The organism is Streptomyces sp. NPDC005962 (genome assembly GCF_040629205.1).
In the GTDB taxonomy this organism is placed as follows: domain Bacteria; phylum Actinomycetota; class Actinomycetes; order Streptomycetales; family Streptomycetaceae; genus Streptomyces.
Map to the genome: position 1 here is coordinate 114,950 of NZ_JBEXVE010000021.1, position 49,251 is coordinate 164,200.

38 protein-coding genes and 2 pseudogenes (1 of these 40 running past the window's edge) are annotated in these 49,251 nt (G+C 73.2%); 20 read left to right on the top strand and 20 right to left on the bottom strand.

The window, feature by feature from the left end:
• Positions 1 to 167 carry the 5' end (the start) of a DUF2637 domain-containing protein gene (locus tag ABZ370_RS29600; RefSeq protein WP_358626625.1) on the bottom strand. The gene continues 1,045 nt to the left of window position 1, outside the view, so the window shows 167 of its 1,212 coding nt (coding positions 1-167); it begins with the start codon at positions 165 to 167; its stop codon lies off the left edge, out of view.
• A 480-nt stretch (positions 168 to 647) separates the two neighbouring features.
• Here ABZ370_RS29600 and ABZ370_RS29605 point away from each other — a divergent pair, with 480 nt between their 5' ends.
• A complete protein-coding gene (locus ABZ370_RS29605; RefSeq protein ID WP_358626627.1) occupies positions 648 to 1,337 on the top strand; it encodes a GntR family transcriptional regulator in 690 nt (229 codons plus the stop codon).
• A gap of 491 nt (positions 1,338 to 1,828) precedes the next feature.
• Here the strand turns inward: ABZ370_RS29605 and ABZ370_RS29610 are convergent, their stop codons facing one another.
• On the bottom strand, positions 1,829 to 2,608 hold the full coding sequence (locus ABZ370_RS29610; RefSeq protein ID WP_358626708.1) for a hypothetical protein: 780 nt from the start codon (positions 2,606 to 2,608) through the stop codon (positions 1,829 to 1,831).
• 150 nt (positions 2,609 to 2,758) lie between these two features.
• A complete protein-coding gene (locus tag ABZ370_RS29615; protein WP_358626629.1) occupies positions 2,759 to 4,498 on the bottom strand; it encodes a PucR family transcriptional regulator ligand-binding domain-containing protein in 1,740 nt (579 codons plus the stop codon).
• A gap of 245 nt (positions 4,499 to 4,743) precedes the next feature.
• On the opposite strand from ABZ370_RS29615, the gene ABZ370_RS29620 reads away from it, so the two are divergent.
• The 4 genes from ABZ370_RS29620 (at position 4,744) to ABZ370_RS29635 (ending at position 10,326) form a co-directional block, all read left to right on the top strand.
• Positions 4,744 to 5,634, top strand: a complete 891-nt coding sequence (locus ABZ370_RS29620) for an FAD binding domain-containing protein (RefSeq protein ID WP_358626631.1) — start codon at positions 4,744 to 4,746, stop codon at positions 5,632 to 5,634.
• On the top strand, positions 5,625 to 6,155 hold the full coding sequence (locus ABZ370_RS29625; RefSeq protein WP_358626633.1) for a (2Fe-2S)-binding protein: 531 nt from the start codon (positions 5,625 to 5,627) through the stop codon (positions 6,153 to 6,155). The genes ABZ370_RS29620 and ABZ370_RS29625 overlap by 10 nt, the downstream gene beginning before the upstream one ends.
• A 2-nt stretch (positions 6,156 to 6,157) precedes the next feature.
• Positions 6,158 to 8,545 carry a xanthine dehydrogenase subunit D gene (gene pucD / locus ABZ370_RS29630; RefSeq protein WP_358626635.1) on the top strand — a complete coding sequence of 796 codons (2,388 nt, stop codon included), beginning with the start codon at positions 6,158 to 6,160 and terminating at the stop codon, positions 8,543 to 8,545.
• Between the two features lie 158 nt (positions 8,546 to 8,703).
• Positions 8,704 to 10,326, top strand: coding sequence for a glycoside hydrolase family 6 protein (locus tag ABZ370_RS29635; protein ID WP_358626637.1), 1,623 nt, complete (start codon positions 8,704 to 8,706; stop codon positions 10,324 to 10,326).
• A 56-nt stretch (positions 10,327 to 10,382) separates the two neighbouring features.
• On the opposite strand, the gene ABZ370_RS29640 is transcribed toward ABZ370_RS29635, so the two are convergent.
• Positions 10,383 to 11,267, bottom strand: coding sequence for a phosphatidylinositol-specific phospholipase C (locus ABZ370_RS29640; protein ID WP_358626639.1), 885 nt, complete (start codon positions 11,265 to 11,267; stop codon positions 10,383 to 10,385).
• A gap of 207 nt (positions 11,268 to 11,474) precedes the next feature.
• On the opposite strand from ABZ370_RS29640, the gene ABZ370_RS29645 reads away from it, so the two are divergent.
• Positions 11,475 to 13,238, top strand: a complete 1,764-nt coding sequence (locus tag ABZ370_RS29645; protein ID WP_358626710.1) for a hypothetical protein — start codon at positions 11,475 to 11,477, stop codon at positions 13,236 to 13,238.
• A 93-nt stretch (positions 13,239 to 13,331) separates the two neighbouring features.
• Here the strand turns inward: ABZ370_RS29645 and ABZ370_RS29650 are convergent, their stop codons facing one another.
• The 8 genes and pseudogenes from ABZ370_RS29650 to ABZ370_RS29685 all read right to left on the bottom strand — a co-directional run bounded on the left by ABZ370_RS29650 (position 13,332) and on the right by ABZ370_RS29685 (position 26,767).
• A complete protein-coding gene (locus ABZ370_RS29650) occupies positions 13,332 to 13,997 on the bottom strand; it encodes a cutinase family protein (protein ID WP_358626641.1) in 666 nt (221 codons plus the stop codon).
• Positions 13,998 to 14,078: 81 nt separating this feature from the next.
• Positions 14,079 to 14,600, bottom strand: a pseudogene (locus ABZ370_RS29655) (helix-turn-helix domain-containing protein); the annotation flags it as partial.
• Positions 14,601 to 15,398: 798 nt separating this feature from the next.
• Positions 15,399 to 16,166: pseudogene (locus tag ABZ370_RS29660) on the bottom strand (PucR family transcriptional regulator); the annotation flags it as partial.
• 122 nt (positions 16,167 to 16,288) lie between these two features.
• On the bottom strand, positions 16,289 to 17,263 hold the full coding sequence (locus ABZ370_RS29665) for an alpha/beta hydrolase family protein (protein ID WP_358626643.1): 975 nt from the start codon (positions 17,261 to 17,263) through the stop codon (positions 16,289 to 16,291).
• A 60-nt stretch (positions 17,264 to 17,323) separates the two neighbouring features.
• Entirely contained in the window at positions 17,324 to 21,970 is a 4,647-nt protein-coding gene (locus ABZ370_RS29670) for an acyltransferase domain-containing protein (protein WP_358626645.1), read from the bottom strand.
• The gene (locus ABZ370_RS29675) at positions 21,967 to 23,739 is read right to left on the bottom strand and encodes a fatty acyl-AMP ligase (RefSeq protein ID WP_358626648.1); all 1,773 of its coding nucleotides are present in this window, start codon (positions 23,737 to 23,739) and stop codon (positions 21,967 to 21,969) included. The genes ABZ370_RS29670 and ABZ370_RS29675 overlap by 4 nt, the downstream gene beginning before the upstream one ends.
• A gap of 55 nt (positions 23,740 to 23,794) precedes the next feature.
• Positions 23,795 to 25,315, bottom strand: coding sequence for an acyl-CoA carboxylase subunit beta (locus ABZ370_RS29680; protein ID WP_358626712.1), 1,521 nt, complete (start codon positions 25,313 to 25,315; stop codon positions 23,795 to 23,797).
• Between the two features lie 243 nt (positions 25,316 to 25,558).
• On the bottom strand, positions 25,559 to 26,767 hold the full coding sequence (locus ABZ370_RS29685) for a magnesium and cobalt transport protein CorA (protein ID WP_358626650.1): 1,209 nt from the start codon (positions 26,765 to 26,767) through the stop codon (positions 25,559 to 25,561).
• A 394-nt stretch (positions 26,768 to 27,161) separates the two neighbouring features.
• Between ABZ370_RS29685 and ABZ370_RS29690 the strand changes: the two genes are divergently transcribed.
• A complete protein-coding gene (locus tag ABZ370_RS29690) occupies positions 27,162 to 27,842 on the top strand; it encodes a TetR family transcriptional regulator (RefSeq protein ID WP_358626652.1) in 681 nt (226 codons plus the stop codon).
• A gap of 227 nt (positions 27,843 to 28,069) precedes the next feature.
• Here the strand turns inward: ABZ370_RS29690 and ABZ370_RS29695 are convergent, their stop codons facing one another.
• Positions 28,070 to 28,930, bottom strand: a complete 861-nt coding sequence (locus ABZ370_RS29695; RefSeq protein WP_358626654.1) for a helix-turn-helix transcriptional regulator — start codon at positions 28,928 to 28,930, stop codon at positions 28,070 to 28,072.
• Between the two features lie 101 nt (positions 28,931 to 29,031).
• Between ABZ370_RS29695 and ABZ370_RS29700 the strand changes: the two genes are divergently transcribed.
• Together ABZ370_RS29700 and ABZ370_RS29705 are read left to right on the top strand one after the other, a co-directional pair.
• Positions 29,032 to 30,762 carry an AMP-binding protein gene (locus ABZ370_RS29700; RefSeq protein ID WP_358626656.1) on the top strand — a complete coding sequence of 577 codons (1,731 nt, stop codon included), beginning with the start codon at positions 29,032 to 29,034 and terminating at the stop codon, positions 30,760 to 30,762.
• A 101-nt stretch (positions 30,763 to 30,863) separates the two neighbouring features.
• Positions 30,864 to 32,573: an AMP-binding protein gene (locus ABZ370_RS29705; protein ID WP_358626658.1), complete on the top strand. Its 1,710-nt coding sequence runs from the start codon at positions 30,864 to 30,866 to the stop codon at positions 32,571 to 32,573.
• Positions 32,574 to 32,583: 10 nt separating this feature from the next.
• On the opposite strand, the gene ABZ370_RS29710 is transcribed toward ABZ370_RS29705, so the two are convergent.
• From ABZ370_RS29710 to ABZ370_RS29720, 3 genes are all read right to left on the bottom strand, one after another.
• The gene (locus ABZ370_RS29710; RefSeq protein WP_358626660.1) at positions 32,584 to 33,309 is read right to left on the bottom strand and encodes a neutral zinc metallopeptidase; all 726 of its coding nucleotides are present in this window, start codon (positions 33,307 to 33,309) and stop codon (positions 32,584 to 32,586) included.
• 64 nt (positions 33,310 to 33,373) lie between these two features.
• Complete coding sequence (locus tag ABZ370_RS29715) at positions 33,374 to 34,300, bottom strand: alpha/beta hydrolase (protein ID WP_358626662.1); 927 nt, start codon at positions 34,298 to 34,300, stop codon at positions 33,374 to 33,376.
• A 164-nt stretch (positions 34,301 to 34,464) separates the two neighbouring features.
• Entirely contained in the window at positions 34,465 to 35,169 is a 705-nt protein-coding gene (locus ABZ370_RS29720; protein WP_358626664.1) for a hypothetical protein, read from the bottom strand.
• A 217-nt stretch (positions 35,170 to 35,386) separates the two neighbouring features.
• On the opposite strand from ABZ370_RS29720, the gene ABZ370_RS29725 reads away from it, so the two are divergent.
• From ABZ370_RS29725 to ABZ370_RS29735, 3 genes are all read left to right on the top strand, one after another.
• A complete protein-coding gene (locus tag ABZ370_RS29725) occupies positions 35,387 to 35,638 on the top strand; it encodes a hypothetical protein (RefSeq protein WP_358626666.1) in 252 nt (83 codons plus the stop codon).
• On the top strand, positions 35,635 to 36,015 hold the full coding sequence (locus tag ABZ370_RS29730) for a helix-turn-helix domain-containing protein (protein WP_358626668.1): 381 nt from the start codon (positions 35,635 to 35,637) through the stop codon (positions 36,013 to 36,015). The genes ABZ370_RS29725 and ABZ370_RS29730 overlap by 4 nt, the downstream gene beginning before the upstream one ends.
• Positions 36,016 to 36,240: 225 nt before the next feature.
• The gene (locus ABZ370_RS29735; RefSeq protein WP_358626670.1) at positions 36,241 to 36,831 is read left to right on the top strand and encodes an RDD family protein; all 591 of its coding nucleotides are present in this window, start codon (positions 36,241 to 36,243) and stop codon (positions 36,829 to 36,831) included.
• 51 nt (positions 36,832 to 36,882) lie between these two features.
• Here ABZ370_RS29735 and ABZ370_RS29740 read toward each other — a convergent pair whose 3' ends face one another.
• Positions 36,883 to 37,320, bottom strand: coding sequence for a hydrolase (locus tag ABZ370_RS29740; RefSeq protein WP_358626672.1), 438 nt, complete (start codon positions 37,318 to 37,320; stop codon positions 36,883 to 36,885).
• 103 nt (positions 37,321 to 37,423) lie between these two features.
• Between ABZ370_RS29740 and uraD the strand changes: the two genes are divergently transcribed.
• The 5 genes from uraD to ABZ370_RS29765 all read left to right on the top strand — a co-directional run bounded on the left by uraD (position 37,424) and on the right by ABZ370_RS29765 (position 42,641).
• Positions 37,424 to 37,966: a 2-oxo-4-hydroxy-4-carboxy-5-ureidoimidazoline decarboxylase gene (gene uraD, locus ABZ370_RS29745; protein ID WP_358626674.1), complete on the top strand. Its 543-nt coding sequence runs from the start codon at positions 37,424 to 37,426 to the stop codon at positions 37,964 to 37,966.
• A complete protein-coding gene (gene uraH, locus ABZ370_RS29750) occupies positions 37,966 to 38,295 on the top strand; it encodes a hydroxyisourate hydrolase (RefSeq protein ID WP_358626676.1) in 330 nt (109 codons plus the stop codon). The genes uraD and uraH overlap by 1 nt, the downstream gene beginning before the upstream one ends.
• Before the next feature lie 5 nt (positions 38,296 to 38,300).
• Complete coding sequence (gene pucL, locus ABZ370_RS29755) at positions 38,301 to 39,182, top strand: factor-independent urate hydroxylase (protein WP_358626678.1); 882 nt, start codon at positions 38,301 to 38,303, stop codon at positions 39,180 to 39,182.
• Between the two features lie 19 nt (positions 39,183 to 39,201).
• Positions 39,202 to 40,608 carry an 8-oxoguanine deaminase gene (locus ABZ370_RS29760; RefSeq protein WP_358626680.1) on the top strand — a complete coding sequence of 469 codons (1,407 nt, stop codon included), beginning with the start codon at positions 39,202 to 39,204 and terminating at the stop codon, positions 40,606 to 40,608.
• Positions 40,609 to 40,775: 167 nt separating this feature from the next.
• Positions 40,776 to 42,641 carry an alpha-L-fucosidase gene (locus ABZ370_RS29765; protein WP_358626682.1) on the top strand — a complete coding sequence of 622 codons (1,866 nt, stop codon included), beginning with the start codon at positions 40,776 to 40,778 and terminating at the stop codon, positions 42,639 to 42,641.
• 64 nt (positions 42,642 to 42,705) lie between these two features.
• Here the strand turns inward: ABZ370_RS29765 and aceB are convergent, their stop codons facing one another.
• Together aceB and ABZ370_RS29775 are read right to left on the bottom strand one after the other, a co-directional pair.
• On the bottom strand, positions 42,706 to 44,325 hold the full coding sequence (gene aceB, locus ABZ370_RS29770; RefSeq protein WP_358626684.1) for a malate synthase A: 1,620 nt from the start codon (positions 44,323 to 44,325) through the stop codon (positions 42,706 to 42,708).
• Between the two features lie 114 nt (positions 44,326 to 44,439).
• On the bottom strand, positions 44,440 to 45,060 hold the full coding sequence (locus tag ABZ370_RS29775; RefSeq protein WP_358626686.1) for a nucleotidyltransferase family protein: 621 nt from the start codon (positions 45,058 to 45,060) through the stop codon (positions 44,440 to 44,442).
• 194 nt (positions 45,061 to 45,254) lie between these two features.
• On the opposite strand from ABZ370_RS29775, the gene ABZ370_RS29780 reads away from it, so the two are divergent.
• Positions 45,255 to 45,566 (top strand): DUF5955 family protein, encoded by a 312-nt coding sequence (locus ABZ370_RS29780; RefSeq protein ID WP_358626688.1) that lies wholly within the window; start codon positions 45,255 to 45,257, stop codon positions 45,564 to 45,566.
• A gap of 27 nt (positions 45,567 to 45,593) precedes the next feature.
• Here ABZ370_RS29780 and ABZ370_RS29785 read toward each other — a convergent pair whose 3' ends face one another.
• A complete protein-coding gene (locus ABZ370_RS29785; RefSeq protein ID WP_358626690.1) occupies positions 45,594 to 46,379 on the bottom strand; it encodes an IclR family transcriptional regulator in 786 nt (261 codons plus the stop codon).
• Positions 46,380 to 46,652: 273 nt separating this feature from the next.
• On the opposite strand from ABZ370_RS29785, the gene allB reads away from it, so the two are divergent.
• Together allB and alc are read left to right on the top strand one after the other, a co-directional pair.
• On the top strand, positions 46,653 to 48,038 hold the full coding sequence (gene allB / locus ABZ370_RS29790) for an allantoinase AllB (protein WP_358626714.1): 1,386 nt from the start codon (positions 46,653 to 46,655) through the stop codon (positions 48,036 to 48,038).
• Positions 48,035 to 49,162: an allantoicase gene (gene alc, locus ABZ370_RS29795; protein ID WP_358626692.1), complete on the top strand. Its 1,128-nt coding sequence runs from the start codon at positions 48,035 to 48,037 to the stop codon at positions 49,160 to 49,162. The genes allB and alc overlap by 4 nt, the downstream gene beginning before the upstream one ends.
• Positions 49,163 to 49,251: the final 89 nt, after the last annotated feature.

Genomic DNA, 49,251 nt, shown 5'->3' on the forward strand with positions numbered 1-49,251 from the left:
TCCTTGCGCCGGCGGCGCTCCTCACTGCGCTCCCAGGAGTCGGCGAGCCCGCTCTCCTCCTGCTTCCCGTTACGGCCGCGCGCGAGGACAACTCCCGCCCCCACGACTCCGACGAGCGCTATGACGACTGGCACGGCCCAGCCCAGCGATATGTCCGTCAGTCTCATCCGGTGCCCCTTGCCTCGCTTCCGTGAAGTTCTGGCCGCAGTGCGGCCCTACTCGCGCGACATCCTGGCGGAATCCTGCCGGGCCTCAAGCGGTTTCCGGACAAGTGGCCGCCAAGTGGGCGGGGGGACACGCGGATAGGTGCGATACGGTTCGAACGCTCGCTCGTTGCAAGCGGCTTGATTCTATTCACGTAACCCGATCGCGGGTAAATCGGATCGGTCGGCTTGCCGTCGGACGTCCAAACCTCTTGGTGATCTTTACCCCGCTCCTGTCCGGTAGTGGGCGCTTCGGGAACGCCGCATCCGTGGCCGAAACGCATCGCTCACCGGGTTCGGCGGGGCCGGAACCCGACGGGGTGCGGGCCGCGGGCGGGCAGCGGAATGTGGTCAGGGTCATGCCGGGCTTCCTGTCCCTGTGTGTGGGCTTTGTCCTCGGGCGGCATCCGCATATCGTTTCGATGGGATGTCAGGAGGACCCGAGTGGAGCAGGCCAAAGCCGAGGCGGCTACGGAGTCGCGGGGCCCCTCCGGCGTGCCCGTGGCGCGCAGGTCCCCGCGCCGCCACTCCGTGCGCGGACAGATCCTGGACGCCCTGCGGGACGCGCTGGTCGGCGGTGACCTGACCCCGGGCGAGGTGTACTCCGCCCCGGCCCTCGCCGACCGCTTCGGCGTCTCGCCCACCCCCGTACGCGAGGCCATGCAGCAGCTCGCGGGCGAGGGCGCCGTCGAGGTCGTGCCGAACCGCGGCTTCCGGGTGGCCCGGCGCAGTGCGCGCGAGCTGGCCGAGCTGGCCGAGGTCCGGGCCCTGCTGGAGGTTCCGGTGATGCTCAGCCTGGCCCGGGCGATCGCGCCCGAGCGCTGGGCGCGGCTGCGGCCGTTCGCGGAGGCGACGGCGGTGGCGGCCGCGAAGGGGGACCGCGCCGCCTACCTGGAGTCGGACCGTACGTTCCACCAGTCGGTGCTGAGCCTGGCGGGGAACCAGCAGCTGGTCGTCGTCGCCGATGAGCTCCACCGGCGTGCGCAGTGGCCGCTGGCCTGTGGGCGGGCCGTGCGTACCGCCGATCTGGTCGCCGATGCGGCCGAGCATATGGCGCTGCTCGATGCGCTTGCCGTGCGTGACCTGGGCGTGGTGGAGTCCCTGGTCCGCGAACACTTCACGTCCGGCGCCTGACGCGCCGCCCAGCCGCCGGCCTTTCCCCTACCCGCCCCTCCCCGACCCCGGGTCGCCGCCCCGGACCCCGCCCGGCTGCGGCCCCGCCCGGGCCGTCGCCCCGCCGCGGGGGCTCCGCCCCCTGCACCCCCGCTCCTCAAACGCCGGAGGGGCTGGATGGTGCCCTCAACCGTTGTGGGCAATCGTTCCGCAACCGTTGTGGGCAACTGTTCCGCAGGGCGGAACGGGTGGGCACAACCCGGCCACCGGCCTGCACTAGGCAGCGATACCGCAGGTGGCACAACCCGCCCACCGGCACGCGCCCGGCGGTGAAGCCTGAGGTGGCACGACGCGCCACCGGCCCGCGCCCGGCGGCGATGCCTCAGGTGGCACAACGCGGCCACCCGCGCCCGGCGACGATGCCCCAGGGGGGGGCACGCCCGGCCACCGGCCCGCGCCCGGCGGTGAAGCCTGAGGGGCGCGGCCCCTCAAGCCTGAGGGGGCGCGGCCCCTCATACCGCTAACTGCTCGGCCAGCCACACCGGCACACCACCCAGCAGCCGCACCAGCCGCCCCGCCTCGGCGCGTAGCCGTTGCGCCTCCGGTTCCTCCTCTACGTCCGCCAGGGAGGCCAGCGCGGGGGCGATGCCGACCAGGTAGCCCAGCTCCTCGCGGATGCGCAGCGATTCGGCGAAGCCTTGGCGGGCCTCGGCGAGGTTGCCCTCTTCCTCGGCCATCCCGGCCAGATGCCGCCAGGTGAAGGAGCGCAGCAGCGTGTCGCCGTGGGTGGCGGCGCCCGCGTGGGCGCGCTGGAAGGCGGCCTGGGCGCCGGTGGGGTTGTGGGCGAGGTGCTGGGAGATCAGCCCGCGGCGGAAGTCCAGCAGCGGGCGGGTGCGCGAGCCGGGCCCGAGCAGCGCGGCGGCCCGGCCGAGGGCGGTACGCGCCTCGTCGGCGCGGTCCCGGTTCCCGAGCAGGGTGGAGGCGTACGCGAGATAGCCGCGCTCGCAGGCGATGGCGCCCCGCTCGTCGTCGGTGAGCGCCAGGGCCTCGGCCGCCCGCAGCGCGTCCGCGGCCGCGTCCCAGCCCTGGGAGGTGTACATGCACCGCTCGATCAGGATGGCGCTGCGCTGGAGGGCCGCGGCCGCGTCGTCCGTGGCGTGCGGGGCGAGCAGTTCGGCGGCGTCCTTCCAGCACGCCCGTGAGCGCAGCCGCCACACCGCCGTGTCGAGCGGGTCGTCCGCCCGCCCGGCCCGTAGGCCGGAGTCGGAGTCCGACGATCCAGGTGGTGACATGGCGGTGTCCGCCACATTGCCCTCCCCAAGCGCGTCATCGAGCCGGAAGCCGTTGCCGAATCTCAACACGGAAGCGCGCGCCCGGCCAAGAGGTTGGTGTGAATGAATTCACAAACCACCGTCCCGAGTGGTGGCGCGGCCGTCCGTGCGTCAGCTCATCCGCAGGGCGAGAAAGAAGTCCAGCTTGTCCTCCAGCCGGGCCAGATCGCGCCCGGTCAGCTGTTCGATCCGGCCCACCCGGTAGCGCAGCGTGTTGACGTGCAGATGCAGCCGCGCCGCGCACCGCGTCCAGGAACCGTCGCACTCCAGGAACGCTTCCAGGGTCGGGATCAGCTCGGCCCGGTGGCGGCGGTCGTACGCGCGCAGCGGGTCCAGCAGCCGGGCGGTGAAGGCGCGGCGTACGTCGTCCGGGACGAAGGGGAGCAGCAGTACGTGCGAGGCCAGCTCCTGGTGCCCGGCCGCGCTGACCCGGCCCGGCCGAGCGGCGGCCACCCGGCGGGCGTGCCGGGCCTCCTCCAGCGCGCCGCGCAGCGCCTCGGCGGAGTGCACGGGGGCGCTGACGCCCAGCGTCAGCCGGGCGTCGTCGCCCAGCCCGCGGGCGAGCGGTTCGCCGACGGCGGCGAGCAGGGCGTCCGCGTGCAGCCCCGGCTCATGGCCCTCCGTCTCCCCTTCAGCTTCAGCGGACGCGGCGTCGGCGGGCAGCGGGAGGAGGGCTACCGCCTCGTCGCCGGTGTGCGCCACGGCGATCCGGTCCGAGGGCCCGGCACCGGCCGACCGCGGGTCCACCAGGATCTCTTCCAGCAGCGCCTGCGCGACCGGGCCGCCGCCCCCGTCCTCCTCGCCGGGCGTCGCCTCCAGCCGCGCCACCACGACCTGCCAGTGCGGCGCCGCGCCGCTGTCGAGCCCCGGCAGCAGCACCGGCGCGGCCACCCGCAGCCGGGCCGTGATCTCGGCGGACGGCGCGCCCGTCTGGAGCAGCTCCAGCACCTCCTGGGCGAGCTGCCGCCGCACCGCACCGGCCGCGTCCCGCCGGTCGCGCTCGACCGCGATCAGCTGGGTGACCCCGTGCAGCAGGTCCAGCCGCTCGTCCGGCCACTCCCCGGCGTCCGCGGCGACCGCCAGCAGCCAGTCGGCGAGCCGGGTCGCGTGCGGATCGCCCGTGCCGCCACCGCCCGTACCGCCACTACCCGCACCGCCACTACCCGTGCCGCCGCCGCGGATGGGAAAGAGGGAGTACGTCACGCCGTTCGCGGCGGTCAGCCGGTGCGGACCGTGGCGTCCGGCGCGCCGGGCGGCCAACTGCTCACCGGCCAGCTGGGCGCGGACCGGCCGCGGCAGCTCCGCGGCCGCGGGGGCGGTCGGCCCCGCGATCTGGCGGCCGGTGGGCGAGAGCACCCAGGCGGGCAGATCGAGGTCCGAGCCGAGCAGATCGAGCACCACCTCGGGGCCGCCACCCGTGGCCCCCGGGGTCATCAGCCGCCGGTGCCGCTCCACCACGGCGGCCAGATCCCCGGCCCGCTCGCCGGAGACCTGGCGGACGACATGCTCGGTGATCGACGCGAACGCCACGTCCTCGACGACGGAGAACAGCGGCAGCCGGTGCCGCGCGCAGGCCCGCACCAGGTCCTCGGGGACGGAGCCCAGCTCCGCCTCGCCCGCCGCGAGCCCGGCCACCCCGGCGGCCACCAGGATCGTGACGAACCGCTCGGAGTCGTCCGGCTCCCGCCGCCACGCCAGCCCCGTCAGCACCAGCTCGCCGCCCGACAGATAGCGGCTCGGATCGCGCAGGTCGGTGGTCATCACGCCGCGTACGGTGCGGTTCAGCTCGTCCTCGCCGCCGAGCAGGCGCAGGCCCAGGGCGTCGGTCTCCAGCAGTGCGCGCAGCCGCATGATGGTGCCAGCCGATCTTGTTTTTGTTGCTCGTTTTTGTCGCTCGTGTTGTGTCACCGGCGAGGTCACCGGTCGGATACCGCGAGGTTTCCGTTCGCTGTTGTTCGTTCGAATCTACAAGACCAGCGCGCTGGCCAGCCAATTGCTTCATGCCTTCGGTGACTGCCCCCGGGGCCCGCGGCCGGGTCTACTGGACTGGGAGCCGCGTGCACGAGTTCCTTCAGGACTGGTGAGAAGAGAGGCCCATGGACTTCCTGCGCCCCGCCGACTGGCCGGAGGCGCTCGCCGTGAAGGCCGAGCACCCCGACGCCGTACCGATCGCGGGTGGCACCGATGTGATGGTCGAGATCAACTTTGATCACCGGCGGCCCGAACGGCTGCTGGATCTGACCCGTATCGGCGAATTGGGGGAGTGGGAGACCGGTGAGCGGACGGTCCGGCTGGGCGCCGGGGTTCCGTACGCCCGGATCATCGAGCGGCTGCGTCCCGAGCTGCCCGCCCTCGCGCTCGCCTCGCACACCGTGGGCTCGCCGCAGATCCGCAACCGGGGCACCGTGGGCGGCAACCTCGGCGCCGCCTCGCCCGCCGGGGACGCCCATCCGGCGCTGCTGGCGGCCGGGGCCGAAGTCGAGGTGGCCTCGGTGCGCGGCACCCGGATGATCCCGGTCGAGGAGTTCTACACCGGGGTCAAGCGCAACGCGCTGGCGCCCGACGAGCTGATCAGGGCCGTCCACATCGAGAAGGCCGACGGGCCGCAGCAGTTCTCCAAGGTCGGCACCCGCAACGCCATGGTCATCGCGGTGTGCGCCTTCGCCCTCGCCCTGCATCCGCGCACCCGCACGGTGCGGACCGGCATCGGCTCCGCCGCGCCCACGCCGGTCCGGGCCCGGGCGGCGGAGGACTTCCTGAACGCGGCGCTGGCGGAGGGCGCCTTCTGGGACCGTGGCGAAACGATTCCACCCGCGGTCGCCCGGGAATTCGCGCAGCTGTGCGCGGGCGCGTGCGACCCCATCGACGACGTACGCGGCAGCGCCGCCTACCGCCGCCACGCGGTGACGGTCATGGCGCGCCGCACGCTCGGCTGGACCTGGCAGGCGTACCGCGAGGGCGAAGGGAGGGCCGCCGCATGCGCGTGAACATGACCGTCAACGGCCGGCCGCAGCAGACCGACGACGTCTGGGAGGGCGAGTCCCTGCTGTACGTGCTGCGCGAACGGCTCGGTCTGCCGGGCTCGAAGAACGCCTGTGAGCAGGGCGAATGCGGATCGTGCACGGTCCGGCTCGACGGCATGCCGGTGTGCGCGTGCCTGGTGGCCGCCGGGCAGGCCGAGGGGCGCGAGGTGGTGACCGTCGAGGGGCTTCCGGAGTACGCGGAGCGCCGTACCGCCCACGAGGCGGGTACGGCCGGTGCCGGGGGCAGCGCGCTGGCCCCCGTACAGCAGGCGTTCATCGACGCGGGCGCCGTCCAGTGCGGCTTCTGCACCCCCGGCTTGCTGGTCGCCGCCGATGAGCTGCTGGAACGGCGGCCCGACCCCTCCGACGCCGACATCCGCGAGGCGCTCTCCGGCAACCTCTGCCGCTGCACCGGCTACGAGAAGATCCTCGACGCGGTACGCCTCGCCGCCGCCCGCACGTCGACGGCCGGGGAGGCGAGCTGACCATGCGACCCGACCGCGCCCCCACCAAGATCACCCAGGCCCATCTGACCGGCAGCCGGGGCAAGGGCCACATCGGCGAGTCCACCCTGCGCCCCGACGGCACGCTCAAGGTGACCGGCGAGTTCGCGTACTCCTCCGACCTGTGGCACGAGGACATGCTGTGGGGCTTCACCCTGCGCAGCCCCCACGCCCACGCCGAGATCCGGTCCATCGACATCAGCGCGGCGCTGGCCCTGCCCGGCGTCCACGCCGTCATGACGCACGACGACCTCCCGGCCGCCACCCACTACGGGCTGGAGATCCACGATCAGCCCGTCCTCGCCAAGGACCGGGTCCGCTACCACGGCGAGGCCGTCGCGATCGTCGCCGCCGACCACCCCGAGACCGCCCGCCGCGCCGCCGCCCGCATCGAGGTCGACTACGCCGAGCTGCCGCTCGTGGTCGACGAGGCCACCGCCACCGCGCCCGGCGCGCCGCTGCTCCACCCCGGCCGCGCCGACCACCACGCCGCCCACGCCCCGCACCCCAACGTCGTCCACCGCCAGCCCGTGCGGCGCGGCGACGTCGCCGCCGCGAAGGCCCGCGCCGATGTCGTCGTACGCCGGGACTACGAGGTCGGCATGCAGGACCAGGCGTTCCTGGGGCCCGAGTCCGGGCTCGCGGTGCCCGCCGAGGACGGCGGCATCGACCTCTACATCGCCACCCAGTGGCTGCACGTGGACCGCGACCAGCTCGCCCCGGTGCTGGGCCTGCCCGCCGACAAGGTGCGGCTGACGCTCTCGGGTGTGGGCGGGGCGTTCGGGGCGCGCGAGGACCTGTCCATGCAGGCGCACGCCAGTCTGCTGGCGCTCCGTACCGGCAAACCCGTGAAGATCGTTTACAACCGCTACGAGTCGTTTTTCGGCCATGTCCACCGGCACCCCGCCAAGCTCACCTACGAGCACGGCGCCACCCGCGACGGTCGGCTGCTCTACGTCCAGTGCCGCATCGTGCTGGACGGCGGAGCGTACGCTTCCTCCTCCCCGGCGGTCGTCGGCAACGCCGCCTCCCTGGCGATCGGCCCCTACGTCGTCGAGCATGTGGACGTCGAGGCGCTCGCCCTCTACTCCAACAATCCGCCCTGCGGCGCGATGCGCGGCTTCGGCGCGGTGCAGGCCTGCTTCGCGTACGAGGCGCAGATGGACGCCGTGGCCCATGAACTCGGCCTGCACCCCGTCGAGTTCCGGCAGCGCAACGCCATGGCGCAGGGCGCCGTCATGCCCACCGGCCAGCTCGTCGACTCCCCGGCCCCGGTCGCCGAGATCCTGCGCCGGGTCCGGGACCTCCCCCTCCCGCCGGAGCGCTCCTGGCAGACGTCGGACGGGGATGTCGACATCCGCGCCCTGCCCGGCGGTCTGTCCAACACCACCCACGGCGAGAGCGTGGTGCGGGGCGTCGGCTACGCGGTCGGCATCAAGAACGTCGGCTTCTCCGAGGGCTTCGACGACTACTCCACGGCCCGGGTGCGTCTGGAGGTCATCGGCGGCGAACCCGTCGCCCTGGTCCACACCGCAATGGCCGAGGTCGGGCAGGGCGGCGTCACCGTCCACGCCCAGATCGCCCGTACCGAACTCGGCGTCAGCCAGGTCACCATCCACCCCGCCGACACCCGGGTCGGCTCCGCCGGGTCCACGTCCGCCTCCCGCCAGACGTATATGACCGGCGGCGCCATCAAGCACACCTGCGAGGCGGTGCGGGACGAGGTCTTCCGCCGCTGCGGCCTGCCGAGCGGTGCGGGTGCCGGTTCCGGCGCTCCCGGGCTGCTGCTGCGCGACGGCAAGGTGGTCACCGACACCGGCGAGGTCGTCGCCGATCTGACCGACCTTCTCGGCGACGACGCGATCGACATCGAGAAGGAGTTCCGGCACCGCCCCACCGAGCCGTTCGACCTCACGACCGGTCAGGGCTTCGGCCACGTCCAGTACTCCTTCTGCGCCCATCGCGCCGTCGTCGAGGTCGACACCGAGCTGGGCCTGGTCAAGGTCATCGAACTGGCGGCCGCCCAGGACGTCGGCAAGGCGCTCAACCCGCTCTCCGTCGTCGGCCAGATCCAGGGCGGCTCCACGCAGGGCCTCGGACTCGCCGTGATGGAGGAGATCCTCGTCTCGGACGGCGCCCGCGTCCGCAACCCGTCCTTCACCGACTATCTGATCCCCACCATCCTCGACACCCCGACCATGCCGGTCGACATCCTCGAGCTGGCGGACCATCACGCCCCCTACGGACTCCGGGGCGTCGGCGAGGCGCCGACCCTCTCCTCCACCCCGGCGGTCGTCGCGGCCATCCGCGCCGCGACCGGCCTGCGGCTGGGGCGGGTGCCGGTGCGCCCGGAGCATCTGACGGGCACCTGAGCCGTCCCCCGGGATCGACCGGGTGGATTACCTGACGGGCCGCCACCCCTGGGCGGGAATCGCGTTCGGCCACTCGGCGGACGCTCGCGTTGCCGGGTCCCGGTTTCTGAGTGAGCCTCAGAAACCGACCCATGCGCCCCGCCCCTTGGAGTACGCCCGTGCGAACGAGACGGAAAACCCTCGCCGTGTCGATGGCCGTTCTGGCCGCAACTTCCCTTCCCCTGCTGAGCGGTTCCACCGTTCAGGCCGCCGTACAGGAGCGCGCCGCCGCGCCCTCGCGCGGCATGCCCCTCTACGTTCCCCCGGCCGACCGGGCCTCATACCGTCAGGTGACCCGGCTCGCCTGGCGGGGCGACTACCGCACGGCCGCCGGGCTCCTCGCCATGGTGCGCACCCCGCAGGCGGTCTGGTACGGGGACGAGTCCCCGGCCCGGGTCGCCCGCCTGGTCCGGAGGACCACGAGCGACGCCGCGGGGCGCGGCAGGCTGCCGGTGCTCGCCCTCTACAACGTCCCGGGCCGTGACTGCGGCAGCTACTCCGCCGGGGGAGCGCGGACCACCGACGAGTACAAGGCGTGGATCGACGCCGTGGCCCAGGGGATCGGCGACCGCGAGGTGATGATCGTCCTCGAACCCGACTCGCTGGCGCTGCTGCCGTCCGACTGCGGTGCGCAGACGAGCGAGGACACCCCGGCCGAGGACACGACCCCGACTACGACGGAGACGGCCCCGACGACGGGTGTGGAGACGACCCCGGCCATGGGTACGGACGTAGCCACGGGCGCGACGGGTACGGACACGGCCACGGGCACGGACGCGGTTGCCGGGGCGGCCACGGGTACGGGCACGGACGCGCTCACCGAGCCCACCACCGCCCCCACCCCGAATCCGCAACCCGGCGCCATCGCCACCCCCGGCGCCCAGCCCGGCGCGGCCGCCGCCGCCGAGACCCCGGCCCAGGAGCCGTTCCTCCCCGCCGACCCCGCCGACCTCGACAAGGACCCCGGGGCCGCCGGTCAGTCCGTCACCGAGCCCGTCACCGAGCCCGTCACCGAGCCGAATACGGCAGCGGAGCAGGGGACGGCCACCGAGCCGGAGCCGGAGTCCCGCGAGGACAGGCTGACCGCCGCCCGCTTCACCGAGATCAAGTACGCCGTCGACACCCTCATGGCGCTCACCAACGCCAAGGTCTACCTCGACGCGGGCCACGCTGACTGGCATGCCGTCAGCAGCATCGTCCCGCGTCTCATCGCGGCCGGTATCGACGAGGCGACCGGCTTCGCCCTCAACGTCTCGCACTACCAGACGGACCAGGCCAGCGCCCTCTACGGACGGCTTGTCTCCGCGTGCCTGGCCTACGTCGCCGACGGCGGCGACCCGGACGCCTGCCCCGACCGGACCCGGTCGCGGCGGCACATCCGGACCTGGCTGCGCCTCCACGAGCCGGACGACCCGTCGGCGATGAAGCACTTCGTCACCGACACCAGCCGCAACGGCCGCGGCCCCTGGACACCGCGGTACGGCCACCGGGCGGACCCCCAGTCCTGGTGCAACCCGCCCCGCCGCGGCCTCGGCGCCCGCCCCACCACCGCCACGGGCGACCCGCTGCAGGACGCCGCCCTCTGGGTGAAGACGCCCGGCCAGTCCGACGGCCGCTGCCTGCGCGGCACCTCCGGCCCCTCGGACCCGGTACGCGGCACGGTGAACCCCGACGCGGGCCAGTGGTTCCCCGACCAGGCCCTGGAACTCGTCCGCTTCGCCCGCCCCTCGGTCACTCCCTGACGCATACGCCGGTATGGCGGCGGCTCATCGGCCATGAGCCGCCGCCACCGGGTGTGTCAGCCCGCCGGGTTGTGCCGCACCAGGGTGTCGACCAGGCCCGAGGTGGTGTTCGGGAAGTCCAGCGGGACGATGCCGAGGCCCGTCCAGCTCTGGTTGCCCGCGTTCTCCAGCAGGGACTTGACCTGCGGGTTGAGGCGGTCCGCGTTGGAGCGGGGCGGGAGGAGCGCGGCGGTGCTGACGTAGTTCATGTACAGCTTGCCGGGCTGGGCCACCGCCTTCCGGAACTGTGCCTCGACCTTGGGGTACTTGCCGAACGGCTCCGCCATGTAGTCGTCCTGGATGTCGAACAGCTGCGGATCGGCGTACCGGACGCCCGGCATGTTGTCGGAGTCGGCGAGCAGTACGACCCGGCCACGGGCCTGGCCCAGGGTCGGGAGGGTGGCGTCGAGGCGGAAGAGGGAGCGCCAGCCCTTGCCGTCGAGATAGGTGTCGAAGATCCGGCGGAACTCGGCGGCGCTCTCCTCCGAGTACTCCTGCTTGACGCGCATCAGCACGGTCTCGGACGGATGCGCGGAGAGGAAGGCGCGGCACGCGCCGAGCACATCGTCGAAGTTGAGGTTCTGGTAGAAGGAGCCGTGGTGGATCGGGAAGGCGTTCTCGAACGCGCGGCAGCGGATGTCCAGGAAGCGGATGCCACTGCCCAGCTGGTCGGCGATGGTGGTGTTCTGGCACTCGGTCCACGGCCCGCCGTAACGGGCACCGGAGTCGTGTGTTCCGGGGAGGGTCAGCCGCTGCACGGGCGTGGCGTCGGCGATGCCGGAGAGCCAGTCCTGCGCGGCCAGCGGCCGGGCCGGTGCGGCGGTCGCGACACCGCCTAATGCGGTGACCACCCCCGCGGTGGACAGTGCGGCCGCGCCCTTGAGGAACCCTCGCCGGTCCATACGCAAACTCCCGTCGTTCACCCGTTCGTACCGTGCGCTCGGCATCGAAGCACAAAAGGTGGCCGGGGGAAACGGTAAGCCGCTGAATGCTTACGTGGTCGGTGAGTTGGGTCCTGGTGACAAAGGTGTGCGCGGGTGCTGCGTTCTTGTGAGCATGGGCGGGGCGGGTCGTGCGCGCGGTTCTACGGTCCCAGCATGGACACGAGCATGGACACGACACGTAGCAGAGGGAGAACCTCGAAATCCCCGCGCGGCGCCGCGATGGCGGTGCTGCTGGCGGTGGGGATGCTGGTCACGGGGGTGCCGGACGCGCGGGGCGAGAGCGTGCGGGGCGAGAGCGTGCGGGAGGAGGGGGCGGCGCGGAGCGAGGCGCCGGTGGTGTCGGCGGGTGCGGCCGGGGGCGTGACCGAGACCGTGGTGCGGGTGAAGGCGCCGCTGCCCGCGTCGTTCGGGGCGCGGCCCGCGGCGTGTGACTGGCTGTCGTATCTGCGCTACCGCGCCGCCGACGGGCCGCAGTCCTCGGCCGACGCCGACCGTATCCTCGTCGCGCAGCCGGGGATTCTGGAGGGGGCCGGGGCGTTCGACAGCGTCGCCCGCAACACCGTGGCGCGCGCCGCGGAGCGGGGGCAGCACGTGGAGTTCTGGGCGCTGGACCGGCGGTCCAACTGTCTGGAGGACCGCACCGGTATCGCCTCCGGCGACCAGCACGCGGCCGTCGACTACTACTACCGGGGCAAGGCGGTGGACGGCCGTACCTTCGACGGGTACGTCGGCAACGGCCGGATGGGGTGGATGGCGAAGCTCGGCATCGAGCAGACCGTACGGGACGAATACGACCTGCTGGCCGCCGAGTTGCCCGACCAGCGGGTGCGCAAGCAGAAGGTGCTGTGCGGCGGGCACTCCCTCGGTGGCGTGATCACCGGCTATCTGGCGGCCGCCGACTTCGACGGCAACCCCGCCACCACCGCCGACGCCGGATACAACCAGTGCGCCGGTTACTTCGCCCTCGACACCACCGTCTCCACCTCGCTCGGCGACCTCAGCGGCAGCATCCCGGACGACACCAACCTGCCCGACGTGGGCCTCGGCTACGGCGTGGTGCAGGCCGGACTCGACAGCGGGGTGCTGCCGCGTTCGCTGTCCGCGCCGGTGCTGCTGAACCCCGAGACCATGACCCTGCTGGCCATCGCCGGTCTGGGCGCCGTAGGGGACCCGGGTGGCGAGGCCGACCTGCCCAGTTATCTGCCCGCGAACGTCAACATCGAGGCGACGAACCGCTTCCTGTTCTCCAAGGACACCGCCACCTTCCTCAGCGGCAAACCCGCGGTGAAGGACTTCCGGCTCACCAACGAGGCGGTGCTCGGCGCGCTGATGGACGACCACTCCGTACCGCTGGCGTTCCTGCAGAGCAGCGTGGGCTTCTTCGACGGCGGGCCGGTCGTCGACAAGAACTTCCCCGTCGCCAACGGCGGCGACACGCGGCCGGGGCTGTTCGGCGGTGAGTACAAGGCCATCCCGGACCAGCCCGGCGGGCCGCTCTACACATGGCGGAATTACGACCGGGTGGGCGACCCCGACGACCCCGGGTACCGGTCGGCCGACGGGACGCCGTTCACCGGCGCGGGCAAGGAGGTCACCGACGTCCAGGAACTGGCCCGCAGCCTGGCCCGGCAGCCGCTGGACTTCACCGAGCAGTACTTCCCGACCAAGCTGGTCACCGACCTTGAGCTGACCACCTCGCCGCAGGTGAAACGGCTCGTCGTGCATCCGAACGGGCTCACCGCCAACCCGACGCTGACCGTGCTCGCGGGCGACGGACTGCTGGCGGGCCGTATCCCGGCCGACCTCCACCCCGTGGTGGCCGACGGCTATCAGCACCTCGACGTGCTGACCGCCGCGGCCGTGCAGAACAACGGCCGTCCCGAGCCCGTCTCCACCAACCTCGCGGAGTTCGCCCGGGCGCCGCGGTAGCCCGTCCCGTCATGGGGGAAGGGCCCGGGAATTCGCCGATTCCCGGGCCCTTCTCATGTGCGTGTGTGTCTGTGTCTGTGTCTGTGTGCGGGATCAGACCTTGCCCGCGGCGAAGGTGGCCGCCGCGTCGGCGTTCGCGGTGTAGCCGAGGTGCGCTCCCACGTCGGTCCCGCCGTTCTGGCAGATGGGGTCGCCGTTGGCGCAGAAGTCGATGGTGCGGCTCTGGTACGTACCGGTGACGCTCTTGCCGATGGCCCGGATCGGGTTGCCGAACAGCAGCACGGCGGCGACCTTGGGTTCGAGTGCGGCGGGAATGGTGGCCACGATCGGGCTGCCGACCACCGCGCCCGCGCTGCTGATGCCGATCGAGTTGTCGACGACGTTGGCGCCCTGCGAATACCCGACCAGCACGAAACGCTGGTTCGGGCATGCGGCCGCCTGGCTCTTGACGTGGTTCACCACGTCCGCGTTGCCCTGCGCGGCCGAGGTGAGGGAGAGGTCGGCGGGGTAGTTCACCTTGTAGCCGGAGAGGGATTTGCCGGTGATTTTCTTCTGCAGCGCGGAATACACGGGGTCGCCGACGATGAAGCCGAGGTCGCCCGGCTCGAAGGTGCCGCGGGCCGCGACGACGTCGATGTCGGGGCAGGCGGCGGCGGTTGCCGTCGCCGTTGCGGCTGCTGTTGCCGGCGGCGCTGAGAGGGTGACCAGTCCGGCCCCGCCGAACAGCGAGAGCGCGGCGAGGCCCAAGCGGATACGCATGGGGAATCCTTTGAGGGTGGGGCGCGTGGAGCGCCTGCGGACAAGGACGTCCCGAAGGTATTCGCGTGAACTGACCAAGTGTTATGGACGGGAATTCAAATATTCCTCGCCTTTTTGTGCGGAGGTGAGCGAGGGAAATTCATGGCGGAGCGCTTCGGCGCGCAGGGCCAGGATGAGATCCAGACGGCTGCCGGGATCGTGCAGGGCGTCGCCGAAGAGCTTCTCCAACTGGCGCAGGCGATAGCGGACCGTCTGCGGGTGGATGTGGAGGCGGGCGGCGACGTCGGGCACGTTGCTGCCGCTGAGCAACCACGCCAGCAACGTCTCGGCGAGCCGCCCGCGCTGCCCCTCGGACACCGCGCCGAGGGGCGCGAGGGCCCGTGCGTGGAGCTGGGCGAGCATGGGCTCGTCGCTGTGCAGGAGCAGGGTCGACAGGTGGTCGGCGCACCGCACCACGCCCTGCCGGGGCAGGATGCCGCGGCCCATCAGCCCCAGCGCCCGGGTGGCCCAGTGCAGCGACCGCGCGGCCTCGGCGAGCGGGACGGTGGGCCCGATCGCCGCAGGCCGCCCCCGCAACGCAACCGCGAACGCCCGGCTACCGAAGCCACCGAGCCCGGCGGGGCCGCCGGTGCTGCCGGTGCCCCCAGCGCTGCCGATGCCGCCGAAGCCCGCGGTGCCGCCGGAGCCCGAGCCCCGTGAGTCGCCGGAGCCGCTGCTGCCGCTGGACCCGTAGCCCCCGGAGCCGCTGGAACCGCCGGAGCCGGGGGCGTTGGAGCTGCCGGATCTCCCGGAGCTGCCGGAGCCGGGGGCGCCGGGGCCGCTGAAGCTGCCCGATCTGCCGAGGCCGCCGGAGCCCCCGGAGTTGCCTGAGTCCCCGGAACCGCCGGACCTGCCCGACTTGCCGGTGCCCCCGGGGCTGGCGGAGCTGTCCGACCTGCCAGAGCCCCCGGAGCCGCCGCTGCCGCTGGACCCGTAGCCCTCGGAGCTGCTGAAGCTGCCTGATCTGCCGGGGCCGCTGGACCTGGAGCCGCCGGTGTCCCCAGAGTCGCCGGAGGTGCTGGTGCCGCCGGAGCTGGAGCCGCCGGAGCCGAAGCCCCCGGAGCTGCTGGACCTGCCCGTGCTCCCGGATCTGCCGGTGCCCCCAGAGTTGCCGGAGCCGCCCAAGTCGCTGGGCCCGGACTCGGAGCCGCCGGAGCCGGTGCCCCCGGAGCTGTCCGACCTGCCAGAGCCGCTGCTGCCGCTGGACCCGTAGCCCCCAGAGCCGCCCGACCTCCCGGGGTCGCTGGACCCGGAGCCGCCGGACCTGCCAGGGCCCCCAGGGCCGGAGCCCCCGGAGTTGCCCGACTGCCCGGTGCCCCCGGAGTTGCCCGATCTGCCGGTGCCGCCGGTGCCGTCCGAGCCGCCGAAGCCGCCGGAGGCGGGACCGGCTGGGTTCTCCGCTACCGGGATCAGAATTCGGGGTGGTCGGGACTCCATGTCCACCAGGGCCCCCGCCGCCACCAGCGGCCATTCCTCCTCGCGTTGCTCCGGCGTGGCCGCGAGCGCTACGACCGCGACATGGCCCGGCACCGGCCAGCGGGCGGCGTGGGCCAGGTTCTGTACCGCCTCCGGGGTCACCGGCCCCTCGCCCAGCAGCAGTTCGAGCAGCCTACGGCGGCGCCGTTCCAGCTCGTCCGTGCTGTGCAGCCGGGCCTCGGCGTATCCGGCCGCGGCCGCCTCGGCGACCTCGTGCACGGTACGGAACGCCAGCTCGCCCAGGGCGGCCACGACCGCCGAATCCAGGCCGAGTTCCTCCGCCGTACGGCCCATCAGCCGCCACGCGTGCAGCCCGCCGATCCGCAGCGCGGACTGGAGCGCGTCCAGACCGCGGTCCTCCAGCGCTTCGCCGCGCCCGAGTTCGTAGTAGGTCTCGGCGATCGAGGCCCCCTGGCCGCCCGGTTCGGCGATGTGGTCGACGAACAGGGTCAGTGCCTGGACGACCCCCGACCTGAGGTGCGCGCGGGACGCCGCGTCGGCCGGACGCGCGTACTCCGGGACCTGCCGACGCACCTCCTCCTCGACCTCGTCGGCGACGGCCTCCAACTGGTCGCGCAGGAGTTTGGCCAGTTCGGGAGGGACCGGGGCGGCGTCGGGGCCGTCCGGTGCGCTGTGCGGGGTGGGGGCGGCCACGGCGGACCCTCCGTTCAGCCGGAACCGGCTCACCCGCGGGCCGTTGCCCGGGGCGCGCGGGACACGTCCGGGGTTGGACGGACGTCCCCTGCGCTCCGTTCCGTGCCCCGACGGCACCGGCCTCACTCCGGCACCCCCAGCGCACCGGCGAGCATCGGCCACGACGCGGTGAACTCCCCCTTCCAGTAGGCCCAGCTGTGTCCGCCTCCCGCGTAGTAGTGGGTCGTGACCGGGATACGGAGCAGCGCGAGCGTGTCCGTGAAGGAGTGGGCGGACGGCCACAGCACGCTCTCCAGCGCCTCGGGCAGCCAGTCGCCGATGCCGCCGAACACACCGCTGCCACTGGACACGTACAGCGGGGTGCCGCGCAGCCCCTCGGCGCGGGCCCGCGGGTTGAAGGCGCGCCAGGTGAGCAGGTCCAGGACCGGGCTGCCCCACAGGGAGCGCGGCAGCAGCTTCTCGCGGGCCACGATGGCGTCCATCAGGGCGGGCATGCCGGGAGCCATGGTGTCGAGGGTGCCGCTGTACGAGGCCGCGGCGCCGAACGCGCCCGGGTGGCGGGCCGCGTGCGCCATCGCGCCGTAGCCGCCCGTCGACACCCCGGCGACGGCCCGGACGCCGGAGGCCCGCCAGTCGCGGGCGAGCACCGCGGGGACCTCGGTGACCTGGAACGTCTCGTAGTCGGGGCCGCCGCGCCACGCGGTAGGAATACCGGTGGGGCCCGCGTCCGGCATGGCCACGATCAGGTCCCGGCCCTCGGTGAACGCCTCGATGTCCGTCTCCCGGGTCCACGACGTGTAGTCGTCGTGGGCGCCGTGCAGGAGATACAGCACGGGGTACGTCTGCCCGGGGCGGGTGTCGAAGCCGGACGGCAGGATCAGCCGTACCGGCGCGCTGCGGCCCAGCGCGGCGGAGGGCACCGACAGATCCAGAGTGCGCGGCCCGAGCCGGGTCACGGCTCTCGCCGGGGCGGCCGTCGCGGCCGTGGCGGCTTGGGCCACGGCGGCCGTGGCGGCGCCGGACAGGGCGGTCAGACCGGCGGCCGCCGCGGCTCGGGCGACGGCGCGCCGGGACACTCCGTTGGTGCGGTGGGACATGGCGGCTCTCCTCGGTCAGGCGCGATGAGGCTCGGTCGGGCTCGGCTCGGTCGGGCTCGATCAGGTTCGGCGGGATATCTCCGCGAGCCGCAGCTGCAGATGGGCGGCGATCTCGTCGACGTGGGGCGGGTCGAGCAGCGACAGGTGGTGCCCCGCGACCCGTACGACCGTCAGGCGCGGGCACACCTCGTCCCAGCCGAGCGCGTCGTCGTCCCGTTCGTACGCGGGGTCGCGCACGGTGTGCGGCGCGGGTTCACCGGCCCGGTAGAGCACCACCCGCCCGTCGTGGCGGCCCGGCCGGTGGGCCTCGCCGATCCGCAGGTCCAGATATGAGGAGCGCTGGTGCTCCAGGGCGGCGGGCGGCACGTCGGCGGCCTCCCGCAGGGCCCGCAGCACGGTGTCGATGCGCTCGGCGTCGTCGTCCATCGCGCACAACTCGTCGTAGGACAGGGAGAGTTGGACCCCGTACGCGTCGGCGACGTGGCGGGCGAAGCCCGTGAAGTGGGCGCGGACGCGGTCGGCCGGGGTGTGGCCGGGCCGGGGGAGGGGGCGTACGGAGTCGATGAGCGCCACCAGCGCCACGTCCCGCCCGGCGGCGGTGAGCTGCCGCGCGGTCTCCTGGGCGACGAAGCCGCCGAAGGACCAGCCGCCCAGCAGACAGGGCCCGTCGGGGTGGACGGCGGCGACAGCCACGGCGTAACGGCGCGCCTTCTCGACCACCGTACGGGCCTCCTCGACCCGCTCCAGCCCGTACACCGGCCGCTCGCCCCCGAGCCGTTCGGCGAGCGCCCGGTAGACGTCGGTCGTGCCGCCCGCGGCGTGGACGAGGAACAGCGGTGGCCCGGAACCGGTGGCCCGGAGGACCCGCAGGCCCGCCTCCCGCGCGGGCAGCGCCCGCTGGACGCGCGCGGCCGCCTCCTCGACGGTGGCGGCGCCGAGGAGATCGCGCAGCGGCAGCTCGACCGCGAACTCGCGCTCCAGGGCGGTGCGGATGCGGACGGCCATCAGCGAGTCCAGGCCGAGCTGGGCCAGGGCGGTGGCCGGGGTGACGCGGGCGGGCGGATGGCCGGTGACGGCGGCGATGTGGTGGCACACCCGGGCCGCGACCGAGCCGTCCTCGGCCACCTCTTCTACGGGCGGGGGCGGGGTCGGCGCGTCCGCGGCCGCCGCGCCCGTACGCCCGTCCGTCCACCAGTGCCGCACATGCCGCCAGCGCGGCGCGGGCAGGTCGATGACGCGGCCGGGCGGCGGCAGCAGCCGCAGGCCCGCGGCGTACAGGGCGCCCAGCTGGGTGAGAAACCCGGCCGAGCCGTCGGCGTCCCGGCGCAGCGTGCCGACGGCCAGGGCGCCCGGCGCGGTGTCGGCCACCGCCCGCGTCAGCACCGGGTGCGGCGAGATCTCCACGAACGCCCCGTGGCCATCGGCCGCCGCGGCCGCCACCGCCCGGTCCAGGCGCACGGGCCGCCGCAGGTTCGCGGCCCAGTGGGCGGCGTCGAACACGCGGGTGCCACGCGGATCGTCCAGCACGGTGGAGTACACGGGAACGCGGGGAGTCCCGCCCCGGACACCGGCCAACGCCTCGGTCAGCTCCGCGAGCAGCGGCTCGACCTGGGGAGAGTGCCCCGCGCCCACCACCCGCATGGCCCGGGCGGCCCGCCCTTCCCGTTCCAGCTTGCGCACGAGCCGGGCCACGGCCGGTTCCTCGCCGGTGACCACCTTCTGGCCGGGGGAGGAGTGCACGGCGACATGGACACCGGGGAAGTCCCGCTCCAGGGAGCCGAGTTCGTCATCGTCGAGGTCGACGACCGCCATGGCGCCACCGCGCAACCCGCTGAGCAGCCGGGCCCGTACGGCGACCACCCGGGCCGCGTCCGCCACCTCCAGCGCGCCCGCGCACACCGCGGCGGCCACCTCGCCCATGGAGTGGCCGACGACGGCGGCGGGCTCGACGCCGTACGAACGCCACAGCTCGGCGAGCGCCACCTGCAGCCCGAACAGCACGGGCTGGGCGACCTCCAGGCGATCGAGGCCGCCACCGGACGCCAGGTGGTCGTACAGGGACAGACCGCACTCCGGGGCGAGCTGCGCGTCGAGCTTCTCCACGGCGGCCGCGAAGGCGGGCTCCTCGGCCAGCAGCCGGCGCCCCATCCCGGGCCACTGGCTGCCGTACCCGGAAAACACCCACACCGGCCCGCGCCCGGCCACATCCCGCTCGTCGGCCACCACCCGCGCGTCGGGGCGCCCGGCCGCCAACGCGTCCAGCGCGTCGCCGAGTTCGCCCCGGCCACGGGCGACAACCGCGGCGCGCACGGACCCCCGACCGGCCCGCCCGGCAAGGGTGCGCGCCACGTCGGCAGGGCGCGCGACGCCACCCTCGGACGTACCCAGCCAGGCGGCAACCCGCCCCGCGGTGTCCCGCACACGCGCGGTGTCGACGTCGGAGAGCAGATAGAGGTGAACGGGCCCCACCTCGGCCGAGGAAGGTGGCACGAGGGCGTGTTCCCCGCGCCCCGCCGAGTCCGCGACCACGTCGCGCGCGCCCGTCCCAGGAGGCCCGCCCCCGGACTCCGCCCGGGAGGTGCCCCCGCGAGGGTGCCCGCCGGGCTCTGCGGGGTGATGCGGCGTGGCGGCGGCATGTCCCGGTGGGGCCGCGGGATCTGGTGCGCTGGACCCGGGAGGTGTGCACTCTGGCGGTGTTGCCGGGCTTGTCCGAGCGGACATGCCTCCTGCCTCCGCGGGCTGACGCGGCGCGGCGGCATGTCCCGGCACGTGGGCGTGGCCGCCACGTCCCGCGGGGCCCGGGAGGCCCGGCGCGCTGGCCCGGCTGCCGCTGGGAGGTGCCGCTGCTCGCGGCGTGGTCGGGCTCGTCCGAGCGGGTCCGCTTCCGGGCTCCGTGGGTTGACCCGGCGGGACGCCGCCAGGCCCCGGTGGCGGCGGGGCGTGTTCGTCGAGTCCCGCCGGGTCTGCGGCGTCTGGCGCGCTGGTGCCAGGAGGCCCGCCCCCAGGCTCCACGGTCTGACGCGGCGCGGCGGCGGCATGTCCGCCACGTCCCGCTGGGGCCGTGCCCTCTGGTGGCGTGGTCGGGCTCGGCCGGTCGGGCCGTCCCGGCGCGATGCCGACAGGCCCCGGGTCCGGCCAGTGGTACTCCTCCAGTACCGCGTGGGCGTTGGTGCCGCCGAAGCCGAAGGCCGACACACCGGCGGTGGCCGTGCCGCCGTAGCGGGGCCATGGCTCGGCCTCCGTCACGACCCGCAGCCGCTCGTCGTCCAGGGCGCTGCCCTCGGCGCAGTGCAGCGACGGCGGGATGGCGTCGTGGTGCAGGGCGAGCACCGTCTTCACCAGCCCGGCGATGCCCGCGGCGGACTCCAGGTGGCCGAGGTTGCCCTTGACGGAGCCGAGCAGCAGCGGCTGGTCCAGGTCGCGGCCCGCGCCGAGTACGGCGCCGAGCGCGCCCGCCTCGATCGGGTCGCCGAGCGGGGTGCCGGTGCCGTGCGCCTCGACGTGGTCGACGCGCGCCGGGGCGAGCCCGGCCCGCGCGTAGGCAGCCGTCAGAAGGGTCCGCTGGGCGCCGGGGTTGGGTGCCAGGAGGCCGTTGGAGCGGCCGTCGGAATTGACGGCCGTGGCGCGGATGACGGCGAGCACCCGGTCGCCGTCCCGCTCGGCGTCGGACAGCCGTTTCAGCAGCACGGCCGCGCACCCCTCACCGCGCCCGATGCCGTCCGCCGCCGTCGAGAACGGCTTGCACCGGCCGTCCGGCGCGAGCGCCCCCGCGCGCCGGAACGCGACGGTGACGGTGGGGGAGAGCAGCAGGTTGACCCCGGCGGCGATCGCCGTGTCGCTCTCGCCCGTGCGCAGGCTGACGCAGGCGTGGTGGACGGCGACCAGCGACGACGAGCAGGCCGTGTCGACCGCCATGCTCGGCCCGCGCGCGTCCAGGACGTACGACAGTCGGCCCGCGGCGACGCTCAGCGCCCCACCGGCCGGTGCCCACGGGTCGACGGCCGCCGGGTCGGCGCCGGTGAGCTGCCCGTACTCGGGCGCGGAGACCCCGACGAACACACCGGTGGCGGTGGCGGCCAGCGACGCGGCCGGGACGGCGGCGTGGTCGAGCGCTTCGTGGACAACCTCCAGGAGGATGCGCTGCTGCGGGTCCATCACCGCGGCCTCGCGCGGGGTGATGCGGAAGAAGTCCGCGTCGAACCCGGCGATGTCGTCGAGGTAGCCGCCGTACGGGGGCGCGTCGGCGGGCGGGAAGGCGGTGAAGTCGCGCCACCGGTCCTCCGGGACGCGCCGGATCGCGTCGGCGCCCTCGCTCAGCAGCCGCCAGTAGTCGTCCGGGCCGTGCACACCCCCGGGCAGTCGGCAGCCGACCCCGATGACCGCGACCGGTTCGCCGGTGGCGGCCGGGGGAGGGGGCTCGATCTCCGCCGGGCCGATCTCCGCCGGGCCGACCTCCGGCGCAGCGCACAGGTGTGCCACCAGCGCATGGCCCGTGGGCGCCTCCCACAGCAGCGTCGCGGGCAGTTCACGGCCCGTCGCGCGGGACAGCTCCCCGGCCAGGACGACCGCGTCCCGCGAGGACATACCGAGGTCCGCCAGCGGCCGGTCCATCGGCACGTCCTCGGCCGCCATGCCCCGCCAGACGGCCACCCGCTCGGCGACCAGACGGCGCAGCGCACCCCGGTCGGCCACCCCGGAGGCCCTCATTCCGCGGCCTCCGCCGCGTACGCGCCCGCCACATAGCGCGCGCGGGTCAGCGCCCGCGACACCTTGCCGCTGGAGGTGCGGGGCACGGTGCCCGGCGGGACGAAGACGACGTCGGCGAGCCGCAGCCCGTGCCGGGCCGAGACGGCCGCGTACACCTCCCGCACCAGGGCCGGTACGTCGATGTCGTCCAGAGCCGTGTTCCGCGCGTGCTCCGCCACGACGACGACCCGCTCACCGGTGGCGTCGGGGATGCCGAAGGCGGCGAGCCGGTCGCGCCGCACGGCCGGATGCGCGTCCTGGGCCGTGGCCTCCACGTCCTGCGGGTAGTGGTTGCGGCCGTCCACCACGATGAGGTCCTTCAGCCGCCCGGTGACGATGAGCTGCCCCTCCAGGACGGTGCCCAGGTCGCCGGTGCGCAGCCAGCCACCGCCCAGGTCAACCGTCTCGTCGGCGGCTGCGCCCCCGACGAACGTGGCGCCGAAGACCTGGCGGCTGAGCTCGTCCTGATTCCGGTAGCCGCGCCCCACGTTGGGGCCCCGCACCCAGATCTCGCCGACCTCGCCCTCGTCCAGCGCGGCGCGCGAGACGGGATCGGCGATACGGACCCGCTGGCCCGCCGGAGTGCCGCATCCGGCCAGCAGGACGGCTGTCGGATCGTCGGGCCGCGCGGACAGCGCCTTGCCGGTGGCGAGCGCGTCGCGGTCGAGCGCGAAGCGCCGCAGCGGTTCCCCGGGCCGGGCCGCGCTGACGAAGACGGTCGCCTCGGCGAGCCCGTACGACGGACAGTGGGTGCCGGGCGCGAGGCCCTGGGCGGCGAAGGCGGCGTGGAAGCGGTCGGCCGTGCCGGGGCGGACCGGCTCGCTGCCGTTGATCAGCGCGGCGACGCCGTCCAGCCGCAGGTCCGCCTTCTGCGCTTCGGTGACCGTCGAGGCGCAGTAGTCGTAGGCGAAGTTGGGCGCGGCGCTCAAGGCCCGCGGATGCGCGGTGAGCAGCCGCAGCCAGCGCACCGGCTCGTGCAGGAACGCGACCGGGTCCATGAGCGCCGACAGCAGCCCCCGCACCACCGGGGCGGCGACGCTCAGGACGAGCCCCATGTCGTGGTACAGCGGCAGCCAGCCCACACAGGTCACCGGGTGCGCGTCGGCGCCGTAGGCGGCAAGCGCCTGACGGGCGTTGGCGACGACATTCGCATGGGTGATTTCCACGCCGGCCGGAACCCGGGTCGAGCCTGAGGTGTATTGCAGGTAGGCGACCGCCGAGTCGTCCGGGGCCCCCGGCCGCCAAGTGCGGGCGTAGGCGTCGGACACCTGGTCGGCGGCGATGACAGGAAGGGACCGGCCGGTGCAGAAATCGCTTACCTCGTCGAGGGCGTGGCCCGTCGTCACGACGGCCGAGGGAGCCGCGTCGGCCAGCACGGCCGACAGCCGGTCGCCGTGCCCCGGCAGACCCGGCGGATACAGCGGTACGGCGACGAGCCCGGCGGCCAGCGCCGCGAGGAACGCGGTGACGTATTCCGTCCCCTGCGGGCACAGCAGCGCCACCCGCGCCCCCGGCTCGCACTCCTCGGCGAGCCGCGCGGCCACCGCCCGGACCCGCAGATGCAGGCGGCGCCAGGTCAGCGTGCGGTGGACGCCGCGCGAGTCGGGCGCGGGATGGTCGACGAAGGTGAAGGCGCGGCGGTCCGGAGTGGCCTCGGCCCAGTGCCGCACGTACTCCGGCAGATTACGTAACGCGGGGGCGGGCGAGGGCGGGGTGCGGCGGCTGTCCATCGGGCATGGCTCCTCACATCGACGTCACAGGAGAGGGCTTGCGGGGGCGGGCCGGTCAGAGCGGGATGTTGCCGTGCCTGCGCTCCGGCATCGGGGCCCGCTTGCCGCGCAGCGCGCGCAGGGCGCGGCAGACGTGGGCGCGGGTGTCGCGCGGGGCGATGACGGCGTCGACGTAGCCGCGCTCGGCGGCCAGGTACGGAGTCCCGTACGTGCTCTCGTACGCGGCCACGAGGCGGGCCCGCAGCGCTTCGGGGTCGTCCGCGGCGGCGAGTTCACGCCGGTGGAGGACGCCCACCGCGCCCTCGGCGCCCATGACGGCGATGCGCGCGGTGGGCCAGGCGAGGTTGATGTCGGCGCCCAGGTGCTTGGAGCCCATCACGGCGTACCCGCCGCCGTATGCCTTGCGCACCACCACCGTGACCTTGGGGACGGTCGCCTCGGCGTAGGCGTAGAGGAGTTTGGCACCCCGCCGGATGATCCCGGCCTGCTCCTGCCGGACGCCGGAGAGGTAGCCGGGGACATCGGCGAAGGTCAGCAGTGGGATGCCGAACGCGTCGCAGAACCGTACGAAGCGCGCCGCCTTCTCGGAGGCGTCGATGTCCAGGACCCCGGCTGTGTGCAGCGGCTGGTTGGCGACGACCCCGGCGGAATGGCCGTCGACGAGCGCCAGGGCGCAGATGATGTTCGGCGCGAACAGCTCCTGGATCTCCAGCAGTTCGCCGTCGTCGACGACCGCGCGCAGGATGTCGCGCATGTCGTAGACCTGCCCGAGCCGGTCCGGCACGACCTCGTCGAGGCACGTCCCGGCGGGCGGCGCCGGGGCGTACCGCGGGGGCAGCTCCAGGTTGTTGGCGGGCAGGTACGACAGCAGATCGCGCACGGTGCCGAGGGCGGTCACCTCGTCGGCGGCGAGGAAGTGGGCGTTGCCGTTGACGGTGTTGCTGGTGCGGGCGCCGCCCAGCTCCTCGGCGGTGGCGCGCTCACCGGTGACCGCCTCGATGACATCGGGCCCGGTGACGAACATCTGCGAGGCACCGTCCACCATCACGGTGAAGTCGGTGATCGCCGGGGAGTACGCGGCCCCGCCCGCGCACGGCCCGAGCACGACCGAGATCTGCGGGATCACCCCGGACGCCCGTACGTTGCGGCGCACCAGCTCGGCGTAGAGCGCGAGCGAGGCGACACCCTCCTGGATGCGGGCGCCGCCGCCGTCGTTGAGCCCGACGACCGGGCAGCCGGTCTTCAGGGCGAGATCCATCAGCGCGACGGTCTTCTCGCCGAACGCCTCGCCCATGCTGCCGCCGAAGACCGTGGAGTCCTGCGCGAACACACAGACCGGGCGGCCGTCGACCGTGCCGTGCCCGGTGACCACCCCGTCGCCGTAGGGCCGCCCGGCGCCGTCCCCCGTCCCGGTCCCGGCGCCGTCACTGGTCCCGGCCCCGGCGGGCCGGGCCCGTACGAACAGGCCGGTCTCGGTGAACGATCCGGCGTCCAGCAGCAGATCGATCCGCTCCCGCGCGCCGTACTCGCCCCGTCTTCGCGACCCGCCCGGGGCCTCCGCCTGTTTCCTGCGCACCTCCAGGTCGGCGAGGCGGTCGGCGGTGCGGGCGGGTGCGCGCGGTGGGGAGAGCGGTGGGGATATCCGGGATGTCGTCGCCTCTGGCGTCACTGCCACCTCCGAAGGGGGCCTTCGAATATGGCAGCGCCGGAGGTGCGGACCGGTGCTATCGCGCTCGCGTGTGGCCGAGGTGAGTCCCGCGGGCCCGTGGTTCGTGCGGGGGTGACAAGAGTGGCAAGGGTGACAAGGCCGTGGCCGGGATCAGAGCCAGTCCCGCCGCTTGAAGATGAGGTAGAGGCTGACGCACACCACCGCCATCAGCAGCAGCGCGAAGGGGTAGCCCAGCACCCAGTGCAGCTCCGGCATATGGGTGAAGTTCATGCCGTAGATGGTGCCGACGAGGGTCGGGGCGAAGAGGATGGCCGCCCAGGCGGAGATCTTCTTGACCTCCTCGTTCTGCTCGAAGCCCGCCTCTGCCAGCGCTCTCATCTCGGCGTTCTGCTGCTGGGTGACCAGGGTGGCGTTGACCGCGAGGATGTCGGTGAGGGCCGAGCGGAAGCCGTCCACGCGCTCGCTGGTGTGGGTGACGTGGTCGGCGACGTCCCGCAGATAGCGTTGGAGCTCCTCGTCCGTGCCGTACTTGTCGAACCCGGCCATCAGCCCGCGCAACATCCCCACCAGCGGGCGGGTCGCGCGCTGGAACTCGACCATTTCGCGGGAGAGTTCGTAGATGCGACGCGATACGGCGGGGTCGCCGCGGAAGACCTCGGTCTCGATCTCGTCGATGTCGTTCTGCACGCCCGACACGACCGGGGCGTAGCCGTCCACGACCGCGTCCAGGATGGCGTACAGCACGGCCTCCGGGCCGAGGGCCAGCAGCTCGGGGGCCGACTCCATCCGGGTGCGCACCGCGGACAGGTCCGGGGCGGCGCCGTGCCGGACGGTGATGACGAAGTCCGGGCCGACGAAGACGTGCAGTTCGCCGAAGTCCACCTCCTCGACCGCGTCGAGGTAGCGGGCCGCGCGCAGCACGACGAAGAGCGTCTCGCCGTAGCGCTCCAGCTTGGGCCGCTGATGCGCCTCCAGCGCGTCCTCGATGGCCAGCTTGTGGAGGTCGAATTCCTCGGCGACCGACAGCAGCTCCGCCTCGGACGGCCGGTGCAGCCCGATCCACGCGATCGCGCCCGGCTCCTCGCGCAGCCGCCGGAAGGTGGCGGCCAGGCCGTCGGGCGTGCCGACCCGGCGGCCGCCGCGGTAGACGGCCGCGTCCACCACGCTCTGCTCGTCGGCGACCGGGGTGCCGTCGACCGCGGCGGCCCCGGGCTCGGTGCGCGGCCCGCCCGCCGCCCCGGCCCCGGCCCCTGCTCCGGCCCCAGGGCGCGGACCGGCGCCCGCACCGCGTTCCGCCGCGGACCGCAGCCACGGGTACTTCCTCGGCGGGCGCGGAGTGTGGGAACGGCGCTCGGACATAAGAGGTCCTTTACGAAGAGGTGGCGCCGGGCAGCCGACGCCGGGTGGGGCATCCGGGCACACCGCGGGGTGTGCCGCCCCCGGGGCGCCGGACCGCGCTGCGCTCAGCGCGGGCGGGCCGGGGTGGCGGCTCGCGGCATGCGACGGGGAGGTTCGCCGGTCATCGCGTGGACCTCACCTCCTCGTCGCGGTCCCCTCGGCGCGGGCGCGCCGGTCGCCGTGGGCGCCGTGCGCGCGGACCACTGGCCTCAGAGCAGGATATCCCCGGATATGCCCAGGCCGCGGGCCGGGGCGGTGGGTCCTGGCCCGCGGCCCGGCGCCGCATGGCGCCGCCGTACCGCATGCTCGTACCCGCTGCTGGCGAGCCAACGGCTGTTTGCCTACGATTGTTGGCATGGACGATCCCGGGCCGCGCCTCCCCTCCGGGGCCTCCGGACACCCGGGACCCTCCGGACGCGACCCCGGCCCCGGCCTGAAAGACGGCCCGGCAGACGGCCCGGCGGGCGCCAGGGCAGACGATCCGGCAGACGGTCCGCCGGGCGCCCGGCGGGCCGACCGCACCCGCGCCACCATCCTCCGCGCCGCCCGCGCCCGCTTCGCCCGGCACGGCTACGACCGCACCACCATCCGCGCCGTCGCCGCCGACGCGGCCATCGACGCCTCGATGGTCATGCGCTACTTCGGCAGCAAGGAGCAGCTCTTCGACGCGGCCCTCACCATCGACCTGCGGCTGCCCGACCTCACCGCCGTGGCCCGCGACGAGCTGGCGCACGTCCTCCTGCGCCACTTCCTCGACCGCTGGGAGGGCGACCCCGCCGACGACGCCCTGCTCGTCCTGCTGCGCTCCGCCGTCACCCACGAGCGAGCGGCCGAGCGGCTGCGCGAGATCTTCGCCGGGCAGGTCGCGCCCGCCCTCGGGGAGGTCACAGGCCCGCGCCGCGCCGGGCTGGTCTCCGCCCAGCTCCTCGGCCTCGCCCTCACCCGCTATCTGCTGCGCGCCCCGAACGTCACCGCCCTGACACCGGACGAGGTGGCCGAGCTGTACGCCCCGGCCCTCGCCGCGGTGCTCTCGTAGCCACCGCCGTCACGACCACCGCACCAATGACATCCCCAGGACACGTCCGCACAGGCGCTTCGGGTCAGCCCGTGGCGTCAGGCGCGCGCCTCCCCGCGGCAGCCGGGGGCGGGCCTGGTCGGACGAGCCCGACAGCGCGGCGAGCGGGGGCACCACCCGGCGGTGACCGGGGGAGCGTGCCGGGCGTCGCGGGCGTCGCGGGGCCGGTGGGACGTGGCGGGCGCCCCCTACGGCAGCAGCCCCGCCCGGCGGGCCTCGACCACCGCGTGGAGGCGGGTGCGCGCCCCCAACTTGCGCATGCACGACCGCAGATAGCTCTTCACCGTCTCCGGCCGCAGCCCCAGCCGGTCGGCCGCCGCCGAGTTCGTCGCGCCCGAGGCCACACAGGCCAGCACGTCCACCTCGCGCGGCGACAGCTGCACGCCTCCCCGGGGCGCCGCATCGCGGCCGCCGCCCGACGAGGCGCGGGCCAGGCGGCCGCAGGCGGTCAGGATCTCCTCCCGCAGCCGGGGGTCGGCCACCCGCTGGGCCAGGGTCCGGAGGTCGACGTGGGCCTGGCGGACCTCCTCCCAGACCGCCGGGTCGGGCGGCTCGGCCTCCGGCACCGGCACCGGCTGCTCCGCGACCGTCATCAGCCGCTGCGCCTCGTCCTGCACGGCGAGGGCCCGTTCCAGCTCGCGCGCGGCCTCCACCGCCGCGCTCAGGGCGCGGTCGCCGAGGATCAGCGGCTGCCGCAGCGCTCCGTACAGGACGGCGCGCACCCGGCCCCGGACGACCACCGGGACGGCCATCATCGAGCGCAGCCCCTCGGCGTCGACGGCGCCGTCGTATTCATGGCTGATCGCCCGCGACACGGGGTAGTCGATCACCGATATCGGCCGGGACAGGGTGAGCACCTTGCCGCCGAGCCCGTTGCCCGCCGTGATGGCGAGCCCGCGCAAGGAGTCCGTGGTGGTTCCGGTGAGTTCGGATATGTGGAACTGCCGCGCGCCCGGGAACAGCCCGCCGAAGGCGACGGGCAGCCCGCCGCGCCGGCGCATCCGCAGCAGCGCTGCCCGTACGTCGACGGCACGCTCCGATTCCGCCACGGTCGCCTCCCCGAAACGTCACCACCCCCGCGCGGGGATGGTGAGACCCAGATCACCCGTCGCACGATGCTAGCGAGCGGCACGCCACATCAGGAGGACAAGTGACAGCAAACAGTCCGTCTCACGAATTCCGCGCGGCCCGGGACTTCCTTCTCGACCGCCGGGAGGACTACGGGGCGGCGTACGAAGGGTTCAGCTGGCCGCGCCCGGACCGCTTCAACTGGGCCCTGGACTGGTTCGACCCCATCGCGGAGGGGAACGGGCGTACGGCGCTGCACATCGTGGAGGAGGACGGCCGGGAGACCCGGCTGAGCTTCGACGCGATGCGCCGCCGCTCCGACCGCGCCGCGAACTGGCTGCGCGCGCGGGGCGTGCGGGTCGGCGACCGGATCGTGGTCATGCTCGGCAACCAGCGGGAGCTGTGGGAGACGGCGCTGGCGGCGATGAAGCTGCGCGCCGTCGTCATCCCCGCCACCCCGCTGCTCGGCCCGCTGGACCTGGCGGACCGTATCGGCCGCGGCGGGGCGAAGCATGTGATCGCCCGGGTGGAGGACACCGGCAAGTTCGCGGAGGTGCCGGGCGACTACACCCGTATCGCGGTCGGCGGGAACCGTGGACACGACGCCGGAGCCCCGGACGGCTGGCTGGCCTACGAGGACGCCGGGACGGACGCGGTACCGGACGACGCGCCGGGCGGGGCGGCGGACCGCTTCGTACCGGACGGGCCGACCTTCGCCGCCGATCCCCTCATGCTGTACTTCACCTCCGGCACCACCGCTCAGCCCAAGCTCGTCCAGCACACCCATATCTCGTACCCCATCGGCCATCTGTCGACGATGTACTGGATCGGGCTCAGGCCCGGAGACGTCCACCTCAACATCTCCTCGCCGGGCTGGGCCAAGCACGCCTGGTCCAACCTCTTCGCCCCGTGGAACGCCGAGGCGACCGTCTTCATCCACAACTACACCCGCTTCGACGCCGCCCGCCTCATGGCCGAGATGGACCGCTGCGGCGTCACGACGTTCTGCGCCCCGCCCACCGTCTGGCGGATGCTCATCCAGGCCGACCTGACCCAGCTGCGGCAGCCGCCGCGGGAGGCCGTCGCCGCCGGTGAGCCGCTGAACCCCGAGGTCATCGAGCATGTCCGGCGCGACTGGGGCGTGACCATCCGGGACGGTTTCGGCCAGACCGAGACCGCCGTCCAGGTCGCCAACACCCCCGGTCAGCCGCTCAAGACCGGCTCGATGGGCCGCCCGACCCCCGGCTTCGCCGTCGCCCTCCTCGACCCGGTCACCGGCGAGCCCGGCGACGAGGGCGAGATCTGCCTCGACCTGACGGGACGCCACGGCCGCCCCGTCGGCCTGATGACGGGGTACGAGGGCGACGAGGAGCGCACCGCCGAGGCCACCGCGGGCGGCTACTACCGCACCGGCGACATCGGCTCGCGCGACGCGGACGGTTACATCACGTACATCGGCCGCGCGGACGACGTATTCAAGGCCTCCGACTACAAGATCTCGCCGTTCGAGCTGGAGAGCGCACTGCTGGAGCACGAGGCGGTCGCCGAGGCCGCCGTCGTCCCGGCGCCCGATCCGCTGCGGCTGGCCGTGCCGAAGGCGTACATCGTGCTGGCCGAGGGCTGGGAGCCGGGGCCCGAGACGGCGAAGGTGCTGTTCGCGCACTCCAGGGCGGTGCTGGCGCCGTACAAGAGGGTCCGTCGGCTGGAGTTCGCGGAGCTGCCCAAGACGGTGTCCGGCAAGATTCGCCGGATCGAACTGAGGGAACGCACGGCGATGGGTGATGGTGTCGAGTTCCATGAGGGAACGTCATGAACAGCAGCTCCCCTTCAGGTGACCAACACAGCATGTGACCACCACGGCATGTGACCACCACGGCATGTGACCCACACAGCATGTGACCGCCAGGAGACACCATGACCGACCCGAACTCCGACGACCCGCCCCCGGCCCCGGCAGCCCTGTCGTATGCGAGCGGCACCGGGGACCTGCCGCTGCTCGGCGACACCATCGGCGCCAACCTGGCGCGGGCCATCGAGCGTCACCCCGACCGCGAGGCCCTGGTCGACGTCCCCTCCGGCCGCCGCTGGACGTATGCCGAATTCGGCCGGTCGGTCGAGGAGGTCGCCCTCGGGCTGATGGCCATGGGGGTCGGCAAGGGCGACCGGGTCGGCATCTGGGCGGTCAACTGCCCCGAATGGGTGCTGGTGCAGTACGCCACCGCCCGCATCGGCGCCATCATGGTCAACGTCAACCCCGCCTACCGCGTCCATGAGCTGCGGTACGTCCTGCGGCAGGCCGGGGTGTCGGTCCTGGTGTCGTCCACCCGGCACAAGGACAGCGACTACCGCCGCATGGTCGAGCAGGTGCGCGCCGAATGCCCCGCCCTGCGTGACGTCGTCTACATCGGCGACCGCACCTGGGACGGGCTGGTGCGCGCGGGGGAGGCGGTGCCGGACGGGAAGCTGGCCGAGCGCGAGGCCCGGCTGTCCTGCGACGACCCGGTCAACATCCAGTACACCTCGGGCACCACGGGCTTCCCCAAGGGCGCCACCCTCTCCCACCACAACATCCTCAACAACGGCTATTTCGTGGGCGAGACGGTCGGCTACACCGAGCGCGACCGGGTCTGTCTGCCGGTTCCGCTCTACCACTGCTTCGGCATGGTCATGGGGGCGCTGGGCGCCACCACCCACGGCGCCTGCGTCGTCCTCCCCGCCCCCGCCTTCGACCCGGCGGCCACCCTCTCCGCCGTCGAAAGGGAGCGCTGCACCTCGCTGTACGGCGTCCCCACCATGTTCATCGCCGAGCTGGCCCTGCCCGACTTCGCCACCTTCGACCTCTCCTCGCTGCGCACCGGGATCATGGCCGGATCGCCCTGCCCGGTGGAGGTGATGCGGCGGGTGGTCGCCGAGATGCACATGGCCGAGGTGTCCATCTGTTACGGCATGACCGAGACCTCCCCGGTCTCCACCCAGACCCGGCGCGACGACGACCTCGCCCGCCGCACCGGCACGGTCGGCCGGGTACTGCCGTACGTCGAGGTCAAGGTCATGGACCCGGTCACCGGGCTGACCGTGCCCCGCGGCACCCGCGGCGAGCTGTGCACCCGCGGGTACTCGGTGATGCTCGGCTACTGGGAGGAACCGGACCTGACGGCCGAGGCGATCGACCCGGCGGGCTGGATGCACACCGGGGACCTGGCGGTGATGGACGACGACGGCTACGTCCAGATCGTCGGCCGGATCAAGGACATGATCATCCGGGGCGGCGAGAACGTGTACCCGCGGGAGGTCGAGGAGTTCCTGCACACCCACCCCAAGATCGCCGATGTGCAGGTGGTGGGCGTACCGGACGAGAAGTACGGCGAGGAGATCCTCGCCTGCGTCATCCTGCGCGAGGGCGCGGGCCCGCTCACCCGCGACGAACTGGCCCGCTTCTGCCGCGGCCGGCTGGCCGCCTTCAAGGTGCCGCGCCATCTGCGTGTCATGGACGCCTTCCCGATGACGGTCAGCGGCAAGGTCCGCAAGGTCGAGCTGCGGGAGACGGGCGCCCGCGAGCTGTCCGGGGTACCGGAGACCCGCACCGATCCGGACCGCAGTCCCGCGCCCCAGCCCACGCGCTGATCCGGTCGGCCTACTGGCCCGCGCCGGGGAGGCAGTTCTTCACCCCGGACTCGGCGCCCCGGTTGAACGCCGACACCCGCTGCGAGGCGTTGCCGTGGTCGGAGGTGTCCGTCCACGGCGTCTCGTCGGCGAGCGCCGACAGCGCGTCGGACAGCTCGTCCGTATCGCCGTCCTCGAAGGTCAGCGTCCGGTCCCGGGCCGCGCCGAAGAGGACGGCACCGGCCAGGCAGTCGGCCTGGAGTTCGCGGGCCAGGTCGACCAGGCCCGCGTCCAGCCGGTTCTGGATGGCGTGCCCCCACTCATGGGCGATGACCAGATAGACCCAGGCGTCGCCCCGCTGGTGGCCCGCCCGCATCAGGTCCATGTCCCAGGCCACGTAGTCGCCGCCCGGGCAGTAGACGGCGTTGTTGTCGGGGAGCGGGGTGCCACCGCAGGTGGGCGCGGTGCCGGAGGCACCGTCGTACGCGCCCACGACCCGGGGCGGGCGGTAGGTGCCGGTGAAGAACTCGTTCCAGTGCGTGGACCAGTAGGTGTTGGTGGTGGACACCGCCGCGTCGATGTCGCCCTCCACGCTGTCGGCCGTCCCCGGCTCGGGGACGGCCGGTGTGCTCGCGGGACGGCTCTCGTCCGTGGGCCGCGGCAGCCCGCCCCCGCCCCCGCCGCAGCCGGTGACCGTCAGCAGGGTCAGGACGGTCAGGAGCGAGGCCACGACCCTCAGGCACCACGGAACAGCCATCGAATGCGGCCTCCGGCCGGTCGTGAACGGTGGGGGTGGCTGCCTCAACGGAAGCGCCCCCAGGTCATGAGCGCAAGGGCAGGCCGGTGGTGAAGGAGCGCACCAGCTCCGCCAGCGCACGCGGGCGCTCCAGCGGCATCGCGTGCGATGCGTCGAGCGCGTGCACGACGATGCGCGGCTGGTCGGCGGCGAGCGCGCCCAGCTCCGCTTCCAGCCCCTTCAGGTACGCGGCCATCAGCTCGTCGAACCACGCCAGTTCCGGGCCCTGGTCCGCGAGCCGGGTGCCGCGGACGATCAGCAGTGGGCGGGTCGCCCGGCGGTAGACCGGGAACATGTCGAGCGCGTCCAGCGCGTCCAGCATCTCCACCGCGCGCTCCCGCTCCGGCCGCAGGAACAGCCGCCCGTCGCCGGTCTCGCCGAGCGAGCGCCGTATGCCCTCCTCCAGCAGCTCGGGCGCGAAGCCCAGCCGTTCGGCCATGGCGGTCTGCTGGGCACGGATGGTCTCCGCCGCCTCGGCCGGGAAGACCTGGCCCGCCGCAGCCCGGGAGACCCGCCGGGCCCGGTCCAGCCCCTCGGCGACGGTCCGCGGGTCGAGCCCGGCGTACTGCTCGGGCCGCCCCAGCCCGAAGCCGTCCAGGTTGACCGCGCCGGGGGTGCGCGGATGGGCGTCCGCGTACAGCGCGGCCAGCATGCCGCCGAGCGAATGCCCGACGAGCACGGCCTCCGGGACGCCGCACGCGTCCAGGACGGCCTCGATGTCGCCGAGCGCGGCCGCGACCGTCCACGGCTCCGCGCCGCGCGTCGAGTGGCCGTGTGCCCGCAGGTCCATCGAGAAGACCCGGTGATCGGCGACCAGTTCGTCCGCGATCCCCGACAAGTCGGCGAGCGTGCGGGTGGCGCCGTGGAGCAGCAGCAGCGGGATGCCGCTGCCGCCGTGGTCGCGGACGGCCAGGGTGACATCGGCGCGGTCGACGGTGAGGTCGGTGGGCAAGGGTCGGCGCTCCAGGGGGTCGGGATCGGGATCGGGAACCACGGTAGGGCGCCGGGACGGGGCGAAGATCGTCCCCGAAGGGGAGGCGCGACGGCCCCCGTTCGGGTGACAATGAATGAGGCTCATACGACGAGGTCCGTGCGGCGGGGCTCATAGGACGAGGCTCATACGCGGGGCGGGCCGCGGCGGATCAGTGTGTCCGCGGGGTCGTTGACGGGCTGTGGGGTGCCGGTCAGGTCCATGATGAAGAGCGCGATGTGCAGCGCGTCCGCGCGCGCCCGCGCCTCCCTGGCGTAGCCCGCCAGCGAGAAGAAGACGCTCACGGCCGATTCGTTGAGCCCGTTCAGCCACAGGCACTCGACCTCGCGCAGCCCGGTGGGCCGGGTGGTCGGATCGACCTGGGCGACGACGCCCTTCCCGTACAGGTCCACACCGGACGCCCCCGGGTCGTCCGGCCGCCGCAGGCACCCGAAGCCGAGCCACCGCAGATACTGGGCGGCGGCGGTCACCGCGTCCCGCGCGGTACGGATCGTCACCGGCCGGAACGCCGGGCGCGGCTCCGGCGGGCCCGCGGGACCGCGCTCCTGATCACGGCCCGGGGCCCGCGGCACCGGCGCGACCGGGACCCGGACGACCGCCCCGCAGCCGCAGCCGAACTCCGGCTGCGGCCAGTGGCCCTGACGCCCGCAGGCCGGGCAGTCCACCGTCACCCATATGTCCTGCCAGGTGCGGTGCTCGATCTCCTCCGGCGTGCCGTCGCGCAGCACCGGGAGGGTGAGCGGCGCGCCGCACGAGCAGGGGAAGGTGGGCGGAGTGAACGGCTGCTCGCGGCGGCACGCGGGGCAGCGCACCGGCACGCTCTCTGGCATCTGACGCTCCGTAGCGGATATCTGCGGTAACTGGTCCATGCTCCACGAAGCGGGGGAGCGGGGAGGGGGACTTGGGCGTTCTGCCCGCCTTCAGTGGGACGGCCGCGTGAGGCCGGGCTGGACGCCTGGCGGAGGGCGGCCGGAGCCCGCGCCGCGGGAGGGTGGGGACACGGTCAAGGACTGCCGGAGGCGCGGCCGGGCGCAGTAGGTTGGCCGCGTGAGATTGAGGGTTGAGTTCACCACCGAGCCGTTCGACCTCGACGAGGTGCCGCCGCATGCCGTGGCCGCCCGCGAGGCGGTTCAGGCCGCACCGCTGGACACCGTCGACGTCGGCCCGTTCGGCAACACCGCGGAGGGCCGGGCGGACGCCGTGCTGGCCGCCGTGGACGACCTGCTGCGTGCGTCCCTGGAGGCGGGCGCCACCAGGGTCTCGCTCCAGGTCAACGTCGTCGCGGAGCCCGAAGCGTGACCGGCCCCGCGGACCACCCCTTCGTCTCGGCGGTCCGGCCGCTGGTCGACGCGATGGGCGGCGAGCTGATCGCCCCGGACCGGGCCCGCGACGACGACGTGGTGCTGTCCTGGGAGGGCCACGCGGTCGTGGCCGTACGGCTGCCGCACATCTCGGCGTCCCTCGACCACATCCTCGCCGACCTCCAGCGCCGCCATGGCGTCCCGCTCCCGGACCTGGACCGCAAGACGAAGCAGGGAATCGTCCGGGCCCTGGAACAGCGCGGCGCCTTCTCGGTGCGCCACGGAGTCGAAACGGTGGCGAGCGCGCTCGGGGTGAGCCGCTTCACCGTCTACAACTACCTCAACCGTGAGAAGGGCTCCCAGGACCTGTCCTAGACGTCCGGGCCGATCACACCGTTGAGTTACGCCGAACGAGGGACTCGTTCAGGCCACCCGCCGTCCCTACACTTGGGTCATCGCGACATCACATTTCTGGGGGTACTGATGTTCCGACAAGCGGCGCCGACACCCGATTTGCTTGAAGGGAGGACGGCGCCGGGCCGCCCCTCGCGGACGCGCCGACTGTGCGCCTGGGCGCTTGATTTCGCCGTCATCGGGGCGGTGGCCGTGCTGCTCGCCTGGCTCACCTTCCATCGCATCAGTGCCAAGGCGACCGACGTCACAAGCATGGCCGGGACGAGCGCTTGGAAGGTCATCACCTCGGACGGCGACTTGGCGGGGGTGGGCCAGGGCGTCGGGGAGTCCCTGTGGCATTTCGCTGTGAACTCCGTCTGGCAGGCCTTCGCGGCGCTGTTCGTGTTCGCCTTCGCCTATCACTTCCTTTCGCTCGCCGTGATGAGCCGCACCCCGGGGCAGGCATTGACGGCCCTGTGCGTCACGCGGCGCGGTAACGGCGCTCGACCCGGGCGAGGCCAGGCGGCGGTGCGCGCCACGGTGATCACATTGGCCGATGTCGGCTGGTACGGGCTGGCGTGCTGCCTGCTGGCCGGGGGCGAGGTTGTGCTCTCTGTGCTGTGCTGGGTCGTTGCCGTGGCCTTCTTCGCCTTCAACGCGGGGCTGGCGCTGGTGGGCTCCCGAAGGTCGCTGGCCGACCGGCTGGCTGGTGTCACGGTCACCAGCACGTGGCGACTCCCCGCCGCGCTCGCCCGGATCGGCGGCGCGGAGCGGCGGAGCGAACGGCTGACGTCCTGAGCGGTTCCGTTGGTTCAACGCGATCCGCTGGGCGGATGCGTTTTCTGACCGTCAGCGGCAGCCGGCCGGAGCCATGACCCGCTTGACGCCGACCAGGGTGCGGTAGCGGGGCCGGTCGGCGAAGGCCGCCGGTGGCCATACGGCGGGCCGCCCCGCTTCGGCGCACAGGTGGAGCACCTGATCCGGCCCGGCCCACACGCCCACGTGAGCGCCGTACGCGTCGTCGGTGGCGTTGAAGAGCAGCAGATCCAGGGGACGGGCCACCGCCACGCGGACCGTCGTCGCCGTATCGGCCCACAGCTCGCTGGAGCGCAGAGCGGGCGGCTCCAGACCGAAGTGGCGGAGCACCGCGTACGCGAACAACTGACAGTTGCCCCCCTTGGCAAGCCCCGGCCGCCCGGCGACCGCCGCCGACCCGGGGAAGCGCGCCCCGACGTAGGGCACGCACCAGAACCGGTCCGGCAGTCGCGAGATGAGTTCAGCGGCCATAGGCCCCATCGTGGCCTGTCCGGGCAGTGTCCGGAACCCGGGCTTTCCGTGTCATCTTCAACAAAGTGTTGACGTTCGCCGGGGAAGCTCCTAGCTTTCGGGTGTGACTACCAGCGCTCCACCGGGCCTGGCCCGGTTCAATGCGGCGGACCGGGCGGACGCGGTCGCGTTGCTGTGCGAGGTGTGTGCGAGCCGGGTCTGGGGGGTGGCGGTGGCCGCCGGGCGGCCGTATGCGGATGTGGATGCCCTGCTCGACGCGGCCGACGCGGCCATGGCCGGGCTGACCGGGGGCGATCTCGCCGAGGCCATGGCCGGGCATCCGCCCATCGGGCGGCCGGAGCCGGGCGATGCCACCTCGGCGCGGGAGCAGAGCGGGGTGAGCGGCTCCGGCGACGAGGTGCGCGCCGAGCTGCTGGAGCTCAATCTCGCGTACCAGGAGCGCCACGGCCATGTCTTCCTGATCTGTGCCACCGGCCGCACCGGCGAGGAGATGCTCACCGCCCTCCGCCACCGGATCGGCAACGACACCGGCACCGAACGCGAGATCGTCCGCACCGAACTGGGAAAGATCAACCGCATCCGGCTGACCCGACTCATGACCGCGGAAGCGGAAGACACCGCGGAAGCGGCGGAAGGAGAGCGGTGATGGCGACCGCCACCTCCGTGTCCACGCATATCCTCGACACCAGCCTCGGCCGCCCGGCCCCCGGCGTCCCCGTCGAGCTGTCGGCGCGCCCCGAGGGCGGTGCCGACTGGGCGGTGCACGCCGCCTCCCGCACCGACGCGGACGGGCGCTGCAAGGATCTGCCCGCCCTGCCCGAGGGCACCACCCAGGTACGACTGCGTTTCGAGACCGAGTCGCGCGGGCCCTTCTTCCCGGAGGTGACGGTCGTCTTCGCCGTCGAGCCCGGCGAGCACTACCACGTGCCGCTGCTGCTCACCCCGTTCGGCTACTCCGTATACCGAGGGAGTTGAGCCCGATGCCCACGCTCGGCCAGAACCAGTACGGCAAGGCGGAGACCCGCGTGGTCCGGATGGTGCGCGACGGCGACGTCCACCACATCAGGGACCTGAACGTCTCCGTCGCGCTCACCGGCGACCTGGCGGAGGTCCACCGCCACGGCGACAACACCGGCGTGCTGCCGACCGACACCATGAAGAACACGGTGTATGCCTTCGCCAAGAAGCACGGCATCGCCACCGCCGAACACTTCGGCATGGAGCTGGCCCGCCACTTCGTCTCCAGCCAGGAGACGATCCGCACCGCCCGCGTCCGGATCGAGGAGTACGCCTGGGAGCGGATCGAGACCGGCCGCGCGGCCCGGCACTCCTTCGTCCGCTCCGGCCGGGAGACCCGTACCGCCCAGATCCGCTACGACGGCCGGGACTGGGAGGTGCTGTCCGGCCTGCGGGACCTCACGGTCATGAACTCCACCGACTCCGAGTTCCACGGCTACGTCAAGGACCCGTACACGACCCTGCCGGAGGCGCGCGACCGCATCCTCGCCACCGATGTGCACGCCCGCTGGCGCCACGGCTGGAGCGACGCCGAGGGGCCCGAGCCGGACTGGGACGCCGCGTACGCGGGCGCGCGCGCCGATCTGCTGGCCGCCTTCGCCGAGACGTACTCGCTCTCGCTCCAGCAGACGCTGTACGCGATGGGCACGCGTGTTATCGAGCGGTGGCCCGGGATACACGAGATACGCCTCTCGCTCCCCAACAAGCACCACTTCCTGGTCGACCTCGCGCCCTTCGGCCTCACCAACGACAACGAGGTCTACTTCGCCGCCGACCGGCCGTACGGGCTCATCGAGGCCACCGTCCTGCGGGACGGAGCCGAGGCCAGGATCGCCACCGACTGAACCTGGAGGGCTCTGCTCCATGAACCGCACCGACCGCACCGACCGCACCGACCGCACCGACCGCATCGTCATCGAGAACTGCGCCATCGCGACCATGGACGCGCGGGACACCGAGCACGCCTCGGGCCATGTCGTCGTCGCGGGCAACCGCATCGAGTCGGTCGGCCCGGGCCCCGCGCCGGGCGGCCTGGACGGGGTGGCGCGCCGAGTCGACGGGACCGGCCATCTCGTCACCCCGGGCCTGGTCAACACCCACCACCACTTCTACCAGTGGCTCACCCGCGGCCTCGCCCAGGACCACAACCTCTTCGACTGGCTGGTCGCGCTCTACCCCACCTGGGCCCGGATCGACGAGCCGATGGTGTACGCCGCCGCCCGCGGCTCGCTCGCGATGATGGTGCGCGGCGGCGTCACCACCGCCCTGGACCACCACTACGTCTTCCCGCGCGGCGCGGGCGATCTGCTGGGCGCCGAGATCCGCGCGGCGCGCGAGCTGGGCGTACGGTTCACCGCCGCGCGCGGCTCCATGGACCTCGGCGTCTCGGACGGCGGGCTGCCGCCGGACTTCGCCGTCGAGACCACCGAGGACGCGCTGACCGCCACCGAGGCGGCCATCGACACCCACCACGACGACGCGCCCGACGCGATGCTGCGGATCGCGGTCGCGCCCTGCTCGCCCTTCTCCGTCACCACCGAACTCATGTGGCAGAGCGCCGAGCTGGCCCGCCGCAAGGGCGTACGGCTGCATACCCACGGCTCGGAGACGGTCGAGGAGGAGAAGTTCTGCCACGAGCGGTTCGGGAAGGGGCCGACCGACTACTTCGCCGAGACCGGCTGGCTCGGCGAGGACGTGTGGATGGCCCACTGCGTCCACATGAACGACGCCGACATCGCCGCCTTCGCCCGCACCGGCACCGGTGTCGCCCACTGCCCGTCGTCCAACGCCCGGCTCGCCGCCGGGATCGCCCGGGTGCCGGATCTGCTCGCCGCGGGCGTGCCGGTCGGGCTCGGCGTGGACGGCACCGCCTCGAACGAGTCCGGCGAACTCCACACCGAGCTGCGCAACGCGCTGCTCATCAACCGGCTCGGCGACCACCGCGAGAAGGCGCTGACGGCCCGCCAGGCGCTGCGCCTCGGCACGTACGGCGGGGCCAGGGTGCTGGGCCGCGAGGGCGAGATCGGCTCGCTGGAGCCGGGCAAGCTCGCCGATCTGGTGCTGTGGAAGCTGGACGGCATCGGCCACTCGACCATCGCCGACCCGGTCGCGGCGCTGGTGCTGGGCCCGGCGGCGCCGGTGACTTTGTCGCTGGTGAACGGCGAGCCGGTGGTGGAGGCGGGGCGGCTGCTCACCGCCGACGAGGACGACATCGCGCGGGGCGCGCGCGACGAGGCGCGACGGCTGGCCCGGATCGCTGCGGAGGGGTGATACATCGGAGGGATGGGGTGTGCAGAGCTGCGATGAAGCGCTTTTGGGGTGGCCGTGGCGCTTTATGTCCCGTTGACATCCCACCTATGCGGCTCTAGGTTCCGGTACGCGGCTGGCCAGCCCTCCTGTCCGACCACCCATGAGCACCCATGAGCACAGGAGCCGCCATGCGTGTGTCCCCACGGGCGTTATCCCTGTCCGGCCCGTTCCGAGGCCTGAGCCTGCTGCTCGGCCTGTTCCTGGCGCTGACCCTCACCGGCCCGTCCGCGAACGCCGTACCCGCTACCACCGCACCCGGTACCGCCACCGCCGAGCCCGGCCCCGGCACCGACTACGCGGCCGACGACCCGTTCACCTCCGCCCGCACCGACTGGTGGCGGCAGGACCGGTTCGGGATGTTCATCCACTTCGGCGCGTACTCCCAACTGGAGGGCGAGTACACCCGGCCGGACGGCACCGTGTGCCGGGACGCGGAGTGGATCAAGCGCAACTGCCAGATCTCGACGAGCGACTACGAGGACATGGCGCAGGGCTTCAACCCCGCCTCCTTCGACGCGAAGGCGGTCGTCAAGGCGGCCAAGGACGCGGGTCAGCGCTACATCGTCATCACGTCCAAGCACCACGACGGATACGCGATGTGGCCGACGAAGCAGAACACCTGGAACCTGCGCGACCACTCCTCGTTCGACAAGCAGCGCGACATCCTCGCCGAGCTGAAGACCGCCGCCGACCAGGCCGGGATCAAGCTCGGCTTCTACTACTCGATCTGGGACTGGCACGACCCCGACTTCGCGGACCCGGCTACCTTCCCGCAGTACCGGAAGCGGATGTACGCGCAGCTCAAAGAGCTGATCGACGGCTATGACCCGGCGCTGCTGTGGTTCGACGGCGAATGGGACGCGGACAACCCCACCAACAACTGGTCCCCGAAGGACGGCGAACAGCTCGAATCGTATCTGCGCGGCCTCGACCCGGACCTGGTCATCAACAACCGGGTCGGCAAGCGGCGCGTCGTGGACGGCGACTACGGCACCCCCGAGCAGGAGATCCCGGACGCCCCGGTGGACGGCCAGCTCTGGGAGTCCTGCATGACCCTCAACGGCCACTGGGGCTTCGCGAAGTACGACCAGAACTGGAAGTCGCCCCAGACCCTCACCCGCAACCTCCTCGACATCGCGAGCCGTGGCGGCAACTATCTGCTCAACGTCGGCCCCGACAAGCTCGGCCGCATCCCGCAGCCGTCCGTCGACCGGCTGCGCGAGATCGGTTCCTGGCTGCGGACGTCCGGGCAGGGCCGGGCCGTGTACGGGGCGGGGAGCGCCGGGCTGGTGACCGAGCCCGGATGGGGAGCGGTCAGCCGGTCCGGCGACAAGCTCTACGCGTCCGTGACCTCCTGGCCCGCCGCCGGGCAGCCCCTCCACCTCACCGCGCGGGCGCCGTTCGAGGTGACCGGGGCGCGGGTGCTGGGCAGCGATCAGAAGGTCGCGGTCGCGGCGGCCGGGGACGGCTTCGACCTCACCCCCTCCGGCGGGCCGGTGAACACCACCGCGTCGGTGATCGAGCTGACGGTCCGGCCGTCCGGGGCGTCCGTGCCGCCGGGCCGGGGCACCGGGCTGCGGCAGGAGGTGTTCGCGAACGACACCTTCACCGGGCCGCCCGTCGTCACCCGGACCGACCGCACCGTCAACCACGCCTGGCGGAGTGCCGGTTCACCGGACGCCCGGGTTCCGTCCGACCACTTCAGCGTCCGCTGGACGGGCTCGCTGGTGCCCCGCTACAGCCAGACGTACACGCTCACCACCGTCTCCGACGACACGGCACGGGTGTGGATCGACGGCAAGCTCGTCATCGACAGCACCACGCCGCACACGGCGAAGGTCGACAAGGCGACCGTCGATCTGAAGGCCGGGCAGCGTCACGCCATCAAGATCGAGTACACCGAGCAGACCGGTGAGGCGCATATGAAGCTGCTGTGGTCCGGCCCCGGCCAGTCCCAGCAGATCGTTCCCCGCACCCAGCTCTACACCTCGTAACGCCCGCACGACGACACGACGAGGGGCCCCGGGACATCCCGGGGCCCCTCGTCCTGTGCAGCGCTCAGCCCAGCAGCTCGTACGCGGGCAGCGTCAGGAACTCCGCGTAGTCCTCGTCCAGCGCGACCTTCAGCAGCAGATCGTGCGCCTGCTGCCACTTGCCGGACGCGAACGCCTCCGGGCCGACCTCCTCGCGGATCGCGGCCAGCTCCTCGGCGGCGACCGTGCGCACCAGGTCGGCGCTGGCCTTCTCGCCGTTCTCGAAGACCACTCCGGCGTTGATCCACTGCCAGATCTGGGAGCGGGAGATCTCCGCGGTGGCGGCGTCCTCCATCAGGTTGAAGATGGCGACGGCGCCCAGTCCGCGCAGCCACGCCTCGATGTAGCGGGTGCCGACCTGCACGGCGTTGCGCAGCCCCGCGAAGGTGGGCTTGGCGTCCAGCGAGGCGACGTCGATCAGCTCGGCCGCGGTGACCGCGACGTCCTCGCGCAGCCGGTCCTTCTGGTGCGGACGGTCGCCGAGCACGGCGTCGAACGACTCACGGGCGACCGGGACCAGATCGGGGTGGGCGACCCACGAGCCGTCGAAGCCGTCGTTCGCCTCACGGTCCTTGTCGGCCCGCACCTTGTCGAACGCGACCGCGTTGACCTCGGCGTCCCGGCGCGAGGGGATGAAGGCCGCCATCCCGCCGATCGCGTGGGCACCCCGCTTGTGGCAGGTGCGGACCAGCAGCTCGGTGTAGGCGCGCATGAAGGGCGCGGTCATCGTCACCGCGTTGCGGTCGGGCAGGACGAAGCCCGGGCCCGCGTCACGGAAGTTCTTGACGATGGAGAACAGATAGTCCCAGCGGCCCGCGTTGAGCCCGGAGGCGTGGTCGCGCAGCTCGTACAGGATCTCGTCCATCTCGTACGCCGCCGTGATCGTCTCGATGAGCACGGTGGCGCGGATGCTCCCTTGCGGGACGCCCACGTAGTCCTGCGCGAAGACGAAGACGTCGTTCCAGAGGCGGGCCTCCAGGTGCGACTCGGTCTTCGGCAGGTAGAAGTACGGGCCCTTGCCCTGGTCGAGCAGGCGGCGCGCGTTACGGAAGAAATACAGCCCGAAGTCGACGAGACCGCCGGGCACCGCGCGGCCTTCCGCGTCCCGCAGATGGCGCTCGTCCAGATGCCAGCCGCGCGGTCGCGCGACGACGGTGGCCAGCTCCTCGGCGGGGCGCAGCGCGTAGCTCTTGCCCTCGGGGGAGGTGAAGTCGATCCGGCGCTCATACGCGTCGGTCAGATTCAGCTGGCCGCCGATCACATTCGCCCAGGTGGGCGCGGAGGCGTCCTCGAAGTCGGCGAGCCAGACCTTGGCGCCCGAGTTGAGCGCGTTGATCGTCATCTTGCGGTCGGTGGGACCGGTGATCTCCACCCGGCGGTCCTGGAGCGCGGGCGGGGCCTCCGCCACGCGCCAGTCCGGGTCAGCGCGGACGTCCGCGGTCTCCGGACGGAAGTCCAGTGTGCTCGTACGGGCGATCTCGGCCCGTCGTTCGGCGCGGCGTGCGAGCAGCTCGTCGCGTCGAGGGGTGAAGCGGTGATGCAGCTCGGCCAGGAAGGCCAGGGCCGCGTCGGTCAGCACCTCTCCCTGACGCTCCAGTGGTGCGGCGTCGACGATGGCCAGCGGGGATGGCGCTGGTGCGGACATGGGCGTTCACTCCTCAGTCGATAGCGCTCTGGATATTAATTTCCTCATCGTGGAAGTTCAATCGGATGTCGGTGTGAGACTCACTGCATGGGCCGTGTGGGGCTGCCGCGGCGGCTACCGCAGTAGCGCCAGATCCTCCGGGGTGTCGATGTCGTCCACGCGGGCGATGTCCGCGCAGTCGACCCGGATGATCTCGGCCTGATGTGCCCTCAGATACGCGCGTGCCCCGCGATCCCCCTCCGCACTCGCCGCGACGTCCGCCCAGCGGTCCGCGCCGAACAGCACCGGATGCCCCCGCTCGCCGCCGTACTCCGCCGTCACCAGGCTTTCCGCCGGGCGTGTCGCCTCGCAGCAGGCGGCCCGTACGCGCGCCACCGCGGGCGCCCCGATCCCGGGCTGATCCACCAGCGTGACCAGCACCGCGCGCGCCCCCGTGCCGCTCAGCGAGGCCAGCCCGGCCCGCAATGAGGTGCCCATGCCGCCCTCCCAGTCCGGGTTGTCGACCAGCACGCACCCCGGCAGCTCGGCCCGCTCCCGCACCGCCCCGGCGGCGGCGCCCAGCACGATGTGCACCGGTGCGCACCCGCCCTCCCGCAGCGCACGCGCCGCGTGCTCCACCAGCGGCCTGCCCCGGTACTCCAGCAGGGCCTTCGGCCGCCCGCCCAGCCGCCGTCCCCCGCCCGCCGCCAGCAGCAACCCGGCGACCTGCGCGTTGTCCTCAGAGGTGCGATCCATGGCCCCTGCTTACCGCACCGGGGCGCCACATGGACGGTTCATCCCAGCCGGTCTGATTTTCGCTCTCCGTATGGCGCACTGCGCACACGGTGGCGTTAACTGATCCGCAGCCCCTTGTGTCCGATTCGACGCCGGGGAGGGGCAGGGGAGAGAGGGGCGGGCTCGTGCAGCCGTGCGCGAGGGGGAGCAGGACCGTGTTGTCCGACGTGGAGGGCGCCGCAGTGGCGTGCACCGAGGAAGACCCGAGGGTGGCGGAGCTGCGCCTTGCCGTGGCCCGGCTCAGGCGTGACCTGGCCGCCCATCCGGCGGAATTACCGGACCGGGCGATCGCGGACGACGAACTGGCCGCACTCGACGCCATGGCCCGCACCGGCACCCCCGAACTGCACCGCCTCCGCCGCTCCCTGCTCCTGGTGGCCGGTGCCCTCGGCTCGGTCAGCGCCCTGAACCCGGCCCTCCGGGCGGTCCGCACGGCGATCGACCTCTTCGGCACCGTGCCGCGCTAGCCGTCCTGTCGGGTCTGCCGGGGCTGGTCAGGTCCCGTCCGTGCTGGCCAGGGCCGCCGACAGGTCGATGGCGACCTCCTTCAGGATCGGCACGATCTCCTGCGTGGCCTCGTCCGTCACCCGCCCCGCCGGGCCCGAGATCGAGATGGCGGCCGCCGTGGGGGAGTCCGGCACGGTCACCGCCAGGCAGCGCACGCCCATCTCCTGCTCGTTGTCGTCCACGGCGTACCCCGTCTCGCGCACCAGCCGCAGCGCGTCCAGGAACGCGTCCGGCGTGATGATCGTCTTCGCCGTCGCGGCGGGCATACCGGTCCGGGCCAGAAGGGCGCGTACCTCGTCCGGGGGCGTGGTGGCCAGCAGCGCCTTGCCGACGCCGGTGGAGTGCGGCAGAACCCGCCGCCCGACCTCGGTGAACATCCGCATCGAGTGGCGGGACGGCACCTGCGCGACGTACACCACCTCGTCCCCGTCCAGCAGCGCCATGTTCGCGGTCTCGCCGGTCTCCTCCACCAGGCGCGCCAGATACGGCCGCGCCCAGGTGCCCAGCAGCCGGGCCGAGCTCTCGCCGAGCCGGATCAGCCGGGGGCCGAGGGCGTAGCGGCGGTTGGGCTGCTGGCGTACGTAACCGCAGGCCACCAGCGTGCGCATCAGCCGGTGGATGGTGGGCAGCGGAAGGCCGCTGGTGCCGGAGAGCTCGCTCAGTCCGACCTCGCCCCCGGCGTCGGCCATCCGTTCCAGAAGGTCGAAGGCGCGCTCCAGGGACTGGACGCCACCCGCGTTGGTGGCGGCGGTCTTGGACTCGGCGGACGGCACGTCGGCGTTTCCTTTCGCAGCGGGCAGCACCGGTCTGGCGCCCGCGTCGGATACCGCGGCCGACCGGCCATCGGCAGCCTACCGGTCCCTCCCGGCGCCGCGTTCTACATGTCGAAAATCATCTTTCATGCTACGGAATCGAACGGGGGTACCCGGGAAGTCTTGACCAGATCGGACGAGAAGGGAAGACTCCAATCGGAAAACTTATTCCGTGTTGCGGAATTATCGAGGGGAGTAGGGGTGCCCGAGCTGGACCCGGACCTGAACCCGGACCTGAACGATCTGAACCCGGACCTGGTGCTGCGTTCGACGCGCGTGATCACCCCCGACGGTCCGCGCGCCGCATCTGTCGCCGTTTCCGCGGCCGAGGGCGGGACCGGCGAGGGCCGCATTCTCGCCGTCCTGCCGTACGACACCGCCGTCCCGCCGGGGGCGCGTCTCGAAGACCTCGGGGACGACGTCCTCCTCCCCGGACTCGTCGACACCCACGTCCACGTCAACGACCCCGGCCGCACCGACTGGGAAGGCTTCGGCAGCGCCACCCGCGCCGCCGCGGCCGGTGGTGTCACCACGCTGGTCGACATGCCGCTCAACAGCATCCCGCCCACCACCACGGTCGAGGCGCTGAAGATCAAGCGGGACGTCGCCCGCCGGGCGGCCCACATCGACATCGGCTTCTGGGGCGGTGCGATCCCCGGCAACACCGCCGATCTGCGGCCGCTGCACGACGCCGGGGTGCTCGGCTTCAAATGCTTCCTGCTGCACTCCGGCGTGGACGAGTTCCCGCAGCTCGACCCGGCCGGGCTCAAGGAGGCCCTCGGCGAGATCGCGGGCTTCGGCGGGCTGCTCATCGTCCACGCCGAGGACCCGCAGCTGATCGACGGCGCCCCGCAGCCCAGCGGCCCGCGCTACGCCGACTTCCTCGCCTCCCGCCCCCGCGAGGCCGAGAACCGGGCCATCGAGGGGCTCATCGGCCTCGCCCGCGAGCTGGACGCCCGGGTCCACGTCCTGCATCTGTCCTCCGCGGAATCCCTGCCGCTCATCGCCGCCGCGCGCCGCGAAGGCGTCCGGGTCACCGTCGAGACCTGTCCGCACTTCCTCACCCTCACCGCCGAGGAAGTCCCGGACGGCGCCACCGAGTTCAAGTGCTGCCCGCCGATACGCGAGGCGGCCAACCAGGACGCGCTGTGGCAGGGCCTGGCCGACGGCACCATCGACTGCGTCGTCTCCGACCACTCGCCCTGCACCGCGGAGCTGAAGACCGGCGACTTCGGGCAGGCCTGGGGCGGCATCTCCTCGCTCCAGCTCGGCCTGCCCGCCATCTGGACCGAGGCCCGCCGCCGCGGCCACACCCTCGAAGACGTCGCGCGGTGGATGTCCACGGTCCCGGCCGCCCTGGTCGGCCTCGACCGCAAGGGCGCCATCGAGGCGGGCCGGGACGCCGACTTCGCCGTCCTGGCGCCCGAAGAGACGTTCACCGTCGACCCCGCCGCCCTCCACCACCGCAACCAGGTCACCGCGTACGCCGGGAAGACGCTGCACGGCGTCGTACGGTCCACCTGGCTGCGCGGCCACAAAATCGCCGACCACGGCGCACCGACCGGCCCCACCGGGTCACTCCCCACCGGCCGACTCCTCGAAAGGCAGCCTCGCGTATGACCGCGCCGACCCCCCGTTTCACCGGCGACGCCCTCCCGTACAGCGTCGGCGACCCCTACGCCGACTACCGCACCGCCGACTTCGCCTTCACCCACCTCCCCGACCTCGCCGACCGGCGGCTCGGCGGCAGCGTGACCGCGGCCAACGACGAGTTCTTCGCCGAGCGCGAGAACCTGCTGCGGCCCGAGCCGGCGCACTTCGACCCCGCGGACTTCGGTCACAAGGGCAAGGTCATGGACGGCTGGGAGACCCGGCGCCGCCGCGGCGCCTCCGCCGACACCCCGCACCCCACGGACGACGACCACGACTGGGCCCTGATCCGGCTGGGCGCGCCGGGCGTCATCCACGGCATCGTCGTCGACACCGCCCACTTCCGCGGCAACTACCCGCAGGCGGTGAGCGTGGAGGCCACCTCGCTGCCGGGCACCCCGTCCCCCGCGGACCTGCTCGCCGACGACACCGAGTGGACGACCCTCGTCCCCCGCACCACCGTCGGCGGCCACGCGGCCAACGGCTTCGAGGTCACGCCCGGCCGCCGCTTCACCCACCTGCGCCTCAAGCAGCACCCCGACGGCGGCATCGCCCGCCTCCGCGTCCACGGCGAGGCCGTCCCCGACCCGGCCTGGCTCACCGCGCTGGGCACCTTCGACCTGGCCGCCCTGGAGAACGGCGGCGCGGCCGAGGACGCCTCCGACCGCTTCTACTCCCCGCCCTCCAACTCCATCCAGCCGGGCCGCTCCCAGAAGATGGACGAGGGCTGGGAGACCCGCCGCCGCCGCGACCTGGGGAACGACTGGGTCCGCTACCGCCTCACCGAACAGGCCCTGATCCGGGCCGTCGAGATCGACACCGGCTGCTACAAGGGCAACTCCCCGGGCTGGGCGGCCCTGTACGGACGCGACACCACCGTGGACGCGGACGCCCCCTGGACCGAACTCCTGCCCCGCACCGCCCTCCAGCCGGACACCGTCCACCGCTTCCTGCTGGACCAGGCCCCGCCGGTGACCCACGTCCGCATCGACATCTACCCGGACGGCGGCGTGGCCCGCCTCCGCCTCCACGGCTCGCTGACGGCCGACGGCGCGAAGCGGCTGGCCGCGCGCCACGCGGAGCTGGACGGCTAGGGTCTGTCGTTTGGATCAGGCCGGATCAGGGAGCGGGGTCAGGGGGCACCTCCCAGCGGTAGCTGGGGGAGCGTGTAGCTGCAAGGCGG

Excerpts from the sequence above, each read along its gene's own strand:
- ABZ370_RS29610 (WP_358626708.1), bottom strand. The coding sequence starts at position 2,608 with ATGTCACCACCTGGATCGTCGGACTCCGACTCCGGCCTACGGGCCGGG.
- ABZ370_RS29615 (WP_358626629.1), bottom strand. The coding sequence starts at position 4,498 with ATGCGGCTGCGCGCACTGCTGGAGACCGACGCCCTGGGCCTGCGCCTG.
- ABZ370_RS29620 (WP_358626631.1), top strand. The coding sequence starts at position 4,744 with ATGGACTTCCTGCGCCCCGCCGACTGGCCGGAGGCGCTCGCCGTGAAG.
- ABZ370_RS29625 (WP_358626633.1), top strand. The coding sequence starts at position 5,625 with ATGCGCGTGAACATGACCGTCAACGGCCGGCCGCAGCAGACCGACGAC.
- pucD (WP_358626635.1), top strand. The coding sequence starts at position 6,158 with ATGCGACCCGACCGCGCCCCCACCAAGATCACCCAGGCCCATCTGACC.
- ABZ370_RS29640 (WP_358626639.1), bottom strand. The coding sequence starts at position 11,267 with ATGGACCGGCGAGGGTTCCTCAAGGGCGCGGCCGCACTGTCCACCGCG.
- ABZ370_RS29645 (WP_358626710.1), top strand. The coding sequence starts at position 11,475 with ATGGACACGACACGTAGCAGAGGGAGAACCTCGAAATCCCCGCGCGGC.
- ABZ370_RS29650 (WP_358626641.1), bottom strand. The coding sequence starts at position 13,997 with ATGCGTATCCGCTTGGGCCTCGCCGCGCTCTCGCTGTTCGGCGGGGCC.
- ABZ370_RS29665 (WP_358626643.1), bottom strand. The coding sequence starts at position 17,263 with ATGTCCCACCGCACCAACGGAGTGTCCCGGCGCGCCGTCGCCCGAGCC.
- ABZ370_RS29670 (WP_358626645.1), bottom strand. The coding sequence starts at position 21,970 with ATGAGGGCCTCCGGGGTGGCCGACCGGGGTGCGCTGCGCCGTCTGGTC.
- ABZ370_RS29675 (WP_358626648.1), bottom strand. The coding sequence starts at position 23,739 with ATGGACAGCCGCCGCACCCCGCCCTCGCCCGCCCCCGCGTTACGTAAT.
- ABZ370_RS29685 (WP_358626650.1), bottom strand. The coding sequence starts at position 26,767 with ATGTCCGAGCGCCGTTCCCACACTCCGCGCCCGCCGAGGAAGTACCCG.
- ABZ370_RS29690 (WP_358626652.1), top strand. The coding sequence starts at position 27,162 with ATGGACGATCCCGGGCCGCGCCTCCCCTCCGGGGCCTCCGGACACCCG.
- ABZ370_RS29705 (WP_358626658.1), top strand. The coding sequence starts at position 30,864 with ATGACCGACCCGAACTCCGACGACCCGCCCCCGGCCCCGGCAGCCCTG.
- ABZ370_RS29710 (WP_358626660.1), bottom strand. The coding sequence starts at position 33,309 with ATGGCTGTTCCGTGGTGCCTGAGGGTCGTGGCCTCGCTCCTGACCGTC.
- ABZ370_RS29720 (WP_358626664.1), bottom strand. The coding sequence starts at position 35,169 with ATGCCAGAGAGCGTGCCGGTGCGCTGCCCCGCGTGCCGCCGCGAGCAG.
- ABZ370_RS29740 (WP_358626672.1), bottom strand. The coding sequence starts at position 37,320 with ATGGCCGCTGAACTCATCTCGCGACTGCCGGACCGGTTCTGGTGCGTG.
- uraH (WP_358626676.1), top strand. The coding sequence starts at position 37,966 with ATGGCGACCGCCACCTCCGTGTCCACGCATATCCTCGACACCAGCCTC.
- pucL (WP_358626678.1), top strand. The coding sequence starts at position 38,301 with ATGCCCACGCTCGGCCAGAACCAGTACGGCAAGGCGGAGACCCGCGTG.
- ABZ370_RS29760 (WP_358626680.1), top strand. The coding sequence starts at position 39,202 with ATGAACCGCACCGACCGCACCGACCGCACCGACCGCACCGACCGCATC.
- ABZ370_RS29765 (WP_358626682.1), top strand. The coding sequence starts at position 40,776 with ATGCGTGTGTCCCCACGGGCGTTATCCCTGTCCGGCCCGTTCCGAGGC.
- aceB (WP_358626684.1), bottom strand. The coding sequence starts at position 44,325 with ATGTCCGCACCAGCGCCATCCCCGCTGGCCATCGTCGACGCCGCACCA.
- ABZ370_RS29775 (WP_358626686.1), bottom strand. The coding sequence starts at position 45,060 with ATGGATCGCACCTCTGAGGACAACGCGCAGGTCGCCGGGTTGCTGCTG.
- alc (WP_358626692.1), top strand. The coding sequence starts at position 48,035 with ATGACCGCGCCGACCCCCCGTTTCACCGGCGACGCCCTCCCGTACAGC.